Here is a 57,160-nt window from a genome sequence, read left to right as displayed (position 1 = left end):
CTACAGTTGACAAAGAGCCGGTTAAAGTAAAGATTTCTCTTACTTTTTATTATTTCCCACGTTAATGCGGTTCAATGCCCGACGAAGAGCAACTTGGGCACGACGCACCTCATCGATATCATGGTTACTTTGTGCTTTTTCCAAGCTACGTTCAGCACGAATTTTAGCACGTTCGGCACGGCTAACGTCAATATCGCGTTCACGTTCAGCAGAATCAGCGACAATAGTGACATGATTATCTTTGACTTCGATAACACCACCGTTGATGGCAATCCAGTCCACGTGATTTTCATCATCCGTACGACGGATTTTCATTTCATGGACTGTCAAAGGGGCAATGAGGTTGATATGGTCTGGCAAAATCCCCATCTCACCGTCAGGTGTTTTTATTGAAATATAATTAGCATGGTGATCATAGCGAATTCCATCGGGTGTTACCACCTGAACAGTCATATATGTCATGGCATCACCTCATTAGTAGTTCATTTTTTTCGCTTTTTCAACAACATCCTCGATTGGACCCACGTTACGGAAAGCATCTTCTGGAAGATCATCGTATTTACCTTCCAAAATTTCCTTGAATCCACGAACTGTTTCAGCTACGGGAACGTATGAACCAGGCATACCTGTAAATTGTTCCGCAACGTTAAAGTTTTGTGACAAGAAGAATTGAATACGACGTGCACGTCCAACCAATGTTTTTTCTTCATCAGACAATTCGTCCATACCAAGAATGGCAATGATGTCTTGCAATTCACGGTAACGTTGAAGAACACGTTGCACTTCTGTCGCAACATCGTAGTGCTCTTGACCAACAATTTCTGGTGCAAGCGCACGTGAACTTGAAGCAAGTGGGTCAACGGCTGGGTAAATCCCCATTTGAGTCAACTTACGTTCAAGGTTGGTTGTTGAATCCAAGTGAGCGAATGCTGTTGCTGGCGCTGGGTCAGTGTAGTCATCGGCTGGCACGTAGATGGCTTGAATAGAGGTTACAGAACCTTTTTTCGTAGATGTGATACGTTCTTGCAATTGACCCATTTCAGTAGCCAAGGTTGGTTGGTAACCAACGGCTGATGGCATACGTCCAAGAAGGGCAGATACTTCTGAACCGGCTTGGGTGAAACGGAAGATATTGTCAATGAAAAGAAGTACGTCTTGGCCTTCAACATCACGGAAGTATTCAGCGATAGTCAAACCAGTAAGGGCTACACGCATACGTGCTCCAGGTGGTTCATTCATTTGACCAAAGACCATGGCTGTTTTTTCAATAACGCCAGATTCTTTCATTTCCCAGTAAAGGTCATTCCCTTCACGTGTACGTTCCCCAACACCGGTAAATACTGAAATACCACCGTGTTCTTGGGCAATGTTATGAATCAATTCTTGGATAAGAACGGTTTTACCAACACCGGCACCACCGAAAAGACCGACTTTACCACCTTTAAGGTATGGCGCTAAAAGGTCGATAACTTTGATTCCTGTTTCAAGAATTTCAGATGATGTTGATAATTCATCAAAAGCTGGTGCTTTTTTGTGGATAGGTTCACGAGGAGCGTCTTCAGCAAATGGTTCTTCAAGGTCAATAGTGTCCCCAAGAACGTTAAAGACGCGACCTAGTGTTTCTGTCCCAACAGGCACGCTAATAGCACGACCTGTATCAAAAACTTCTAATCCACGTGTAAGCCCATCGGTTGATTCCATAGCGATTGTACGAATAATACCGTCACCGAGTTCAAGAGCAACTTCGAGAACGATTTTTTTCGATTTATCGCCATCTTTATAAACAATCAATGCATTATTAATCTCAGGTAATTTGTCACCAGCATCGAACGCGACGTCAACGACTGGACCAACAACCTGAGCAATTTTGCCTGAGCTCATGTTTTTCTCCTTTTAGATTTTTTAGAAATACGTTTTTGCTAGAAAACAGATTTCTCTTTTATTCTAGTGCGTTAGCACCCGCTACAATTTCTGTAATTTCTTGTGTAATAGCTGCTTGACGCGCACGGTTGTACTGAATCGTCAAATCGTTAATAATACTTTTGGCGTTATCAGTAGCCGTTTGCATGGCTGTCATACCAGCGGCATGTTCAGCAGTTTTCGCATCTACAATTGCCCCGTAAATAAGGCTTTCCGTGTATTGCGGCAACAATTGTTCCAAAATCATTTCACGGTCTGGTTCCAATTCAAAACCAGATGTGCCTTCTTCTGCTGCTTCATTGGCATCCAATTCTGCGATAGGAAGCATTTGTTGAACACGAACCTGACTGGTTAAGCTATTCACATGATGGTTATAACAAACGTACAACTCATCAAATAACTCGTTTTTATACATTTCAACAGACTGCGAAATGATGTTACCAACTTGTTCAAATGACGGTTGGTCTTCAAGGCCTCGCAATTCAAAGACAACATTCATGCCACGGGCTTTAAAGAAATCAGCACCGATACCACCAATAGCGATGATGGCATAGTTATCATTGTCCGCATGGTACTCTGCAATCAAATCCATCATGGCTTTCAAGATTTTTGAATTGTATCCGCCAACCAAACCTTTGTCTGAGGTAATCACGATATAGCCTGTTTTTTTCACTGGACGTGACACCAACATTGGATTGCTAGAACCACTTGTCAATTCAGATTTTAAAAGATCCGTAGTGATTTGGCGAATTTTTGAAGCATAGATTTGGAAATCTTTTGCAGCCTGCTCAGATTTGGTCAATTTGGCTGCTGATACCATTTGCATGGCACCAGTAATATGACTTGTTTTCTGAGTTGAAACGATTTTCCCTTTAATTTCACTAAGAGAGCCTGCCATATGCTTACCCCCTCTTATTTGAATTCAGATTGTTCTTTAAAAGCTTGAATAGCAGCGTCTAAAACTGATTCTTCTGGTAAATCTTTCGTTATACGGATGGTTTCAAAAATAGATTCGTAATGAGCGTCAAAGTAATCATACAAAGCTTGCTCGAAATCTAAGATATCGTTAACTGGCACATCATCTAAGAAACCATGAGTTAGTGCATACAAGATAACAACTTGTTTTTCAACTGGAAGTGGTTTGTGAACAGGTTGTTTAAGCACTTCAACGGTACGACGTCCACGGTTCAATTTCGCTTGTGTAGCAGCATCCAAATCAGAACCAAATTGCGTGAAGGCTTCCAATTCACGGTAAGAAGCCAAGTCAAGACGAAGAGTACCAGCTACTTTCTTCATGGCTTTGATTTGCGCAGAACCACCAACACGTGATACTGAAGAACCCGCATCAATCGCAGGACGAACACCTGAGTTGAAAAGATTTTCTTGCAAGAAAATTTGTCCGTCAGTAATCGAAATCACGTTTGTCGCGATGTAAGCTGAGATGTCCCCTGCTTGTGTTTCGATGAATGGAAGGGCTGTGATAGAACCACCACCAAGTTCATCTGAAACTTTCGCTGAACGTTCTAGCAAACGGCTGTGTAGATAGAAAACGTCACCTGGGTAGGCTTCACGTCCTGGTGGACGACGAAGAAGAAGGGACAGTTCACGGTAAGCAACCGCTTGTTTTGACAAATCATCGTAAACAATCAAAACGTGTTTGCCGTTATACATGAATTCTTCTGCCATTGCAACACCAGCATAAGGTGCGATGTAAAGCAATGGTGATGGTTGTGAAGCTGAGGCTGTCACAACGATTGTATAATCTAGGGCACCGTATTTACGAAGGGTTTCAACTTGTGTACGAACGGTTGATTCTTTTTGACCGATAGCGACATAGATACAAATCATATCTTGTCCTTTTTGGTTCAAAATCGCATCAATCGCAACAGATGTTTTACCTGTTTGGCGGTCACCGATAATCAATTCACGTTGACCACGTCCAATTGGAACCAAGGCGTCAATAGCTTTCAAGCCTGTTTGAAGAGGTTCAGAAACTGATTTACGTTGCATAACACCTGGAGCAGGTGCTTCAACAGGACGAGTGGCTGTGGTTTTAATGTCACCAAGACCATCCACAGGTTGACCAAGTGGGTTAACAACACGTCCAATAAGGGCTTCACCTACTGGCACTTCCATGATTTTACCTGTGCGTTTTACCACATCGCCTTCACGGATTGTAGAGAAATCTCCTAAAATGATGATACCAACATCATTGGTTTCAAGGTTTTGAGCCATACCAAAGGCACCATTTGAAAATTCAAGAAGTTCCCCACTCATCGTGTTATCAAGACCACGAGCACGTGCGATACCATCACCGATATAAGTGACCACACCAGTTTCTGTGACGTCAAAATTTGGCTGGAAGTTTTCAATTTGCTTTTTAATTAAAGCGCTAATTTCTTGTGCATTAATTGCCAAAAGTCACACCACTTTCTATTTCAAATTCATTTTTAATTCTTGTAATTGATGCTGAATGCTTGTATCAATTACTGTGTTGTTCACATTGATGATAAAGCCACCAAGAATAGCCTCATCAATATTTTCAATCAATTTTCCTACTGTTATTCCAAATTTTTTGGAGATTAACGCTAGGATACGTTCTTTTTGGTTAGGTGTCAAAGCAACAGCTGTTGTCACCACAGCATCATGTTGATTGCTTGCGATAGCCATTTGCGCTTTGACTTCCTTCAAAATCACTTCTAAGAACGCTTCTCTTTCGTTTTGTAAAATTACCTCAAGAAAATTGTTCATATAAACTGAACTAGACTCTTGAAACAACCTAACAAGTTTTACTTTTTCATCACGCGAAACAGCTATACTTGATAAAACTTTAGCTAAACGTGTTTGCTGAAAAACAGATAATACGGCGTCTGTTTCTTCTTGAAGCGCTGCTAATTGATCTTTTTCAATAGCTACTTCAACGAAACTTTTGGCATACTGTTCAACAAGCGCTACTGTTTTTTTATCCATTAGGCATCTCCTAGCTTATCAAGATAACTATCAATGAGATCGCTTTGAGCTTCCTTATCAAGCGTTGTCGCCATGATTTTTTCTGCCAACATTACGGTTAAATCAGCAACATCACCTTTAACACTTGATAGGGCTTCTACCTTACTGAGTGCGATGTCTTGATTAGCTTTTTCTTTCAAACGTTTAGCTTCTTCATGCGCTTGAGCAACGATTTTAGCTTCTTGATTTTTACCAGTTTCTTTGGCATCATCAATGATTTGCGTTGCTTCCAAACGTGCACCAGCTAATTCTGTTTGACGCTTAGCGGCCAAATCTTCAGCCTCTTCACGAGCTGCTTTGGCATCATCAATATCATTGGCGATTTTCTCTTCACGAGCCTTAAAAATGCCTGTAATTTGGTCCCAAGCAAATAATTTAACGAGAACAAGCAAGAGAAGAAAAGAGCCAGTTACAATAATAATGTTACCAAGACTTGTGCTATTAATAAGCGTTGACATAAATACTTTCTCCTTTCTTATTATTCTTTGTGATTCACTTTGTCACCAACGTAAACAGATGACAAAATGACAAATACATAGGCTTGAATACAAGATATCATGATCGAAAATCCTGTCCAAACAACATTCAAGGCGAATGCTATTGGCCATGCAAAGATACTAGTATCTGAAAATTGCACCAACAATCCTAAAATGATTTCACCGGCAAAGATATTACCATAAAGACGAAGCGTCAACGAAATGATGTTCGTAAACTGCTCTAGAATATTCATTGGTAACATTGCTGGCGTTGGTGAGAGGTATTCTTTCAAATACTCCTTAAAACCATTTTTACGCACACCTTCAACGTGGATAACAACAGCCATCATCAAAGACAATCCAAAGTTGTAGGCTGCGTTAGAGGTTGGAGATGACCAAAAGTTGTAGCCACCAATTTCAATTTTTGCGACTAGCCCTATGTTGTTGGCAATCACTAAGAAAAAGAATAAACTAAAGAAGAGGAGACTGTAGTTGCTAGTATAGCGACCAAGATTGGGTTTAATAATTCCTTGTACGAACTCATACACCCACTCTAACACATTTTGTTTTCCTTTTGGTTTCAATTGCATATTGCGGCTTGAAATAAAGATAATCAAAAATGTAATGAGCACTGTCAACAGTGACATTGAGAGAATGGTTAAGTCAAAATCAATCCCAAAGAGTTGCGCTGTTGGATTCACAGAAGTTTCCAATTCTACCCCCCCTTAAAGATATACCAACTGTTATCTAGTCGTTACGAAGAATGTACAAGCAAGAAGTACGAAGAATGTACCTTCGATGAAGGCAATCCCTAAGAACATAAGTGTTTGTAATTTGCTAAACATTTCTGGTTGACGTGCAGCTGATTTGGCTACATTGGCTACTAGGATACCTTCACCGATACTGACACCTAGAACACCAAAACCAAGTGCTAAAATAGCTAAATTCAACATGATATGAATCTCCTTTATAAATTTTTTTACTCCGTTATTTTAGTCCTATTTTGCTGAATTGTCAACGAAATCGCAGATTAGGGAAGCGTTTTCTCATATTATTCTTAACCTTTGTTTACTTTCAAATCCATGTAAAATGGGAGTCTGTTTTGTGTATGGAGTTTGTAAAAAAGAAGCCTTTTTAGAGGCTCCTTTTGGTTAATTTTATTGGAAAAGAGAACGATATAAGTCCTCGTAAGCTTGGCTGGCAGTGTCCCATGAAAAATCACAAGCCATGGCATTTTGCTGCAGCATTTCCCAAGCTTCTTTGTCATGATGATAAAGGTCCAAGGCCCTTTCAACGGTTTTGGTCAGCCAGTAGCCTGAAAATTCTTGGAAACTAAAGCCTGTTCCTGTCTGGTCGTAAGGGTTGTAAGGCAGAACGGTATCACGCAAACCACCGACTTCGTGAACGATAGGCAGGGTGCCGTAACGCATAGCCATCATTTGTGACAAGCCACATGGCTCAAAGGCACTTGGCATCAAAAAGAGGTCACAAGCCGCATAAATCTGCTGGGCAAGGGCGAGGTCAAAGGTAATATTGGCAGACATTTTGTCTGGGAAAGCATGGGCAAACCAAGAAAAGCTTGCTTCAAATCCGTCATAACCTGTTCCCAAAAGCACCATTTGGATATCTTTTTCAAGTAGGTGGCACAGCTCATGGACTACTAAACCAAAGCCTTTTTGGTCTGTTAAGCGGGAAACCATCCCAATCAAAGGCACGTCTTCACGCACAGGCAAGCCAAGGCGCTCTTGAAGCGCTTTTTTATCCTGCATTTTTCCAGTCAAATCCGACGCAGAAAAAGCATAAGGAATCAATTGGTCTGTTTCAGGATTGTAGAGGTCAGTGTCAATACCGTTGGTGATACCTGTTAGTTTACCACTTTCCATGCGTAGAATTTGGTCCAAGCCCTTGCCAAATTCTGGAGTTTTGATTTCTTGGGCATAAGATGGCGAAACGGTTGTGACGCGGTCAGCATATAAAATCCCACTCTTCATCCAGTTAAGGCACTCATTCCAGCGTAAAGTCCCGTCAGCATAACGTTCAAAGCCAACCCCAAACAAATCCCAAAGCATTCCTGGGTCGTATTGCCCTTGAAACTCTAAGTTATGAATGGTCAAGACCGTACGAATGCCTTGATAAGCTTGAATCCAGTGGTATTTTTCCTTCAACAAGAAAGGAATCATAGCTGTGTGATAATCATGTACATGGACAAGGTCAGGGATAAAAGCCACTTTTTCCATCAATTCAATCGCAGCTAATTGGAAGAAAGCAAAGCGCTCCCCGTCATCCCCATCGCCATAGATATGACCACGGAAAAAATAGTATTGATTATCTAAAAAGTAAAACGTGACTTGATCTTTTACCAAACGCTTAACGCCCACGTATTGATGACGCCAACCCACATTGGTGTAGTAATACAGGACGTCTTCGACTTGATCGCCAAATTTAACATCAATCATGTCATAATATGGCAGAACCACAGCAACCTCATGACCTTTTTTGACAAGGGATTTAGGCAATGCCCCAATGACATCGCCTAATCCGCCTGCCTTGGCAAAGGGTGCCCCTTCTGCCGCAACAAACAATAGTTTCATTCTATAATATCCTCAGTGATTTCTAAACCTTTTTTAATAACAAGTGGGTTTTCCTTAGTGCCTCGAATGACAACGCCTGGGTGCACGATAACATTCTTATCGACAATGGCATTTTCAACCACAGCACCTTCACCGACCGTTACTTTTGGAAAGAGAATGCTACCTGTGACTTGCGAATCTTTAGAAAGGTAGCAATTACGCGACACAATAGAATGCTCAACACGTCCCTTCACAATGCTACCAGACGCAAATTGGGCGTTGGTTACCTGTGATTCGTTTGAGAAATAGCTCGCCTCTTCATTTTTCACGCGCGTATAAATCTTGTGGTTGGTATAAAGCAATGAATAGAATTTTTGAGCATTGAGCATATCCATGTTGGCATCGTAGTAAGATTTAACAGAGAAGATATTTGAGAGATAGCCCGTGTATTCAAAGGCTAGAGCGTTGCTAGTGAGCGACAACTCACGCAAGAAGTAACGTAGACGACGTGGCTCTTCTCGCTTCATTTCTTCTTCCAAGCGGTTAATCAACCACGGTGTCTTAGCCACATAAATATCAGCAGACATTTTTTGCAATTCCAAATTGTCATCAATAGTCGTGCGTCTAATCACATGGTCGGTTTCATCAATATCAAGGATTTCATTGGCATCAGAGATGGCTTCCTTAGGCATTTTTTTGTAAACAACGGTAATATTGCCGTCGCTGACTTCGTGCAGGTGAATGACTTGTGCCAAATCAATGTTACATAAGATGTCACAATTCATGTAAACCGTTTGCTCACTGCCTGAGCGTTTTAAGTAAGTCAAAATCTGTTCGTAGTAATCACGATTGGCCAACTCGCTGCTGTGTTGTTCTTCGTAAAAGCCAAGAAAATAATGGCTCAATAGCGTATTTAGCCCCCACTCACGACCGCTACGCACATGGTCGAAAACCGAGTGAATATTGTGTCCTCTAAAGATAGCATAAATGTTATGAATACCTGCATTGGCTAGGTTTGATAATGGAAAATCAATCAGACGGTACTTGCCATCAAATGGCAGATTTGCCAAAGGACGTTTTTCAGTCGAGGTTGACATATCATGGTAGACCACCGCATTTCCCAAAACTGCAGTATATTTATCACGCTTCATTTTGACCTCCTACTACTTCACCGTAGCCCACAACTTGCACTTCATCATTTGTCCCATCAATTTCGACATCATCACCGATAACGGCATTTTCCCCAATAATGGCACGCGTGATTTTGGCACCTTCTCCAATAATTGCTCCGCTCATGATAAAGGAATCCTTAATCTGAGCTCCCTTTTTCACCTGAACATTGGTTGATAGGATAGAATGCTCCACTTTCCCCGAAATAAAGCACCCATCGACAACGAGCGAATCTTTAACATCAGCTTCTTCTGTAATGAAATTAGGAGGAGCGATGAGGTTTTTAGAATAAATCTTCCATGAGCGGTCACGGCTGTGAAGCTCATTGTCTTCCCCGATGTATTCCATATTGGCTTCCCAAAGCGATTCAATCGTTCCAACGTCCTTCCAGTAGCCGTTGAAATTGTAAGTGTAAACGCGGTCCCCAGCTTCAAGGTAAGCTGGAATCACGTTCTTACCAAAGTCAGACATATCAACGTTATTTTTTTCAGCATTGATGAGGACTTCACGCAGGCGTTTCCAATCAAAAATGTAAATCCCCATTGAAGCCTTGGTTGATTTTGGATGTTCTGGTTTTTCCTCAAATTCAACAATTCTATCGTTGGTGTCTGTATTCATAATCCCAAAACGGCTGGCTTCTTTCAACGGCACATCAATAACAGCTACCGTCAAACTAGCCATATTATCTTTATGGGTTTGCAACATATCCGCATAATCCATCTTGTAAATATGGTCCCCTGACAAAATCAAAACGTACTCAGGGTCAATGCTATCAATATAATCCATATTTTGATAAATGGCATGGCTGGTTCCTTCAAACCAACGATTCCCTTCCGTAGCAGAATAAGGTTGTAAAATGGTCGCACCAGAATTGATGCCATCTAGCCCCCAGTTTGAACCATTTCCCACGTGGCTATTTAAGGCTAATGGTTGGTATTGTGTGATAATACCAACATTTGAAATGCCTGAGTTAGCACAGTTTGAAAGTGCAAAGTCAATAATACGATAACGCCCACCAAACTGAACCGCTGGTTTGGCGATGTTCTGTGTTAATTTTCCAAGACGTGTCCCCTGTCCTCCTGCGAGGATGAGTGCTAACATTTCATTTCTCATTTTATGTTCCTTTCTTAGGAATAGTTTTTATGATACGCCGTTTTAATTTCCAAATGCTTGCTCCCAAGGCTGGCAAGGTGAAACTCAAGGTATTTTCATAATGTTTCCAAAGCCCGTCTTGAGTGCGTGTTTGTGGATTGTTTTCTTGCCAAACCCCGCCAAATTCAGCGAGTTCGGTATTCCAGACTTCCTCATAAACGCCCGCTACTGGCACCCCAATCGTGAAGTTTTTCCGCTCGACTGGCACCATATTGAAAATACAGACCAGCATATCCCCTTCTTCATTTTTGCGAATAAAGGACAAGACCGTCTCATCTTTATTGTCCGCATCAATGATTTCAATGCCATCATAGCTGTCATCAATCTTCCAAAGCACATTGTTATCCTTGTAAAATTGATTTAAACGACTGGTGAAACCAAGCATTTTACGGTTGAGGTCGTCTTCTAAATTTCCCCACTCCAATTGGTCATTGTATTTCCACTCCAAAAACTGACCAAATTCGCTTCCCATAAACAAGAGTTTCTTACCTGGGTGGCAAATCTGATAGGTATAGAGGTTTCTCAATCCTGCAAATTGATTGTAGCGATCTCCCCACATTTTGTGCATCATGCTTTTTTTACCATGCACGACTTCATCATGCGACAAAGCTAGGAGGAAATTCTCCGAGAAAACATACATGAAACTAAAAGTCACTAGATTAAAATCGTATTTCCGATAAACAGGATCTTCTTCATAGAATTTTAAGATGTCGTTCATCCATCCCATGTTCCACTTGTAGTCAAACCCTAGCGAATCCCATTCCACAGGGCCAGTGACTTTTGTCCCGCTGGTACTTTCTTCGGCAATCATCATCACGTCAGGATAAGCTTCTTTAATGACGGTATTCAATTTTTGCAGAAAATGATAGCCCTCGTAATTGCGGTTGCCGCCATCTTTATTTGGTGTCCAAGGACCAATATCGTAGTCACGGTGAATCATATTGCTGACGGCATCAACTCGGATCCCATCCAAGTGGTAATAATCAATCCAAAACTTGGCACTCGAAATCAAAAAGGACTGAACTTGATTTTTGCCAAGATCGAAATTTAAAGCTCCCCAGCCACGATTATGTGCTTGATCGTAATCCTGATATTCAAAGGTCGGCGTGCCATCATAATACGCCAAAGCATCATCATTTATGGTAAAGTGACCAGGGACCCAATCGACAATAACACCGATATTATTGATGTGACAAGCCTCTACGAAATTTTGAAAATCCACAGGTGTTCCGTAACTGCTCTCAAATGCAAAATAGCCCATCAGCTGATAGCCCCAGCTGGCATCAAGAGGGTGAGCCATCAAAGGCATCAATTCAACATGCGTATAGTTCATCTCCACCAAATAAGGCACCAATTCTTCCGTTAATTCCTTGAATTGGTAAGGGCGACCATCGGCGTGTTTCTTCCAAGACCCAGCATGCACTTCATAAATATTGACTGGGCGTTTTTGAAAACCAAACCGTTTTCGTCGCGCCAACCAAAGTGAGTCTTTCCATTTCTTCTCTGGAAAATCCGTGATGACTGCAGCGGTACCTGGTCTTTGTTCAAAGTAAAACGCAAATGGGTCAATCTTTTCAACCTCATGTCCTGTTGAGCGTTTCACCAAGTACTTATACAATTGATTTGGCTTAGGCTGGTCTGTAAATACCTCCCAAACCCCCGCTACATTTCGCTTCATTGCCAGTGGATTATCTCTCCATTGTGTAAAATCGCCGATAAGATGAACAGCCTGAGCATTTGGAGCCCATACTCTAAAAACATAGCCATCTTTGCCGTCTCGGTTTTCCTTATGAAAACCAAAATAGTGCTGAGCATGGTAATTTTCACCCGTTCCAAAAGTTCTCAGTGCTTCACTTACGTCCATCAAACATCCTCCCTCTTTTTATTAAACATAAAGCTAAACAAAAAACAGCCTTGTTCTAAGGCTATTTCCAATTTTAAAGATCCCATACAGGCAAATTTCTAGCCCTGTCGCTAATATTTTGTAATCGCTTTATGTTTAATAAAATTATAACATGATTTTAAAATACTGTCATGAAAATTTCAAGATTTTTCTTATATTTTTTAAAAATGATAAAACTGTTACACATTCTTTACAAAAAAGAGGACTAAAAAACCCTAAATAAAAACAAAAAAGCCTAAAAGGTCCTTCGACCATTTTAGACTGTTAAATCATATTCTATCAAAAAATATTTTAATGATTATCTAATCCATCAACTTCTTTTGAGAATTTTTGAGCCATTTCTTCTAATTCGCGATCCTCTTGGTTCCACACCAAAGCATCGTCTGAAATTTCATCGGTATTGGCAAAGAATGTGATGTGATTTTTCAAGTTACGGAGTTTGATTGGGGCATCGCCACCGTATTCGCCATCCAAGTTAATCATCATTCTGCTATCAGACAAAGGCTCAATTTTAAGAAAATCCGTCTTGATGTATTCAATGCGTTTATCTCCAATGTGCTTACCACCATCAAGCACCAAGCGAATCAAGTGCAGGATTTCAATGAGGTTAGCCGTTTTCACTAAAATCAAGGTAAACTTGCCATCGTCTAATTTGGCATCTGGGGCAATTTGCTCAAAACCACCGACAGAGTTAGTAATGGCCGCAAAAATCATGGAAACATCGCCCTCAAAGACGCCATTTTCATAAGTGATCCGAACAGGTACCGTCCGAATGCTAGGCAACAACTCCACCCCTTTGGCCAAGTAAGCCAAGTAGCCAAACATGGTCTTGAGCTGGCTAGGCACGCTGTAAGTTAATTCTGTAAAAGAACCCGCCGCTGCGATGTTGATGAAATAAACATCTTCACGCGCTTGCCCAATGTCCATGGCAATGGTTTGATTTTTCCCGATAATCTTAGCCGCTTCGATAGGATTGCCACGAGGAATTTTTAGGGCACGTGCAAAATCATTGGTTGTTCCTGTTGGGATGATAGCCATTTTTGGACGGTGTTCCAGCGGTGCAATCCCATTAACCACTTCGTTAATGGTGCCATCACCACCAGCTGCAATGACCAAGTCAAAATGGTCTTGAGCCACTCGTTTCGCTTCATCTCGGGCTGAATTAGGTTCTGGGGTCGTCTGAAATGCAGAGGCCTCATAGCCATACCCTTCCAATATATTCAATACTTCTCCGACATTTTTTTTCATGATTTCTTGTCCAGAAGTGGGATTATAGATTAAACGTGCACGTTTTTTTGTCTTTTCCATAAAATACCTCGACATCCATTATAAACCTGCTAACCATTCCTCATCACGAATGGTAATGCCCAAACTTTGTGCCTTGTCCAATTTTGAGCCTGCCTCAGCCCCAGCAATCACAAGGTCTGTCTTTTTAGACACACTACCAGTTACTTTTGCTCCCAATGCTTGCAATTTTTCCTTGGCTTCATTGCGAGTGAAATGCTCCAATTTTCCAGTCAATACGATGGTCAAGCCTGACAATTGGGCATCAGCGGACGCTTTTTGACCTAGATAAGCAAAATTAACCGCAACTGTTCGCAATTCTGCCAGCAAGGTCTGGGCTTCTTCTTTTGCAAAATAGCTGTGCAGAGAATTAGCGATGACATTTCCAATGCCATCAATGTTAGCAATCGCATCCACGGGTGCTTGCTCTAACGCATCAATCGTTTCAAAAACTTCTAATAATTGGCGGCTAACCTTAGCTCCCACATGACGAATTCCCAAGCCAAACAACAATTTATCCGCAGAATTAGCCTTGGAAACCTGAATAGCCTGATAGAGTTTTTCTGCTGATTTTTCTTTGACACCATCCAAAGTCAGCAAATCCGCCACGCTCAACTGGTAAATATCCGCCACATCATGAACCAAATTGGCCTCGAAAAGTTTTTTGACCATTGACGGTCCTAAACCAGTAATGTTCATGGCATCACGGCTAGCAAAATGGGTCAAACGCTCTTGAATTTGGCTTGGACAAAGTGGGTTGATGCAACGCAGAGCCACTTCATCCTCATAATGAATCAACTCGCTACCGCAAGATGGGCACTGTGTCGGAATTGGCATCGGTACTTGCTGGTCGCGTTTACTTTCAACCACATGAAGAACAGCAGGAATAATGTCCCCAGCCTTGTAAACAATAACCGTATCACCGATACGAATGTCTTTTTCGGCAATGTAGTCCACATTGTGCAAGGTTGCTCGGCTAACGGTCGTCCCTGCCAATTGAACGGGTGTTAAGTTAGCGGTTGGCGTCACTACCCCTGTTCGTCCAACGGTCCAGTCAACGGATAGGATTTCAGCTGCCTTTTCCTCTGCCGGAAATTTATAAGCAATGGCCCAGCGTGGTGCTTTCACTGTGAAACCAAGTTCTTCTTGCATGGCTAGGCTGTTTACCTTGATAACAATCCCGTCAATATCATAAGGCAAACGGTCACGCTCTTCAGCGATGTCTTGGATAAAGGTCCAAATCTCATCCATCGATGACGTGGTGATACGCTTAGTATTCACCGAAAAGTCATAACGCGCCAGCTCATCCAAGACCGCATTTTGTGTGGTCATCTGAGTTGCTCCTACTTCTTGGTACAAGAAAGTAGCCAGTTGGCGCTTAGCAACAACTGCCGTATTTAACTGACGCAGAGTACCCGCCGCTGCATTTCTAGGATTGGCAAATTCAGTCTGTCCATTTTCACGACGTTCTTCGTTGATTTTGTCAAAGGATTGTTTGGGAAGGTAAGCCTCACCACGCACAGTAATCGTGAGCGGTTCTTTCAAACGGTGGGGAATATCCTTGATGCGTTTGACATTTTCAGTGATATTTTCGCCAACCGAACCATCGCCACGAGTCGCCCCCACTTGCAAGACACCGTCGACATAAACCAGCGAAATAGACAAGCCATCAATTTTCAACTCAGCCATGTAAGAGGCATTTGGAAATTCTGATTTGACACGGCGGTCAAAGTCGTCCAATTCTTCACGTGAAAAGGCATCTTGTAAGCTATATAGAGGAACTTGGTGTTGGTACTTTTCAAAGCCCTCTAAAATAAGCCCACCGACTTCTTGTGTTGGGCTATTGGGTAAAATCCACTCTGGATGTGCTTTTTCAAGGTCAACTAATTCACGGTAAAGGACGTCATATTCACTATCTGACACCGTTGGTTTATCGTCTGTATAATACTCTTTTCGGTATTGGTTGAGTAGGTCAACCAGGTTTTGAATACGCTTTTTCATACTATTATTTTAACATATATTGTCAAAAAGTCTTACTAAAAGTTTACGAATTCTTAACAAAAAGGAAACGAAAAAAGCCTTCTTCAAAAGAAAGCTTTGCCTTATGCTTAAGCACTGAGATTGATGCGCTTGCTTAATCGGTCCATGATCAGAGAACCGATAAGCAAGGATGCCAATTCTCCCATAGCTGTGGTGAACCAAGTCAACCAGAAAGGTGCACCAAAGAAATGCAATTCTAATGCGACTGTGAACATAGACGCTGAAAAGAAAAACGAAAAATAAAAGAAAGCCTTATTAAACAAGCCATTAAATAGATATTGGTCCTTGTAGCGGTCAAAGAGCATAACACCCAAGCTTACAAAAACAAGCGTTGATAAACTTCCGACGACAACATCAATCAAACCAAAACTGTAAAAATTGGCAATCATACAACCCAGTGTCAAACCAATAATATACTTACGATTGTAAAAAGCCATAAAATTCAACATTTCTGATACACGAAATTGGTAGGCACCGTAGGAAATGGCATTTAAAGGCGGTGTTATCGTTAAAACAACATACAAAGCAGCCACAAAAGCCACTTGAGCAAGGTCACGAACAGTCAATGATTTCATAACTTTCTCCTTTAACGTCAGAGTTTTACACTCCACGTCTTTAATATGCTTGACGAAAGGGAAATAAGCGTCAAGGGTCGTTTGCACAACATTTTAAAGTATAGCACAAATACCAAAAATTTGATATAGTAGTTCTATGAAAAAATTAATCTCTAACGAAGTTTTTAAATACTTGTTTTTCGGTGTCTTGACAACCCTTGTTTACATGGTAACTCGGGTAGCCTTTTTCTCACTCACCCAATCAGCGACCTTTTCAGCCGTTGTCGCTAACATTGTTGCCATTATTTTTGCCTTTGTGACCAATGATTATTTTGTTTTTAACCAAGTTCGCACGGGCTGGTTCAGACGTTTGGTCAAATTTTTCATGGCTCGCTTGGCAACCCTTGTGTTGGACTTGGCTTTGGCTTACCTTCTCGTTACCAAATACCCACAAATTATCGGACAATTCGTCAACGATAACATCGCCATGGTCAACATGGTGGAAACCATCTTCTCGCAAGTGCTTATCATCGTCCTAAACTACGTGCTCAGTAAGTTACTTGTTTTCCGAGATAATCAATAAAAGCTACCATTCTCTTAAAATGATAGCTTTTTTACTTGTCTTTTTTATCTGATGGGGTGTTCTTTTTTCGGCGGTTTAAAATGGATAAGATATCCCCACGTCTGCTTTCCATCTTGCCTTGACTCAGCTCTTGATAAGTGGCATTGAAAACAGCCCCCAAAATCAAAATGCGTGCCAAAAAGATGAACCACATCATCAAACCAAAAATCATAATCGACCCGAAAACTTTAAGGTCAACCATGCGTTCAAAAGTCCTCAAAACATACTGACTAAATAAATTATTCAGGAAAACAAGAACAATAGAGGTCAGAGCGGTTCCTGGCAAAATGAAGCGGAAACACCGAATTTTAACATTGGGCAAAATGAAATACAAAATCATAATGCCAAACACAATGGTCAGCACCGTGACGGGTTGTGCTAGGCTCAAAAGCATTTTTACCAGTGTGTCATCTAAAGGATGATGACGGCTGATGAGTTGCAAAATAGCTTTTGAAAAAGATGAAAAAATCAGCACAAAGGTCAAGAGGAACAAAATGAGCAGACCAGCTAAAATGCCAATCAAACGCCCCACCACAAAATCCCTGTGTTGTGATGCACCATAAGCCTTATTGATGGCTTTTTGCAGTGATGTTAGTGATTTGGACATGGTCCAAAAGGCCGTCAAAGTCGCCACTCCCAAAATACCGCCAGATGGGTTTGAAAAAATATCCGTGGTAATGGCAGAAACCGTTGGATAGATATTGGTTGGCAAATTTTTCTCCATAAACGACAATAAGACTGAGATGTCTAAATTGAGATAGGGAAAGATATTTGCAGCAATCACAATCAAGGGAAAAGCTGTCAACATGAGGTAGTAAGCAACTGCGACAGCCGATAAATCCATCTCTGCACTTTGATAATGTTTGACATAAACTTGTAATGGCTGCCACTGCAATTTAGACAACAAAGCATCTAATCGTTGTTGCTTACGCTCCATGCTTAATACGTTCTTTCTTCTCCTTGGCTAGTTAGGATAACTGGACCATCTTTGGTAATCACAAATTGGTGTTCGTATTGGCATGACAAGCCGCCATCTAGGGTTTTGTGAGCCCAGCCAGTTTTTATATCCGTATCAATTTCCCAAGTGCCTGTGTTAATCATTGGTTCAATGGTCAAGACCATGCCTTCACGCAAGCGAAGCCCACGACCAGCCTTACCATAATGAGGCACCATTGGTTCTTCGTGCATAGTTGGACCAACACCGTGACCAACTAAATCACGAACCACACCGTAACCACGGCTTTCAGCGTATTCTTGAATGGCTGCACCGATATCACCGATACGATTGCCGACAACCGCTTTTTCAATACCGATATAAAGGCATTCTCTGGTAACGTCCATCAAGTTTTTAACTTCTTCTGAAACATTTCCAACTGCATAAGCCCAGCAAGAATCCGCCAAACCACCTGAGTAAGATTGGGTATATTTTTTCACTTGAGCAACATTGTCAAAGTCCAATTTTGACACGTCCACAACAGATTTATCAAGCGGTTCACTCAAAACCATATCAACTTTAAGCAAATCGCCTTCTTTTAAAATGTAGTGACGTGGAAAAGCGTGAGCCACTTCATCATTTAAACCACAACAAGTGGCATAGGGGTAGTCCATTACAGAACCATCCACCCCAATTTGAAGGGGCAATACGTTGGCTTCTTTACAGCGACGACGCACATATTCTTCCACTTCCCACATATCCAAGCCTGGTTTGATTAAGTCACGTAAACCAATGTGAACTGAAGCTAAAAAATTACCTGCACGGTCCATAGCTTCAATTTCACGAGTTGATTTTAATGTAATCATATCGTTTGTACTCCCTTTTCATCGTTCAAAATTAATCAGTATTCATTATACACCGAACTGGTGTAAAGGTCAAAAATAGCCCGTAAGCTCTCAGTTAATTTTCGTTGTCACCAAAGCTTTTGCGACGATTTGATTGTCCAGCAAAATTTCAAAATCAATGACAGAACTACGGCGTTTTTCCGTTATCAATCGTGGGCGAATTTCCAAGCAATCGTCAATTTGCACGGCACGCACAAAATAAAGCATGAGCTGCTCCATGACAATGTTTTTTTGGTATTTCTTGGTCAATGCCCGCACGCTAATGTCTTTGAGAAATTCGGTCAAAATGCCTTGTGAAAAATTACCCGAGCTATCAATCATGGTTGGTTCCACAGTGAAACGATAAACATCATCTTTTTGATGCAAACTAGCCAACAGCTGCTCGCTGTAAGTGTGAAGGTGAGAATGTTGGAGGTTGGGGAGGTTTTCGACCACCTGACGTCTGGTGATGACACCCAACAAGGTCAAATCTTCCGCCACAACAGGCAACATATTCAAATCTTCAAAAATCATTTTTTGGCTAATATTGGCAAGACTGGCTTGCGGTTTTGCCACAATCAAATTGCGGGACATGATGCTTTTGATGGGCGTTGCATTTTCCTTGCCCAAGACATCTAGCATACTGACCACCCCAATGACCACGTTTTTGTCATTGATTACAGGAAAACGGACATTACGCGTCTGCTTAATCATGTCATTAAATTCGCCAATGGTATCGCCTTCTCGCAAGAAACCGTAATCGTCTTTCTTTTGGTAAAATTGCTCAACGGTCGTCAAATCGCGTTTGATTTGCAAATTAGACAAGGCGTGATTGATAATGGTTGCCACGGTAAAGGTGTCATAATGGGACACCATGACAGGAATGGCCAATTCATCTGCCAAGCAAAGCACATTTTCTGAAACAGGCAAGCCACCTGTCACCAAAATGGCATTTTGCTTTTCTAGCGCCAGCAATTGAATATTTTCTCGGTCCCCAACAATCAAAAGCCCGCCTTTGACGAGGTAGTGCAAAACATTGTCACGGGTCATGGCACCAATCGTAAATTTGCTAAATTCACGGTGCAGGCCTGATTTTCCTGCCAAAACTTCCGAATCCGTGATGCGAGCAATTTCAGCATAGGTGAGGCGTTCAATACGAACGGTTGATTTTTTCTCAATGCGCACAGTACCGCTGCGTGGCTTGGTTTCCACGATGCCACGATTTTCAGCTTCTTTTATGGCACGGTAGGCAGTTCCATCGCTCACGTTAAGGTGATTGGAGATGCTGCGTACGCTAACGCGTTTCCCAACAGGAAGATTTTCCAAGTATTCCAATATTTGTTGATGCTTACTCATAACGGTAATCCCTCCTGTTCAATTGATAATCCACATAATCCCGCATTTTATGGGTGTAACGGTCGCTCCCTTTAAATCGCCTTTTTAAACAAAAACCTGATTTTTCCGCCACTTTTTGGCTGGCAATATTTTCCTTATGTGCCACAATGCGCAAACCTTGCAGCCCCAATTCTTGAAAGCTCAAAAAGCAAAGCGTTTTTAAACACTCAGTCATCAGACCCTGTCCCCAAAAATCGCGGTGCAAAAAATAGCCAATTTCAGTCGTCGCACGGCGGCTGTCCAATTTTTCAAAGCGAATGCAACCAATCATCTTGCCGCTCACCTTGTCCTCAATTGCCCAAACCCCAAGCGGCTCTTTCATAAAATAGTGAACCATGACGTAATCACTTTCGGCTTGAGCCTGACAACTTGGAAAAATAAAACGCAAATTGTCAGCATCCTGACAAATATCAAAAAAATCCAAGCGGTCTGAAAAAGCAAAAGGGCGTAAGCGGGTACGGTCGGTTTCAAACGAAGCATACCGCCCTAATTGTGTCCAAATATCCATGTCCCTATTATAACACACCTTCTTTTTAACTAATCAAAAAGAGGCTAACTCGTAGCCCCTTTTTACTCTTCAATCAATGCAATATCAGCACCCAAAGAAGTGAGTTTTTCAATGATACTTGAATAACCACGCAAAATAAATTCGACATTGGTAATTTCTGTACGGCCTTCTGCCATCAAACCTGCAATCACAAGAGCTGCTCCCGCACGCAAGTCAGATGCTTTCACCACTGTTCCTGTTAATTTGTTTGGACCTTGGTAAACAATGCGACCACCAACCGTTGAAATATCTGCACTCATTCGAGCCAACTCCGCCACATGATTGATGCGTTTTTCATAAATCGTATCTAAAATCATGCCACGCCCTTCTGTTTTCAAGAGCAAAGGTGTGATGGGTTGTTGCAAATCCGTCGCAAAGCCTGGATAAGGAGAGGTTTTCACCGTTACCGCTTTCAAGGTGGATTGCTTTTCAACAAAAATCTCATCTTCTTCAATCGTCATGCGAACGCCCATTTCTTCAAGCTTGGCAATATAACTCTCCAAATGCTCATAAAGCACGTTGGTGATGCGGATACCTTCCCCAATTGCTGCCGCTAGAGCAATATAAGTCCCTGCTTCGATACGGTCAGGAATGACTTGGTGGCGTGTCCCGTGCAGGTAGTCAACCCCTTCAATCGTGATGATATCTGTACCAGCCCCGCGGATATGAGCTCCCATGTTATTCAACAAGGTCGCCACATCAATGATTTCTGGCTCACGCGCCGCATTTTCAATCGTTGTACGTCCCTTTGCCTTAGTCGCCGCCAACATGGTATTGATGGTTGCCCCAACGCTCACCGTATCCATGTAAATGTGTGCCCCGTGAATCGGCTCACCTTCTGTTGATAGACGCATGGCTTCACCTTCATAGGAAATAGAGGCTCCCATAGCTTCAAAAGCTTTCAAATGAAGGTCAATGGGACGTGGACCTAGGTCACAACCACCAGGCAAGCCCACTGTTGCCTCACCAAAACGACTCAACAAACTCCCATAAAAGTAGTAAGACGCTCTAAGGCTATTGATTTTGCCATAAGGCATTGGTTGATTTTTAACGCCACGAGGGTCAATTTCAAGCGTATCGCCTTCTCGCTTTACCTTTGCCCCCATGATTTCCATAATCTCAATTAGGCTATCAACATCGGAAATGTCAGGAACACCGTCCAATGTGACAACGTCATCTGAAAGGATAGTAGCAGGAATCAAAGCGACTACACTATTCTTTGCACCCGAAATAGCAACTTCACCCTTTAAAGGTTTGCCACCATTAATTACAATTTTACGCATATATTCAAAACTTTCTGCTAGAATTCAACTTTATCATTTTATCACATATTATGCTGATTGACAAATCAATTGCCGCCATAAAAAGAGAAAAATATAACCTATGTTATAAAAAATCGCTGTATACATGATACAACGATTGTTTTATTTAGTCGATGGCTGCTTTTAGGGCATCCACTTTATCTAATTTTTCCCACGGTAAATCAATATCTGTGCGTCCCATGTGGCCATAAGCGGCAGTTTGACGGTAAATCGGACGTTTCAAATTAAGCATTTGGATGATACCTGCTGGGCGTAGGTCAAAGACCTGACGAACGGCTGCTTCGATTTTGTTTTCAGCAACGGTACCTGTTCCGAAAGTGTCCACACGAACAGAAACTGGCTGAGCCACACCGATAGCGTAAGCCAATTGCACCTCTGCTTTGCTAGCCAAACCAGCAGCAACGATATTTTTGGCAATATAGCGCGCGGCATAAGAAGCTGAGCGGTCAACCTTAGTGGCATCTTTACCTGAGAAGGCACCGCCACCGTGACGCGCATAACCACCGTAAGTATCCACGATGATCTTACGACCAGTTAGACCTGAATCTCCTTGCGGTCCACCGATAACAAAACGCCCTGTCGGATTAATCAAGAATGTCGTATCATCGTCTAGGTATTTTTCAGGAATAACAGCCTTAATCACCTTGTTTACAACATCTTGGTAAATTTGCTCGTTGCTAACCTCAGGAGCGTGTTGGGTTGAAATCACGACCGTATCCACACGAACAGGCTTGTCGTTTTCATCGTATTCAACCGTTACTTGAGATTTAGCGTCTGGACGCAAGTAAGTCAACTCACCTGATTTACGCAAATCCGCCAATTTTTTCACCAATTTATGAGAAAGCGAAATTGGCAATGGCATCAATTCAGGTGTTTCATCAATGGCAAATCCAAACATCAAACCTTGGTCACCTGCTCCAATCAAATCCAATGGGTCTTGATTGGCATGACCACGGACTTCAAGGGCCTCATTAACCCCTTGAGTAATGTCTGGCGATTGCTCAACCAAAGACGGATGCACCCCAACTGATTCTGCAGCAAAGCCATATTCCGCATTCGTATAACCAATTTCGGCAATCGTATCACGAACAATACGATTGATATCAACATAAGCTGATGTAGAAATTTCTCCAAAAACATGGACTGAACCTGTATAAACAGCTGTTTCTGCGGCAACGTGTGCGTCAGGATCTTGCTCCAGCACAGCATCTAAAATAGCATCTGAAATTTGGTCTGCAATCTTATCTGGATGCCCTTCAGAAACAGATTCAGACGTGAAAAGTTTACGTTCTGACATAAAAAATGTCCCCCCTTAAAAATTTTAAAAATTGCTTGATATGACACCATAAAAAGCAGTTGTTAAAAAATACCATGGCATTACTCATTTTTAGAAATACCATAGGATTTACCGTTATTTGCTAGCAAACAACGAGAGTTACAAAGTACCAATCTCCCTTTGAAAATAGGCAAGATTGTCTTATCGGGACTCATTAACCTGTTTATTGTACCATTTTTTAGCCCAAAAACCTATAGCCAGCTGAAAAAAGTACATTCTCTTAGTTGGGACTAGCCAGCCAAGGCTCAAATGTATTATACTAAAAGCATGAAAACTTACGAAAAATTGTATCATTACCTCAGCACCCATCCTGATTATGTGAGTGGGGAAGCTTTGGCACAGAATTTGGGGATTTCTCGGAGTGCCATTTGGAAAGCTGTGAAAACTTTGGAAAAAAAGGGAGTTCAGATTGATTCGGTCAAAAAAAAGGGCTACCGCCTTATTGCGAGCGACCTGCTTTTGCCTGAAGAAATTGCCAAAAATCTGCATACCCCTGTGACCTTAAATGAAGATAGCGATTCAACCCAGTTAGATGCCAAAAATCATTTAGAAACAGCCAAAACACCTCACCTTTATCTGGCTCCTTATCAAAAAATGGCAAAAGGGCGATTTGGCAGACCATTTTACACCTCTCCGCAAGGGGGGATTTATATGTCGATGCACCTTAAACCTAACGTTCCTTTTGAAGACATGAAACCCTACACGCTTATGGTTGCTTCAAGCGTGGTCAAAGCCATTTCTCGATTGACGGGCATTGACACAGACATTAAATGGGTCAACGACATCTATCTTGATGACAAAAAAATAGCTGGTATTTTGACAGAAGCTATTTCTTCTGTCGAAACAGGGCTTATCACAGATGTCATCATCGGAGTCGGCATCAATTTTTACCTGCAAGATTTTCCTGAGGATTTGGCAAACAAAGCAACTTCTCTCTTTCATCAGCCACCAAGCATCACGCGCAATCAGCTCATCACAGAAATTTGGAAGCTTTTTTTCACCATTCCCGAAAAAGATTTGATTAAAGTGTATAAAGAAAAATCACTTGTTTTGAACAAACAAGTGACTTTTATGGAAAATGACCAATTATTCTCAGGAGTCGCTACAGATGTGACCAATCAAGGGCATCTGCTGGTAACACTTGATAATGGACAGGAAAAACTCCTGCGTAGCGGTGAAATCAGCCTCTCCTCTTGGCAATAAATCAGAGGTTATTAACCACCTTATCGATAAGATAAACATGCCGAAGGTCACGATAGAGCAAAAAGCCCCAAAAGAAGGCAAATAAGTAATCCCCTTCAAACACACAATCATTTAAATAAAAAGTTTCCAAAGCACACATCAGTGCAATAAATATAAAACGACCTTTTGTCATAGGATTTACTCAGTTCCCTTCATCATATAGTAAAAGAGTTTCTTAATTGAAAACTCTTTTTTAATCGTCAACGGTTTGGATTTTTTCAGTGAGAAAATCAAACCCTTCTGGAATAAAACTGGTGTCTTGTTTTTCTTCTGGCACCTGACCTTGTTTTTGTTTCTTGAGCTTTTGAGCAAATTCTTGTCGAATGCTATCAAAATCTTTGCGTGGCACCGCTAGAATATTCGGTGAAAAGCCAGCAGCCTTGCTCAAGATATTGCCAAACATATCGTTTAAATTTGATCGTTTCATGACCTGCTCGGCATTAAAAGCAGCCTCAAAAGCCAAGATGGCATTTTCTTGATTGGCTAAAACAGGTTCTGACCCATTCAGCAAGGCTCGGTCTTGCGAGGAGATGCTGTCTAAAATCTCGTTCCAAGCCCCTTTGAGTGCATCTAGATAGGCCCTTGACGTGCGGCTATCTGCCACCGTTTCTTCCATGATTTTCAAAATCTTGCCACGGTCCACTTTAAAGGTAAAGCCTTTGGCCGTGTTTTTCCGAGTTTCTTTCGGCACTGGTGACGTCGATACCTTGGCTAATTGCTGTTTTAGGTCCTTGATTTCAGCCTTCAAAGCCTCAAACTCTTCAGAGATATTTTCTGGCAAGTCTTGGCTTACAGCGGTTTTATGCCATTCTGACAATTGAATGGTGAGCATTTCAGCATAGATTTTAGGCTGCAAGCTCGTTTTAATCTCAGGCAGGCGCTTGGTCACAAGGTCAATCATGTGAAACAAATCATCTTGTGAAACTTCCAAATTAGCTTGGAAAGTCGAGCTGTTATGCGTGTTTTCCCCACCAGATTGCACCACTAAAAGGTCCCGAAAATAATTGAGCAACTCTGTCGCAAAGCGGTTCATGCTCTTTCCATTATTAAAAATGGTTTCCAAATTAGCTAGGGCTTGGGTGGTCTGATTGGCTAAAACGTTAGCCACAAAGTCATCTAGGGCAACCATTGAAATGCTGCCTGTGATTTCTTCGGCAATGGCTAGCGACACCTGATTATCAGTGGTTAAACTGAGAGCTTGGTCCAAGATAGACAAGGCATCCCGCATCCCACCTTCTGCACAACGTGCAATCAAGGTCAAAGCGTCTGGGTCATACCCAATGCCTTCTTTCTCCAAAATCTCTACCAAATGTTCGCGAATATCCGCCAACTTAATAGCCTTAAATTCAAACCGTTGGACACGCGACAAAATAGTTGCTGGAATCTTATGCAACTCCGTTGTTGCCAAGATAAAAACAACATTTTCAGTAGGTTCTTCCAAGGTCTTTAGCAAGGCATTAAAAGCGCCTGTTGACAACATATGCACTTCGTCGATGATATAAACCTTGTAGGTTGCTCGGCTAGGAGCGTAGGTCGATTTGTCACGGATTTCACGAATTTCATCAACACCGTTATTGGAAGCCGCATCAATTTCAATCACGTCCTCAAGACTGCCATTGGTAATATCTCGGCAAATGTCACAATGGTTACAAGGTTCACCGTCAACTTGATTTGGACAGTTCATCGCTTTGGCAAAAATTTTAGCCGCACTTGTTTTACCTGTTCCACGAGGTCCTGAAAAGAGGTAGGCATGGCTAATTTTTCCCGAAGCGACCGCTTGTTTTAAGGTCGTCGAAATAACCGTTTGCCCCACCATCTCATCGAAAGTCTGGCTACGGTATTTTCGATAAAGCGCTTGATACATTATTTTTCAACTCCAAACATATCCAAATTCCAATACGATTTTTCGACAAGCAGCGCCACAAATTGTTCCAAATACTCTTGGTCAATAGCGTCATAATCATTGGTTAAACGTGAGTCTAAATCCAAAACACCAACCAATTGACCATCTTTGACCATTGGCACAACGATTTCACTCATTGCAGCTGAATCGCAAGCAATGTAATTGGCGTGTTTGGTAACATCAGCCACAATCATCGTTTCTTGTTTGGCTGCAGATTCGCCACAAACCCCTTTTCCAAGGGCAATGTGAACGCAAGAAACCCCACCTTGGAAAGGCCCAAGGAGCAATTCTTGACCGTCAAACAAGTAAAAACCTGTAAAAACAGAGTTTGGCAAGGTCATATTCAGCAAGGCACTGGCGTTTGATAAATTTGGCAAAAGGTTTTTCTCGTTAGCAAAAAGCGCTTGTGCTTGCGCCAACATCATCTGATAGTTTTCAATTTTCTGTGTCTTATTCATAAGCTTTATTATACCAAAAAATGGACGGACCGTCATATTTCTAAAATGCATAAAAAGAAAAGAGGGTTGATTTCCCTCTTGCGTTTATTGCCAGTAAGTCGGACGTTTAGCCTCATAATCGGCAATGAGTTGCTCATATTGAAGCGTAATGCCGATGTCATCAAGTCCAAGAACCAATTTGCGTTTCCATTCTCCGTCAATGTCAAAAGGAAAAGTCCCTGCAGAGCATTGAATCACTTGGTTGGGCAAATCAATTGTTATCTCTTCTCCTGCTGGCAATGCCGCCAGTGTTTCTCGAACCTCTAGAGGCTGAACAATAGGTAGCATCCCGTTTTTCAATTCGTTATTATAGTGAATATCTGAAAAAGAGCCTGCGATAACGCAACGAAAACCATAATCTTCCAAGGCCCAAGCCGCGTGCTCACGCGATGACCCAGAGCCAAAATTATCCCCTGTAATCAAAATGGTCGCCCCACGGTATTCAGGCTTGTTGAACACAAAATCAGGATTTTCATCGTAGTTGTCATTGAGATAACGCCACTCAAAAAGCAAATTTTTCCCAAAGCCTTTTTTATCGACCGCTTTCAAAAATTGCTTGGGAATCAGCTGGTCGGTATCAATATTATCGTTCATCAAAGGAACGGATTTTCCTGTGTAAACGGTAAATGTTTCCATGTTTTTTCTCCTTTACTGAACTTCTGCGAGCTGGCGAACATCAACAAATTGGCCTGCAATAGCTGCCGCTGCCGCCATGGCTGGACTGCACAGGTGCGTTCTAGCCCCAAAACCTTGTCGCCCTTCAAAATTACGATTGCTGGTTGATGCACAATGCACCCCTTCTGGAACGTGGTCTGGATTCATGCCGAGACACATCGAACACCCTGGTTCTCGCCACTCAAAGCCAGCTTCTTTAAAAATAACATCAAGCCCCAAGCGCTCTGCCTCTTGTTTGACAGGACGTGACCCAGGAACAACGATAGCGGTCAAATTGGGTGCGATGTGTTTGCCTTTGACAATTTTAGCGGCTAATTCAAGGTCTGACAGGCGGGCATTGGTACAAGACCCAATAAACACATAACCTAAATCAATATCTTCTGCCTTATCGCCAGGCTGCATTCCCATGTAACGATAAGCGCGCTCGTCATTGATGTCTTTAATGGCTGGGAAAGGTTGCCCAAAGGCAACGCCCATTTCTGGATTGGTGCCCCAAGTCACCATCGGTGCTAGTTCTGACACATCAATGGTAATCACCTTGTCATAAGTCGCGTCAGGGTCTGAAACCAAGTTTTTCCAATCTGCGACAGCTTCTTCAAATGCTTCCCCTTTTGGTGCGGCTTCTCGTCCTTTGACATAATCAAAGGTTTTTTGGTCAGGATTCATCAAGCCCATCTTAGCCCCAAACTCAATCGACATATTGGCAATGGTCATGCGTTCGTCCATCGATAAGGCATCAATGGCTTCCCCGCAATATTCAACCGCATAACCCACACCAGCATCAACACCGTATTGAGCAATCAAAGCTAGAATAAAGTCTTTTGAATACACCCCTCTTTGCGGTTTTCCGACAAATTCCACCTTCATTTTTTTAGGTTTTACTTGCCAAATACATTGCGTGGCAAATACGTGCTCTACTTCTGAAGTCCCAATACCAAAGGCAATCGCTCCAAAAGCACCGTGTGTCGCCGTGTGACTATCCCCACAAACGATGAATTTTCCTGGCTGACTGCGACCTATTTCAGACCCAACCATGTGAACAATTCCCTGACGTTCGCTGCCGTGCGTCGCCGCATCAATACCAAATTCCGCAACGTTTTTAGCCAAGGTATCAATTTGATTTTTAGAAATCAAATCACGAATGTTAAAAATATCCACCGTTGGCACATTGTGGTCTGTTGTTCCAAAGGTTAAATCTGGACGGCGCACCTTGCGACCTGCATCCCTCAGCCCTTGAAAAGCCTGCGGACTAGTCACCTCATGAATATAATGCTGGTCAACATACATGAGTTGCGGCTCGCCCTCTTTTCCTGTCACCACATGACGCTCCCAAAGTTTATCAAAAATTGATTTTCCGCTCATTTCAACCTCCACTTTCCTTTATTACATTCCCTTTAAATATCCCTTATCGCCATAGCCAGACAAGCCAGTACAAAAAGGCTATATCTCCTAACAAACCCAAGTACCAAACCAGTCTGAAATACCTGTTTCGTGTCTTGTGGCGAAAGACTTTTCCACCTAGAAAGGCGCCTATTCCTCCCAAGAAAAGACTTTCCAAAAGCAAGGTTTTCTCTGAAATCCGCCAAGAACCACGCCTTGCCCTCCTCTTATCCAAACCATAGCTGGCAAAAACGAGGCTATTCCACAACACAAACAGGAGAAAAACAACGGCTTTAGTGCTCATAGATTGGCAATAATCGCGGCGGTCATATCAGCCGTTGAAGCCGTTCCACCCAAATCTCGTGTCAAAATCCCTTGATTGAAAGTCTTATCTACCGCATTTTCAATCAATTCTGCTCCAGCCACTTCGCCAAAACTCTCACGCAACATCATGGCAACAGACAAAATCATGCTAACAGGATTGGCAATGCCCTGCCCTGCAATATCTGGCGCTGAGCCATGAATGGGTTCGTAAAGGCTTGGCCCTTTGTCCGAATGGCTGGCTGATGGCATCACGCCCAAAGTTCCAGGCAAAACGCTGGATTCGTCAGACAAAATATCCCCAAAAAGATTTTCCGTCACCACCACATCAAAACGCGACGGATTGGTAATCATAATCATGGCTGCGCTATCCACCAATTGGTGTTCCAAGGTAACGTCTGGAAATTCTGTGGCTACTTCTTCAGCAATCTGGCGCCACAATTTAGACGTTGCCAAAACATTTTGCTTGTCAATGCTGGTCACTTTCTTGCCACGAAGTTGTGCCAATTCAAAAGCCTTGCGGATAATGCGACGAATTTCATGAGCAGAATAATCGTTAATATCACGGGCAGAATCGTCATTCAGCTGGTGTTCACCAAAATAAATGCCCCCCGTCAATTCACGCACCACTACAAAATCAACACCGTCAATGCGCTCTGGTTTTAAAGGCGACAAGTGTTTCAAAGCATCAAAAATCCGAACAGGACGGATATTGGCAAACAGTTGCAATTCCTTACGAATGGCCAATAAACCTTGTTCTGGACGAACTGGAGCCTTGTCATACTTAGGACCACCGATAGCAGCCAGTAAAATAGCATCCGCTGACTTGGCAGCTGCCAAGGTTTCTTCAGGAAGTGGATGTCCCACAGCGTCAATTCCTGTACCGCCAAATGGCTTGGCATCAATCTCATAAGCAAAATCAATTCTTGCAGCAACGGCTTTAAGAACTTCCAGACCTGCTGCCATAATTTCTGGACCGATACCATCACCAGCAAGTGTCACAATTTTTTTTGTCATAGCTAAACTCCCTCAGTCAAGATTACCCTTTTTGTTATGGCTGATTTGTTATGGCTGATTAGTTTGTTGGCAAATCACGAAATGAAATGACTTGACCAATTTCACCCATATTTTCTTTTTGAACAAGCGTGTTGGCATTAATGTAAGCCAGCGCCCCAGCTTTCAACACATCAAAATCAATTCCTGACGCATTGAAAATAGTGCCTGTATCTGTATTTTCAATGGAAACTGACACACGCGCCTGAGAATCAATGCCATCAGTCACAGCGTCCATGGTGTAGCTAAGCAGACGCACATTTTGGTGGAAGAATTTATCCACAGCATTGTAAATAGCTTCAACAGAACCTTTACCGTCAGCAACAACCTCAACTTCATCAGCGTCAGCATTGGCCATCACAACCGCCGCTGTCACCGTATCGTCCGTATTTGACGTTAATTTCAAATCGCCAAAATGGAAGCCTTCAGGATTTTCAATTTCCGTACCTGCCACCAAGGCTCTGATATCGTCATCGGTAATCTCATTTTTCTTGTCTGCCAATTGTTTAAATTTCGCAAAAAGTGGAACGATTTCAGATTCTTCAAAGGTTAATTCCAGCTCCTTTAATTTTTCAATGAAGGCATGACGACCTGATAATTTTCCAAGTGGAAGCGAATTGTGCTTGACGCCGACCAATTCAGGAGTGATGATTTCATAGGTTAATGGGTTTTTAAGCACACCGTCTTGATGAATACCTGATTCATGAGAGAAGGCATTGCCACCCACCACAGCTTTATTTTTAGGAATCGGAATACCTGAAAAACGCGAAATCAATTCTGACGTATTAACCGTTTCATTTAACACAATATCAGACGTGGCTTGATAATAATCTTCGCGAATGTTGAGAGCTACAGCCACTTCTTCCAGAGCTACATTACCAGCTCGTTCTCCAATGCCATTGACCGTACCTTCCACACGCCCAGCACCGTTTTTAATAGCTGCAAGGGTATTTGCCGTTGCCATGCCAAGGTCATCGTGACAATGCGGGCTAAAGATAATCTCACGGTCTGAGGCCGTATTTTCAATCAAATATTTGAAAATATAGCCGTATTCTTCGGGTGTGGTGAAACCAACTGTGTCAGGAATATTGATATAAGTTGCTCCAGCATCAACCGCTGTTTGAACCACTTGCAGCAAGTAATCCAGTTCTGTTCGTGTCGCATCTTCTGGCGAAAACTCCACCACCTCAAATTTGCTACGAGCATAGGTCACGTGTTCCTTGATAATTTCAAGAATTTCCTCTTTAGATTTTTTCAGTTTGTATTCGCGGTGAATAGGACTGGTCGCAATGAAAACGTGGCATTGTGGGTATTTCGCATCTTTTAAGGCTTCATAGCAAGCATCAATATCTGATTTTACCGAACGTGCCAAACCAGACACAGCTGTTTTTGTCATGACTTGGGCAATTTGACGAACCGCTTCAAATGAATCAGGACTTGCAGCTGGAAAACCTGCTTCGATAGACGCAATCCCCCAGCGTTCCAATTGCTTGGCAATCGCCACTTTTTCCTTAATGGAAAAATTAACACCTGGGGTTTGTTCCCCATCACGAAGAGTTGTATCAAGAAATTCAATAGAACGCATAAAAACCTCTTTCTAAAAACGTGCACAATCACGAATAAACTAACTAAAAAAACATCTCACTATCCAGCGAGATGTTTTTTCCCGCTTGGTAAGCCAAACAGGACTAATGCTTTCCTGCTGCATTAGCCCCCCTGTCGCAATAGCAAAACTGTCATTTCTGCGAATACCATCGTTTGACTTCCTTTCAATGTTTTTCTTTTTTAACATCATACCCCTTTCTAAAATAAAAGTCAACAGAATAATCAAAATAAAATAAATTTTCTGACTTTTTACTGCAAAAAAAGACAAACACAACAGGTGCTTGTCTTAACTATTAATATATTACTCCAAAATGGTTGAAATTTTCGTGTTAATCAAATCGATAGCCACAATGTTAGATGCCCCTTCTGGGATAATCAAGTCCGCATAACGTTTTGTTGGCTCGATAAATTGGTGATACATGGGTTTCACCACAGAAGTGTATTGGTCGATGACGCTATCAAGGCTGCGACCTCTTTCTTCCATATCACGTTTAATACGACGAATAATGCGAATATCGTCATCAGTATCCACAAAAATTTTAATATCCATCAACTCACGCAAGCGTTTATCTTCAAGCACCAAGATACCTTCCACAATAAAGACATCTTGGGGTTCTTGGCGGTAAGTTTTTTCACTACGTGTATGCAAGGTGTAATCGTAAATCGGAATATCCACAGGACGACCAGCAATGAGTTCATTGATGTGTTCAATCATCAAATCTGTGTCAAATGCTAGTGGGTGGTCATAATTGGTTGTCACACGTTCTTCAAAAGTCAAATGGCTTTGATCTTTGTAATACGAATCGTGCTGAATCATTGAAATCTTTTGGTCTGTGAAATTAGCCAAAATCGCTTTTGAAACACTGGTTTTTCCGCCACCAGATCCACCAGTTACACCGATAATAATAGGTTTTTTACGCATTTACTACTCCAAAACAAATATATTCTTATCTATTCTACACTATTTTTGTTATTTTTCAACTATTGAAAACTCTTACTTGGCCTTGAAATCCAAAAAGATACCCTTTTCTATGGTATAATGGGATAAAGATTACACATTAGAAAAGGCATGCTATGATTTCACAATTTCCAAATGTCTGGCAAGACCAACTTGCCAAGGCACAAATAACTGAACTAACCGCTATTCAACAACAGGTTTTTGAGCCCATTTCACAAGGGGACAATGTGCTTGGAATTAGCCCAACTGGTACAGGAAAAACTCTGGCTTATCTCTGGCCAGCCTTGTTAAAACTCAAACCAAAAAAAGCGCAACAACTCTTGATTTTAGCCCCAAATACTGAATTAGCTGGGCAATTGTTTGACGTGACCAAAACATGGGCTGAGCCGCTAAATCTAACCGCACAACTCTTTATTTCAGGTTCTAGCCAAAAACGCCAAATTGAACGCCTGAAAAAAGGGCCTGAAATCCTCATCGGAACGCCGGGCCGTATTTTTGAATTGGTTAAACTCAAAAAAATCAAAATGATGTCTGTGGATACGATTGTTTTGGATGAATTTGACGAGTTGCTTAGCGATTCTCAGTACCATTTTGTAAACAGCATCGTGCACCGAGTACCACGTGACCACCAGATGATTTACATGAGTGCGACTAATCAAGTCGATGTGGATGCCTTAGTGGAAAACACCATTTCCATTGATTTGTCAGAGCAGAAACTCGACCAGATTGCTCACTACTACATCACTGTTGGTAAACGCGACCGCCTAGATTTATTGCGTAAATTCTCCAATACTCCTGATTTTCGTGGTTTGGTCTTTTTCAACAACTTATCTGACCTAGGAGCTGCTGAGGAACGTTTGCAATTCAACCACGCTTCGGCGGTATCACTGGCTTCTGATGTCAATGTCAAATTCCGCAAGGTCATCCTTGAAAAATTCAAAAACCATGAGATTTCACTGCTGTTGGCAACAGATTTAGTAGCACGAGGCATTGATATTGACAACTTAGAATGTGTCCTGAATTTTGACTTGGCTCGTGATAAGGAAACCTATACCCACCGTGCTGGACGAACAGGGCGTATGGGCAAGGCAGGTGTGGTTATCACGTTCATTACTCATCCTGAGGAACTCAAAAAACTGAAAAAATACGCATCTGTATCAGAAGTTTACCTCAAAAATCAAGAACTTCATCTCAAATAAACACAATACCGCCCCAAACCTTGGAGGCGGTATTTTTAAAACGTTTCTTATCATTTCAACTGATTAATCACTTTTTCCAAGCGAGAAATGGCTTCAACAGGTAGAGCAAATTTAGGATAATTTTGATTGAAAGAGAGCAAGAAATTCAATCGAATTTGCATCCGTGAACGAATGATTTGCTTGTACTGATTATCAAATGGATGAATAGGAAAATTCTCTAATTCTAAATATTCAAAATTTTCAATCTGGCCAAAAGGTTTAAAAACCGCTCTGCTATCCACAATCTCTTCAATGGAGGCAATAGATGTTTCCTTAGAAATATCTTCAGACAGGTAAGAACCTGTATTGATAATATAACAATCCACGCCACCTGAAAATAGCGAACGGAATTTTTGGTAATCTTCTACCAGCGGATAGACCCTGAAAGGATTGGCGAAAGGCTCTATCACCAGTGTTTGCTTGCCACTTTCGATATTCTCAGCACTTGAGCGCTTCGTCATCAAGGTGCAGCCCATCGTTGCTGCCATAATGGGGTCATTGATTTTCATGAGAGGCGGTAGCGAGCCGTCTTTCATAATCCAAAAAATAGCGTTAATAGGCTCTTTGACAACATCCACACGATTTGGTGTCGCAAAGCGTGACTTGACTGTTCGCCCATTGCCATTGCGGATATCTTCGGTCATCAATTTTTTCCGACCATTATGGTCCAAGGTCACCCCACAATTTTGCACCGTTACAAAGAAATCTTGCTCGGGATGTCCCGTTGGGTAATCATTGGTTTTATCAAAATAAGACGGTTCTAAGGCGATAGATGAGCCATCTTTTTCAGAAATGATAAAAGCATCGTCGTGCAAAACTTTGATGTCGTATTTTCCATTATGCTTAGCGTGGGTCAAAGTCGATTTACCAGAACCAGACAAGCCAAAAAAGGATGCGACGTAATGCTGCTCGATATCTTTTCGTTGGAACATTTTCAAGCCACCATGGCAAGAAACGTATCCATTTCGTGCAGCCGTTCCCCAAGCCAAGGTCAAAGTGGCTTTTTTCAATTCTCCAAAGTAGTTCAATCCCAAAATCGCCACACAATTGTGATTGGTATCAAAATAAGCCAAACCATCTGGATAGTCAGGATGCGACCATTTAGGGTCAAAAAAGACAAAAATATCATCTTCGTCATACCGTTTGGAAACCTTCAAACGGTTTTTAAATTCCTCATCCAAAATTTGAAAATTCAGCAACCAAGAGTAGAGATTATTGATTTCTTCTTCCGGCACCATCAAGTGGGCACGCACCATGAAATCCTCCTCTAGGCCCACGATAGCATCTGCCTTGTAAAAGGTGCGGCTATGTGCTTGATACACCGCACTTCTCACAATGGATAAAAGCCGTTCATCTTCTTCGGCATCCCTCCCATAAATGCGGCGCGCCTTAGCTGTTCGACCAACAATTGCCCCAGAATTTGTCAATAAAACCCGAGCATATGAGGGTAACCCCAACTCCTTGGTATGAATGACAGGCATATCTAAAATCACTGTTCCAGCAGCATTGGACGCCAACTGGTAAGCCTCCTCTAGAGTCTTGATAGGGTGCACTTGGTTTTCATAAAAAGCCGTTTCGACAATAGTTTTTAACGCAGAAAAATAAGGACTTGCTTTACGCATCTCCGATGTTGAAAATTGATTACGTGTGACCATTTTACACCTCCTATTGTATGGTAACCCTATTCTACCACAAATGTATTCGTTTTCACAATAAAAAGTGCAATATTCTGTAAAAACGAAAAAAAGGATCACCTTTTCCATAAAATGATGATTCTTTTCACAAACAAAAAAGGGCGGAACGCAAGCGTTCCAACCCTCATTCTTTTATTTTGCAATATCGAAAACAGTTGATTTAACTTTTGTCATGGCTTCGATAGAGTATTTCACACCTTGTGTTCCAGCACCAGATTTCTTAGCTCCAAGGAATGGGAAGTTATCGGTACCACGTTGTGTCTTGTTGTTAATGTGAACAGTACCAACTTCTAATTGTTCTGCAATCTTGAAGGCAAGTGGGAAGTTGTTTGTGAAGACTGCTGCTTGAAGACCGTATTCTGATTGGTTTGACAAATCAATAGCTTCTTCAAGTGATTTCACACGGATAACTGGAAGAACTGGACCAAATGGTTCTTCCCAAGCCAAGCGCATTTCAGGAGTGATGTTATCAAACAAGACTGGGCTGATAAGGTTACCATCACGTTTGAAGGCAATCACTTCTTTAGCACCTTTTTCTTGAGCGTCTTTAACAAGACCTTCTACAAAGTCAGCTGCTTTTGTATCAATCAATGGTGTGATGTCTGCATCTTCTTCAGGCATACCAACTGTTAATTTTTCAACCAAAGCAGATACTTTTGCGACCAATTCATCAGCAACGCTATCCATAACGAGGACACGTTTAACCGCTGTACAACGTTGACCTGAATAACCGTAAGCACCAGCAACGATGTTTTTAGCAGCCAAATCAAGGTCAGCATCTTCAAGAACGATAGCTGAGTCTTTTCCGCCAAGTTCAAGCATGATTGGGCGCATACCAGCTAATTTACCGATGTGTTCACCAACAGGAGTTGAACCAGTGAAGTTGATGTAGTTAACAGCTTCGTGTTCTACAATGTAGTCACCGATAACAGAACCACGTCCTGTAATTGTGTTGAAGACACCAGCTGGAAGACCTGCTTCAGCAAAGGCTTCAGCCAAAAGCAAACCTGAAATAGAACCTTGCGTTGGTGGTTTAAGGGCAACAACGTTTCCTGAAATAAGGGCTGGTGCAATCTTAGAGCCAGCAAGGTTGATTGGGTAGTTAAATGGTGAGATAGCAAGCACTAGACCAACTGGTTCGCGACGAACAACAGCGATTTTTTGTTTGCTTGCAGCTTCAAAGCTACCACCTTCAAGCACTTCACCTTCAAGGCGAACACCTTCTTCAGCAGCATAGTGAATGATTTCGGCTGTACGAATAACTTCGCTAACAGCTGATTTGTAGCCTTTAGCAATTTCTTTTGATAATACCGCACCAATTTTTTCAGCATCACGCTCTAAAATATCAGCAGCTTTGTGAAGGTAAGCCGCACGTTCAACGTATGAAAGCGTACGCCATGCTTTTTGAGCAGCTTTAGCAGAAGCATAAACATAATCTACTTCTTCTTGGCTCATAGCTGGCACAGAACCTAGTTCTTCACCTGTTGCTGGAGCATAAATAGTGATTTCTTCTTGAGAAAGTTTCCATTCTCCATTAACGTAATTTTTGTATTGTTTGGTCACGTTCTTTCTCCTTTTAATATGATAGTTTTATTTTATCACTTTTTTGGTTTTTTTCAATTATTCAACACTACTAAATTCAGAAAATTAGCATAAATCACATCTTCAAAAATAGTGCTACCATTTAAAGCACAAAGAAAGAGAGGACGACTAGCGCCCTCTCTGACAACTGACTTTTTAATAACTCAAAACAGTCCTTAAAAGTCTAATAATGCCGCTAATTAGTCAACGTATTCCTTGCTAAGTTCAAGAACTTCTTCCATAGTTGAGCATTCTGTAAGAGCACGGTTTGCATACTCTTGCATTTTAGCAGTGTCAAGTGTCTTCATAAGGCTACGCGTACGAAGAACTGAAGTTGCTGACATAGAGAATTCGTCAAGACCCATTCCGACAAGAAGTGGAACAGCTTGTTGATCTCCGGCCATTTCACCACACATACCTGCCCATTTACCTTCAGCGTGAGCTGCTTTGATAACGTTGTTAATCAAGCGAAGGATTGATGGGTTATATGGTTGGTAAAGGTATGAAACTTGTTCGTTCATACGGTCAGCAGCCATTGTGTATTGAATAAGGTCATTTGTACCAATTGAGAAGAAGTCAACTTCTTTAGCAAATTGGTCAGCTAGCATAGCTGCAGCTGGGATTTCAATCATGATACCTACTTCAATATCATCTGCAACGGCAATACCTTCAGCTTTAAGTTTAGCTTTTTCTTCTTCGAAGATAGCTTTCGCTGCGCGGAACTCTTTAAGAAGAGCAACCATTGGGAACATGATACGAAGATGTCCGTGAACAGACGCACGAAGAAGCGCACGCAATTGTGTACGGAACATATCTTGACCTGTTTCTGAAATTGAGATACGAAGAGCACGGAATCCTAGGAATGGATTCATTTCTTTTGGAAGGTCAAAGTATGGAAGTTCTTTGTCCCCACCGATATCCATGGTACGAACCACAACTGGTTTACCGTTCATGCCTTCAAGAACAGCTTTGTAAGCTTCGTATTGTTCATCTTCAGTTGGGAAATCTTGTGAATCCATGTACAAGAACTCAGTACGGTAAAGACCGACTGCTTCTGCACCGTTAGCGTTAACGCCTTCAACATCTTTAGGAGTACCAATGTTTGCTGCTAATTCAAAGTGTTTGCCATCAGCAGTAACTGTTTTGGCATCTTTAAGAATAGCCCATTCAGCTTTTTGCTTAGCATATGCTTCACCAGCAGCTTTAAATTCAGCAATTTCCTCTTCTGTTGGATTGATAATAACATCACCAGTAATACCATTAACGGCTACAGTATCACCATCTTTAACACGGCTTGTGATATCGTTTGTTCCAAGAACAGCAGCGATTTCCAAAGTACGTGCCATGATAGCTGAGTGACTTGTACGTCCACCAATGTTAGTGACAAACGCTTTTACAAATTTTTTGTTTAATTGAGCGGTGTCAGATGGTGTCAAATCGTTAGCGATAACAATTGATTCTTCGTCAATTGTAGCAGGGTTTGGAAGTTTAACACCGATAAGGTGAGCCAATACACGTTTTGCAACGTCGCGGATATCAGCCGCACGTTCTTGCATGTATGGGTTGTCTTCCATACCTTCAAAGATAGTAATAAACATATCAGTTACTTCTTTAAGACCTGCTTCAGCGTTAATTTGTTTGGCACGGATTGTTTCTTTAATTTGACCAATCATTTCTGGGTCAGAAAGAACCATCAAGTGTGCGTCAAACACAGCTGCTGCTTCTTCACCAAGTGTTTCTACTGCTTTCTCGCGAATAACAGAAAGCTCGTCTTTAGATGCTTGCAATGCAGCATCTAAACGAGCTTCCTCTGCACTTGTATCTTCAACTGTAACGGTTTCAAATGACAAATCCGGTTGAACGAGTAAATACGCTTTAGCAACAGCAACACCATCTGATGCTGCAATCCCTTTAAGCTTCTCTGTCATTTTTAAGCCAATCCTTCTTTAGTCATTGTTTCTTCGATAGCAGCAAGTGCGTCGTCAGCGTCAGCACCTTCAGCTGAGATAGTAACGTCAGCACCTTGACCAACACCCAAGCTCATAACACCCATGATAGATTTAAGGTTTACAGCTTTACCTTTGTAGTCTAAAGTGATATCTGAAGCGAATTTGCTAGCTGTTTGAACAAGCAAAGTAGCTGGACGTGCGTGAATACCTGTTTCTGCAACAATGTGAAAATCTTTTGAAGCCATAATTGGTTCTCCTTTTATTATGTTTTTTGAATTATCAACAATTGATAACCCTTACAGGAACTGATTATAGCACAATATAATTTTATTTTCAAGCACTTACCATTCATTGGATCGGTGTAAATTTAAGGTGGTAAAAATCACTTTTCTTTCATTAAATGCAGCAAAAAAGAAACACTTTTATGATAAAAGTCTGGAATTTTCATTCCAGACTTCGTTCTCATTTCTTGTTTTTTTGATTTTGTTTGGCGTCTTCTTGTTTGCGACGGATATCATTTAAAAATGGCGCTGTCGTCAAACGGAATTGACGGTAGTTTCTCAAGAGGCGGCGTTGGTTGAAACGGAAAGGTTCGATACCTCTTGCTTTCAAGCGTTCATTGATGTGCAGGCGTAAATCTTCTAAGCGCTTGCTAAAGACTTCGGTTTGCTGAGCCAAGTCGCCAAATTCTTTTTTAACGGACTCGTGCAAGCGTTCTTGTTCTGCATGCGCATATTTTTCAAAAGAGCTGGCTGCTTGTTGGAATTTCACTGTATCTGTCACTGTCCAAATGAAATCCGCTGTCATGATAATTACAATAGCTAAGGCAACCCAATCGCTCGTATGGGCAATCAGCCACATCACGCTTGGCTGGATGAATTTAACTAAAATCACAATCCCAAAGCCCCAAAACAGTGAGATGGCTGGGGCGATACGTCCTTGGATATTTCCAAATTCATTGCTGTAATCCCACAACTTCATGTGAAAGAGAGTTTCTAGTAACCATGCTGCCACGTATTCGAACACGGTCGCTACCAGCATCCCACTCAAAAACAGCCATAGCAAATGACTCTGAAAAGGTTTTGTCGCCACCAGAACGGTTGTCACCGCAAAGCCATATACAGGGCAGTAAGGTCCAGCCAAGAAACCACGATAAGCAAATTTTCTATCTTTGATGGAACAATAAATGGTTTCCCAGAGCCAGCCTACAAACGAATAAATAAAAAATAAAAAAATAATGTCTGTCAATGAATATTCCATAAAAACCTACCTTTTCTATCAAGATTATAAGCTTTTTTGGGGTAAAAATCAAAATCATGTCGGCGGCAGCAAAAAGCCTAGGACCAAAACATATCCTAGGTTATCTTTTTACAAATAGTCGATGACTTTGGCGGCAAAGTCGCTGGTTGAATAGGCAGGCTTACCGTGTGCTAAATCAGCAGTGACATAGCCTTGAGCCAAGGTCTTTTCAATAGCCGTCGTGATGCGACGAGCCACTTCTGTCCAGCCGATGTAATCAAATAACATACAACCTGACAAGAGCAGCGAGCAGGGATTAGCCTTGTCTTGCCCTGCAATATCAGGCGCTGTGCCATGTGTCGCCTCAAAAATGGCATGACCTGTGCTGTAATTGATGTTAGCACCTGGTGAAATGCCAATACCTCCCACCTGTGCTGCCAAGGCATCGCTGGCATAATCCCCATTCAGATTGGTCAGCGCCACCACATCAAAAGCTTCAGGATTAAGCAGAATTTGCTGCAAAAAATTGTCCGCAATGATGTCATTGATAACTAATTTTCCGCTGGCAAGTTCATCGGCGTACTCTCTTTGAGCGAGTTCATAGCCCCATTTTCGGAAACCACCTTCTGTGAATTTTTGAATGTTTCCCTTATGAACAAGGGTAACTTTAGCGAGGTTATTGGTCAGAGCGTATTCAATGGTTGAGCGAATCAGACGCTCACTCCCTTCTTTTGAAATGGGTTTGATACCAATGCTACTGCTTTCAGGAAAACGGATTTTGTTAACCCCCATGTTTTTTTGCAAAAAAGCAATCACTTGCTTGACTTCTGAGCTACCAGCTTGCCACTCAATTCCCGCATAAATGTCCTCTGTATTTTCCCGAAAAATGGTGATATTGATTTTTTCAGGTTCTTTGAGCGGGCTTTCAATGCCTTGAAAATACCGCACAGGACGCACGCAAGCATACAAATCCAATTCTTGACGCAAGGTGACATTGAGCGAGCGAATACCACCACCAACAGGCGTTTCTAGAGGCCCTTTGATGGCAACTAAATATTCTTTGATTGCCTCAAGTGTGTCATCAGGCAGCCATTGACCCGTGGTTTTGTGCGCCTTTTGACCTGCCAAGACTTCCAGCCACTGAATTGTTTTTTGACCGTGATAGGCTTTTGCTACTGCCGCATCAAAAACCGCACGCGCATTTTTCCAAATATCTTGCCCAATCCCGTCCCCTTCAATGAACGGAATGACAGGATGATTAGGCACAGACAAACGGCCATTTTCCAAAGTGATTTTTTCTGACATAGCTATCCTTTCTAACGCGCTTCCATGGGAATGTAAGTCAAATCCACAAGGCCAACATAGTCTGAACGTGGGCGAATGAGTTTGTTATGGCGTTGTTGCTCTTGAATATGGGCAATCCAACCTGATACACGGCTCATGGCAAAAATCAAAGTGTAGATGGAACTGTCAATGCCAAGCACATGATAAACTGTCGCTGAGTAGAAATCGACATTTGGAATCAGCCCCTTGGCATTTTTCATGTAATCTTCCACCTCACGCGACAAATCAAACCAAACCTCATCTTCTGTGCCTTTGGTCAATTCTTCTGCCATATCTCGCAAGTATTTTTCACGCGGGTCTTGTTTTTTATAAACACGGTGCCCAAAGCCCATGATTTTTTCCTTGCAGGCGAGTTTTTCCTGTAAATAGGCCTCGCTATCTCCCATTTCACGAATGTCTGTTAGCATATCAAAAACACGTTCATTTGCCCCACCGTGCAGAGGGCCTTTTAGGGTACCGATAGCAGTGGTCACGCAAGAATAGATATCTGCCAAGGTCGAAGCACACACACGCGCGGCAAAGGTAGAAGCATTTAACTCATGATCAGCGTGTAGGACCAAGGCACGATTGAGCGCCTTAACTTGCAGAGGAGTTGGCTCTTCTCCTTTTAGCATATACAAAAAGTTGGCTGCGATAGACAAATCCTCACGCGGTGCTATGGGTGTCTGCCCTGAGCGCAAACGAGCAAATGCCGCAATAATAGTGGGCATTTTTGCCATTAATTGAATGGATTGCTCATAAACAGCTTCTTCTGAAGTATCCTCAGCATGAACGTTGTACACCCCAAGCAGACTGACCGTTGAACGTAAGACACTCATGGGGTGCAGATGGCGACGTGACTGAATCAACAAACACTGTTCAATCGCATCGCTAATGCCATAATTGGCACGCAACTCCGCAGTAAAATCAGCCAATTCTTTCTGATTGGGCAAATGCAGGTTCCAAAGAAGATAGATAACCTCTTCAAAACTCGCTTCATTGTCCATCAATTCTGAAATATTATAGCCTGCATAAGACAACTGATCGTCAACAATCGCGCTAATACGCGTTTGGCAGGCAATTAAGTCTTTCATGCCTTCACTTTCCATCATAAGCTACTCCCTCCAACTTTTTACGAACCACCATTGGCAAAATACCACCGTTTTTATAGTAGCGAATATCTGCCGCCGCATCAAAACGCACCATGGCTTTAAAGCGTTTGTCACCTGAGGCATCACGCGCCACAACATCAACCACATCATGAATACTTGGATTTTCTGGCAGTTCGATATCATAGCTTTCAAATCCTGTTAAACCAAGGCTATCAGCTGTTTCACCGTCTAAAAATTGCAGCGGTAAAATCCCCATCATGATTATATTTGAGCGGTGAATGCGTTCAAAACTTTCAGCCAGCACGGCTTTGACTCCAAGAAGATTTGCTCCCTTGGCTGCCCAGTCCCGACTAGAACCCATGCCGTAATCTTTTCCTGCAATGACCAAGGTCGCCACGTTATCAGCTTTGTAATGCATAGCCGCATCGTAAATAGGCATCACGTCACCCTCATAAGTCGTGTAACCGCCCACTTTGCCAGCCGCCAACTGATTTTGAATGCGAATATTGGCAAAGGTTCCTCGCATCATGACCTCATGATTACCACGGCGACTGCCGTAAGAATTAAAATCAGCATAAGTCACGCCGTGTTCTTCAAGGTAATTTGCTGCAGGGCTATTTCTTGAGATATTTCCCGCTGGCGAGATATGGTCAGTCGTGACACTGTCACCAAATTTAGCTAAAACACGCAAATGGCGTAGCGGTTTGATTGTGCTTTGATTATCCAAACCATCAAAATACGGCGGGTTTTGAATGTAGGTAGAATCTGCCTTCCATGGGTAAATAAAGCTGTTCTGAGTATCAATGTGATTCCATTGCTCATTGTCCGTGAAAACGTGCTGGTACTCATCCTCAAACAACTGGCGAGTCACATAACGATCAACGTATTGAGCAACCTCGTCATGGCTTGGCATAAGATCTTTTAGGTAAACAGGGTCTTGATTGTGGTCAAAACCAAGCGGCTCACTGGTCAAATCCACATTAGTATTGCCAGCAAGAGCGTAGGCCACTACTAGAGGTGGACTTGCCAAAAAGTTAGCTTTGACAAGCGGATTGACCCGCCCTTCAAAATTACGATTGCCTGACAAGACCGCTGATACTAACAAATCCGACTTTGTAATCGCTTCTGTTACCTCTGGCAACAAATTGCCTGAATTTCCAATACAAGTGGTGCAACCATAACCAACGAGATTAAAGCCAAGCTGGTCCAAATAAGCTTGCAGACCTGATTGGCGCAAGTAACCTGTGACCACCTTAGAGCCTGGAGCCAAAGACGTCTTGACTGTCGGAGCCACTTTCAAGCCACGTGCAACCGCATTTTTCGCTAATAAGCCCGCTGCCATCAATACATAAGGATTAGAGGTATTGGTACATGACGTGATGGCCGCAATCGCCACGTGCCCTGTTCTAATGTCAACAGTTTCTTGCTCAAACTGAACTGTAGCGGTCTTATCCAGTTCATCTGCTGTCAAACCAAACCCCTGAACACCTGCCTCACGCACCAAACTGTCTTGAAAAGCTTGTTTGGCTTGGGTCAAATCAATCAAATCCTGCGGACGTTTTGGTCCAGCGATGCTTGGCGTAATCGTTGACAAATCAATCTCAATAACAGTCGTATAATCCGCCTGATGCTCAGGATTGTAAAATAGGTGATTTTGCTTGGCATAAGCCTTTGTCAAGTCAATATGTTCGCTAGAACGATTGGTCAAACGCATATAATTCAAGGTTTCATCGTCAATCGGAAAGTAACCACAGGTCGCGCCGTACTCAGGTGCCATGTTGGCAACTGTTGCTCGTTCTGCCAAGGTCAAACTGGTTAAACCTTCCCCAAAATATTCAACAAATTTGCCAACCACATGGGCTTGTCGAAGCACTTGCGTAACCTTCAAGGCCAAATCCGTTGCTGTCGCTAACTTAGACAATTTGCCTGTCAAATGCACGCCAACCACTTCAGGAATGGGAAAGAAAGAGGCTTCGCCCAGCATAGCGGCCTCTGCCTCGATACCACCGACACCCCAGCCAAGAACACCAATACCATTAATCATCGTGGTGTGGCTGTCCGTTCCAAACATGGAATCAGGGTACAACAAGCCGTCTTGTTCAATCACCACATCGCTTAAAAATTCAATGTTGACTTGGTGGATAATCCCTGTCGCAGGCGGAATCACACGGTAATTGTCAAAGGCTTTTTCCGCCCATTTTAGAAAGGTGTAGCGCTCATTATTGCGTTGAAATTCAAGCGTCATATTATCTTCCAAAGCTGAATCACAACCAAAAACATCCACCTGAACACTGTGGTCAATCACCAAATCCACTGGAATTTCAGGGTTAATGAGTTGGGGATTGCCACCATGTGCAACCACCGCATCTCGCATAGAAGCCAAATCAACAACTACCGGAATTCCCGTAAAATCCTGTAAAATCACGCGACTAGGCTTAAATGGGATTTCACCACTGGGCTGCTTAGCTTGATAGGTCGCCAAGGCTTTTATGTGATTTTTCGTTACATCTTTTCCGTCGTATTTTCTGAGTAAACTTTCAAGTAAAATACGAATGGTGTAAGGGATTTTATGAATATCTCCTCCGTAGGAAGTCACCACGCGCTCAATGTCGTAATAGGAATATTGGTTTTCCTTGAAGGAAAAATCAGATAAAAACTTACTCATAAACATCCCCTTAAAATAGTATAAATTTTCATACATTATACAACTTTCAGAATATTGTGTCAAGTTTTATTTTATTATGTGTTAGTTTTTATAACATATAGTGTTAGCAAGGTGTTTTCAAAACAATCCCCGTCAAGCCGCTTGGTTACTATATTTTGTGCTATTTGACCATAAAAAACACAATATATAGTATTTTTTGAAGCACTTTAGCTTGCTTTTTTCCTCTTTTTTGGGTATGCTAGATAAGTAGAACAGTACACTTAAAACATTTAGAAAGGTCGATGTCAGATGGCTAATACCATTACCATTTATTCAAAAAACAACTGCATTCAATGTAAAATGACGAAAAAACTCCTTGATAATGAGGGAGCAAACTATCAAGAAATTAATATCGACGAACGTCCTGAAATGGTTGAATATGTCAAAAATCTAGGCTTTACCGCTGCTCCCGTTATTAAATCAGGAGATATCATTTTCTCTGGTTTTCAACCTGCTAAGTTAAAAGCCTTGCTTTAACTCTAACCCAAGCACAGAAAGGAAATAAAGTCTGCCTCTTCTTTTTGTTAGGTAGGCTTTTGTATCGTAATTATGAGTTTAAAAAATCTTGGCGATGTGTCTTATTTCCGCCTAAACAATGAAATTAACCGACCTATCAATGGTCAAATTCCTCTTCACAAAGATAGAGAAGCTCTCGAAGCCTTCTTTCGTGAAAATGTCATTCCAAACACCATGGCTTTTGATTCCATTACGGCTAAAATCCGCTATTTGATTGACAATGACTACATCGAAGCGGCTTTTATCGGCAAATACACACCGGAATTTATTGAGGCCTTAGCCAAGGACTTGCAAGCACAACACTTCCAATTCAAATCATTCATGGCTGCCTACAAGTTTTACCAACAATATGCCTTAAAAACCAACGATGGCACACAATACCTTGAAAGCATCGAAGACCGTGTCTTGTTTAACGCCCTTTATTTTGCAGATGGCGATGAAGCTTTAGCGCGCGATTTGGCCACAGAAATGATTCACCAACGTTACCAGCCTGCTACACCATCTTTCTTAAATGCTGGACGTAGCCGTCGCGGTGAATTTGTGTCTTGCTTTTTGATTTCGGTCACTGATGACATGAATTCCATTGGGCGTTCTATCAATTCAGCTTTGCAATTGTCACGTATCGGAGGTGGTGTGGGCATTAGCCTCTCAAACCTTCGTGAAGCTGGCGCGCCAATCAAGGGTTATGAAGGCGCAGCATCTGGAGTTGTTCCTGTCATGAAACTTTTTGAAGACAGTTTCTCTTATTCTAACCAATTGGGGCAACGTCAAGGTGCTGGTGCAGTGTATTTGGATGTCTTTCATCCAGACATCATGGCTTTTCTATCGACTAAAAAAGAAAATGCTGATGAAAAAGTGCGTGTTAAGACCCTTTCACTAGGTATCACCGTCCCTGATAAATTTTACGAATTAGCTCGTAACAACGATGATATGTACCTCTTTAGCCCTTACAGCGTTGAGCGTGAATACGGTGTGCCATATAGCTATGTGGACATTACAGCCGAATACGATAACATGGTGGCAAACCCTAATATCGTCAAAACCAAAATTAAGGCACGTGATTTGGAAACTGAAGTCTCAAAATTGCAACAAGAATCAGGCTACCCTTATGTGGTCAATATTGACACCGCTAACCGTACCAACCCAATTGACGGTAAAATCATCATGTCTAACTTGTGCTCTGAGGTCCTTCAAGTGCAAACACCAAGTGAGATTAACGATGCTCAGGAATACGTTAAAATGGGAACAGATATCTCATGTAACCTTGGGTCAACCAACGTGGTCAACATGATGACTTCACCTGATTTTGGACGCTCTATTAAGGCAATGACACGCGCCTTGACCTTCGTATCAGATACATCATCTATCGAAGCTGTTCCAACCATCAAAAACGGCAATGACCAAGCACACACCTTTGGACTTGGTGCCATGGGCTTACACACTTACCTCGCCCAACACCACATTCACTACGGTAGCCCCGAATCGATCGAATTTACCAACATCTACTTCATGTTGTTGAACTATTGGACCTTGGTCGAATCAAATAACATTGCTCGTGAACGCCAGCAAACCTTTGTCGGTTTTGACAAATCAGCTTACGCTGACGGTAGCTATTTTGATAAATACATCACAGGAAAATACGTGCCAACTTCTGACCGTGTGAAAGACTTGTTTGCAGACCACTTCATCCCTAGCGGTCAAGATTGGGCTAAACTGCGTGATGCGGTCATGGCAGATGGGCTTTACCACCAAAACCGTTTAGCCGTTGCACCAAATGGGTCTATTTCTTACATCAACGATGTGTCAGCGTCCCTTCACCCCATTACCCAACGTATCGAAGAACGCCAGGAAAAGAAAATTGGTAAAATCTACTACCCTGCTGCTGGACTTTCAACCGATACCATTCCTTATTACACATCTGCATACGATATGGATATGCGAAAAGTCATTGATGTCTATGCAGCCGCAACCGAACACGTTGACCAAGGCTTGTCATTGACCTTGTTCTTGCGCAGTGACATTCCTCAAGGACTCTATGAGTGGAAAACGCAAAGCAAGCAAACCACACGTGATTTGTCCATTTTACGCCACTATGCCTTTAACAAAGGACTCAAATCTATCTACTACATTCGTACCTTTACCGATGACGGAGACGAAGTTGGCGCTAACCAATGCGAATCATGTACGATTTAAGGCAAAAACTTAATACCCTACCTTTTGCCACACGAGGAGAATAACATGTCACAAACTTATTATAAAGCGATTAACTGGAATGAAATCGAGGACGTCATTGACAAATCCACTTGGGAAAAATTGACCGAACAATTTTGGCTAGATACCCGCATTCCTTTATCAAATGACCTTGATGACTGGCGTCAATTGTCTGAACAAGAAAAAGACTTGGTAGGCAAGGTCTTTGGAGGTCTTACCCTACTTGATACCATGCAATCTGAATCTGGAGTAGAAGCTATTCGAGCAGATGTGCGCACACCGCATGAAGAAGCTGTCCTCAACAACATTCAATTCATGGAATCTGTCCACGCCAAATCTTACTCATCGATTTTCTCAACACTCAACACCAAATCAGAAATCGAAGCCATTTTTGAGTGGACTAACAACAACGAATACTTGCAAAAGAAAGCCAAAATCATCAATGATATTTATGAAAACGGTGATGCCTTGCAAAAGAAAGTAGCCTCTACTTTTCTGGAAACATTCTTGTTTTATTCAGGATTTTTCACACCTCTTTACTACCTTGGCAATAACAAATTAGCCAATGTGGCTGAAATTATCAAACTGATTATTCGTGACGAATCTGTTCACGGTACTTATATCGGTTACAAATTCCAGCTTGGTTTCAATGAATTATCAGAAGACGAACAAGACGCTTTTCGTGAGTGGATGTATGACTTGCTCTACCAGCTCTACGAAAATGAAGAAAATTACACCAGATCCCTCTATGACGCTGTGGGATGGACAGATGAGGTCTTGACCTTCTTACGTTACAATGCCAACAAGGCCTTGATGAATCTCGGACAAGACCCACTTTTCCCTGATACTGCGGACGATGTCAATCCAATCGTCATGAACGGTATTTCAACGGGGACGTCTAACCACGATTTCTTTAGTCAAGTCGGAAATGGTTACTTGCTTGGTACCGTGGAAGCCATGCAGGATGACGACTACAACTACGGACTTTAATCCTTTTGAAAAGAGAGCAGGAAAACTGTTCTCTTTTTACTTGCTTCAAAGGCTTTGTAGCTGCTACCATCTGCAATAACGATTTCGTGATGCATTTTTACCGAAATAAGGTATAATGAACATTAGAGGGGTGGTGTTAGCTTGTTTATGAACAAACGACGCAAGAGGAAGCGCCAGATATTTTATCATCATATTGAGTTGGTTTATAATAATCCTACTCTGGTCATTAGTGAAGAGCTGCGTCAAGCCCTTTTAAACAGTGCCTCAGGACTTGAAAAGGGCGATTCCATAGCCTACTTGGCTTACCGATTGTATCCTTTTGTTTGTGATGAGGTCTTACACCGAAAAGCCAATCGCAACGATGAATTGCTTGTTTTAAAGAAATATTTGGAAAGAAAGCGTTGGAGATACTACTGGGGAGTTATTTTACAAGTAGCTTTTACCAATCATTAGGCGAGGGCTGTTAAGAATGCTTGACAAGAATGGCGCTTTCATGCTAGACTAAAGGCAATTGAATCACAAAGGAGTGCTTAAGGCTGAGATCGCAAATGCGAAATCCTGATCACCTGATCTCGTTAGGACGAGCGTAGGGATTGTGACATGTGTTAATAAAACTTTGTTTTGAATAACCTGTGCAATAAATCAGAAAAAAGCTCCTTTGTCGTGAAAGGAGCTTTTTTAATGTCATCCAAACGTTTTAGATTGTCTATCTTGGTCGAAACGGCTCTTGTTGCTGCTTTTGCCATGGCCTTGTCTTACATTCCTGATTTTGCTAGCTGGTTTAGTCCTTCTTTTGGTGCTATTCCCTTGGTGCTTTTTTCCCTACGACGTGGGCCAAAATACGGCATTTTAGCGGGAACCATTTGGGGCTTGCTGCATTTTATTTTGGGGAAGGTTTGGTATTTATCCGTTTCGCAAGTGGTTATTGAATACCTCTTTGCCTTTGCTTCAATGGGACTAGCAGGCTTTTTCGCGGCGCCTTTCCAAAAAGCTTTAAGACAGGAACACAAGGGACGTGCTTTGATTTATGCCAGCTTAGGAGGCTGTCTAGCTGTTTTTGTCCGCTACTTTTGGCATTTTCTTGCAGGCCTTCTTTTTTGGGGTAGCTATGCTCCCAAAGGCATGTCCCCTTATATGTACTCCCTCACCGTCAATGGCACTGCTGGCCTTTTGACGCTAGTCTTTCTTATCCTAACCTTTGCCATCATCATCCCCACCCAAGGGAAATTGTTCTTGGTTAGACATTAAACCAGCCTGAGTTCCTTGCTCAAGCTGGTTTTTCTAGTTTTTGTTAAAACTAATCGTCTAATTGTTAAATGAGGGCAATCAGTTGTTTGGCGTGGTCTTTAGATTTGGCTAGAATTTCTTGTGCCTTGTCAGCATCTTGACGTAGTGAATAAGACACATCGTGTGTGACAATGTGTCCAAGATAATTCAGCTGAGTGAGTTTTGCCGTCAAGCGAATGGGTGCTAACAAATCCTCGATGCTGGTGCCTGATTCTGCCTGATAAGCTGCCTCGCCAGCTCCAGTGGTCAAGGATGCAATCACATACTTGCCCTTTAAAGCATCCCCAGAAGCACCATGAGAAAAGCCGTGCACAAAGACCTTTTCAAGCCATTTTTGCAATAAAGACGGCACCGCATACCAATACAGTGGGTACTGAAAAACAATCACATCTACCTGACGCAATTTTTCCTGCTCGGCTGCTACATCGATTTGATAATCAGGATACAAGTCACTCAAAATATCCAATTCCACTTCTGGAAGTGCTTGTTTGACTTCAGCCAAAATGCTTTTGTTAACCAAAAAAGAGTTTCTTTTGAGAAAAATTCTTTTTCTAGTCGAAAATATCAGTAAGAATGGCAACACCTTCGTCTATTTTTTCTTTGGTCAGAGTCAATGGTGGCAAAAGGCGAATAACGTTGCTGCCTGCCGTTAAGACAATCAAACCCTGTTCACGTGCTTGGATTACCAAGTCAGTAAGATTTTCCGTTGTTTCAATCCCAATCATGCAACCCAAGCCACGAATGTCAGTCACTTTTGCATTTTCAGCTAAGGCTTTCTGCAAGGCAGTTTGTAAATACTGCCCTTTTTCAAGAACCTGTGGCAAAAAGTCTTCTGCCAACATGACATCAAGAACGCTTGAGGCTGCTGCCATGACTAGTTTATTGCCTCCAAAGGTAGAACCGTGACTGCCATAAGAAAAAGCCCCCCCAAATTTCGCCTTGCCCAGCATAGCACCAACAGGAACACCATTTCCCAAACCTTTGGCGAGGGTGACAATGTCAGGTTCAATGCCATAATGTTCAAAAGCGTAAAGCTTGCCCGTACGTCCCATGCCCGTCTGAACCTCATCAACAATGAACAAGATGCCATTTTCCTGACAAAATGCGCTCAAGGCAGTGATAAAGGCAGGGTCTGCTGGACGCACGCCAGATTCTCCCTGAACCAATTCCAGCATGACGGCAGCAGTGTCGCTGGTCACCAAATCTTTCACGCTGTCCAAATCATTGTAAATGGCATAGCTAAAATGCGGCACACCATCTCCAAAGCCTGTTTTGATTTTGTCTTGGCCTGTTGCAGACATGGCGCCATAGGTCCGACCGTGAAAAGACTGCACAAAACTGATAATGCCTTGCTTGCCAGTTGCCTTACGGGCTAGTTTGATAGCAGCCTCATTGGCTTCTGCTCCGCTATTGGCAAAAAAGGCCAAATAATCCCTATCGCCAATCAACTTACTGGCGACCTCTTCTTGCAGATAGTTTTCATATAAATTAGGCGTGTGCCAAATGTCTTGAGCCTGCTTGAGCAATGCCGCCTGTACAGTAGGGTGAAAACCAAGATTAGTCACACCGATTCCTGATGAAAAGTCCAAATAAGCCTTGCCCTCTTGGTCAAAGAGATAATTGTCCTTTGCCTTGACAAATTCAATCGCTGCGCGTTTGTAATTTTGAAATAGTTTCGTCATCCTTGTCCCCTCATCAATCTAACCTAGCAGACTATGGATGTGCCTGCCCGCAAATTATCGCCAATCAAAACCTCACCAACACCTGCCAGGACTGTCTTGACCGCTGATTCAATCTTTGGAATCATCCCACCTGTGATGACTCCTTTATCAATTTTTTCTTGAAAATCAGTGGATGACAAGTGATCAAGCACCGCACCATTTTCCAAAACTCCTTTGACATCTGTCATCAGCACCAATTTTTCAGCCCCAAGAGCAACGGCAATGGCTGTCGCTAGGTAATCCGCATTGATATTGAGCATCTTACCATCCTTAGAAAAACCAATAGAAGCTAGAACTGGCAACATCTGATCTGCCAACATTTGCTCCAAAATCTCTGTCTCGATGTGCGACACATTGCCCACATAACCATAAGTCGCCTTGTCCAAGAAATCTGCCTGTACCACTTTTGGCATATTTGACAAAAGTTGGACGCTATCTAGCGACGATTGGTTCAATTTTTTCACCAAATTGGCACCGACGATTTTCAACAGGGCATAGCTAACCAGTTTCATGTCTGATTGTCTGGTCACGCGCAAGCCATTTTTCTTGGTAATGGGCACGTGTTCTTCTTCCATGAGTTGGTTGATGGCAAAACCGCCACCGTGGACGATAACCACTTGCTTGTTTTCAGCCTTCCACTGCTTGATTTGCTGAATGAATTCTTGTGATAGGTGCTGACTGGAAACACCTCCGATTTTAATGACAATGACATGTTCCATAAACTTCCCCTTATGTCCGATACAAAGCGTTAATTTTCACATAATCATAGGATAAATCACAACCCCAAGCCTTTCCAGTTGCCTCACCCGAATGCAAATCCACCGTGATACAAATAACCTCTTCATGCATGATGTCTTGCATTTCCTCGGCATCAAAGGCCACAGGACCTGAGCCCAGCATGACTGGCACATCTCCTAAAGCAATATCAATGTTGTCAACAGGGACATCGACCCCCGCATAACCAAGCGCTGCTAAAATACGTCCCCAATTAGGATCCTCGCCGAAAATAGCCGTTTTCACAAGACTTGAGCCCACCACACTTTTAGCCATCATTCGTGCGTCAAAGGTGTTAGGAGCGTGTTTTACCACAACTTCAATGAGTTTGCTTGCGCCTTCACCGTCCTTGGCAATTTTCTTAGCAAGTTCTTGCATCACGTAGTGGAGCATGGCCGAGAACTTCTCAAATTCGGCTGTGTCAGGCAAGATTTCGTCATTGAGCGTACAGCCATTAGCCAAGACCAAGACCATATCATTGGTTGAGGTATCACCGTCCACTGTGATTTGATTGAACGTTGTTTCCACATTTTGACTAAGCGCTAACTGCAAGGTTTCACTGGAAATATTGGCATCACACGTGATAAAGGCTAGCATGGTTGCCATATTGGGATGAATCATACCCGAGCCCTTAGCCACACCTGCCATGGTGACTTCGTCACGCCCAAATTGTTCCGTCACGGCAACAGTTTTGACGACAGTATCCGTTGTTAGAATGGCTTTTGAAAAATCATCCGCATTACCATTGACCACCAATTTAGACAATCCTGTTTTGAGCGTGTCCATTGGCAACAAATCACCGATGACACCTGTTGAAGCTACCCCCACCAAATCAGGCTCAACCCCCAATTTATTAGCTGTCCATTGCTGCATGGTGTAGGCATCTTCCATGCCTTGCACCCCCGTACAAGAATTGGCCACACCCGAATTGACCACGATGGCTTTCATTTTTTGAGCTTTTTTCACCGATTGACGCGTCACAATCAAAGGGGCTGCAATCACTTTATTGGTCGTGTAAACACCTGCCACACTGGCTGGGACTTCTGACACAATCCACCCAAAATCCATTTTTCTTTTCTTAAACCCTGCGTGCAAGCCATCTGCCGAAAAACCAAGCGGGCTTGCAATATTGCCTTCAATCACTTTCATCCTAATCACCTAAAGCTTTAACCACAAGCACAAAGCTTCCTTTTTAAAGCTCCTAACCCTTTCTTTCTATCATAAATAACTTGGCGACACCAATAAGCCTTCGGTTTCATCCCAACCCATCATGGCATTGAGATTTTGCACTGCCTGACCAGCCGCCCCTTTCATCAGATTGTCAATCACAGACACCACCGTTAAGACATTTGTCACCTCATTGTAGAGAAAACCAATATCCGTAAAATTAGACCCAATCACATTATGCAATTCTGGTAAATCCTCTTGCACACGCACGAAAGGTTTGTCCTCGTAAGCCGCTTGATAGATGGCATCTAATGCCGCTTTGCTCAACGGTTTTTTCAACTTCACATAAGACGTCGCCATAATTCCACGATTAACAGGCAAGAGCGAGGTTGAAAATTGTATATACGGCACCTTAGGGTTGACCTCTTGCAGCATTTGCACAATTTCAGGAATATGCTGGTGGTGATTTAGCTTGTAAGTTACATAATTATCATGCACATTGACGAAATGGCTGGCTTCAGACAAGGCCTTCCCAGCACCTGTCAAACCACTTTTAGCATCAACAATAATCGCATCTTCCTCAATCACATCTGCCTTTAACAAGGGAAGCAAGGCCAGTTCTGTTGCCGTTGCATAGCAACCAGGATTTGAAACAAAACGTTTCCCCTTAAGGTCTGTCCACTCTGTCAAAGCGTAGGTAAATTGACTCAAAACAGCATCGCTTACTGGGGTTTTGTGATACCATTTTTCATAAACATCTGCAGGCAGACGATGGTCGCCAGACAAATCAATCACTGGAAAATCAGCTGCTACAAAAGGAGCTGCCAATTGACTAGCGATGCCGCTTGGAGTCGCAAAGAAAACCAAGTCAGAAACTGCCATGATAGCTTTCGCGTCAAAGGCTTCAATCACCAAATCACAAATCCCAGAAAGGTAAGGATAGATATCTGACAAGCGTCGGCTAATATCCTTGGTGGCATGAATCGAAGCAATTGTCACTTTTTTATGATTATTCAATATTTTAACCAATTCAAAACCACTGTATCCAGTGATACCAACAATCGACACTTTCATAATATACACTCCTTGAATAAATATGTGTCTATTTTATAGCATATTTATTCATAAGTCAAGTGTTTTTTTGAATAAAAATAATAAGCAGTTGATTATAAAATCAACTGCTTATTAACGAGGGAAATAATCTGATTCCCTTTGTATCGTTACAAATGGGAATTCGTCTTTTCAAACAGATGTAATTTGCCGATGCGCTCAACAGCTTCGACCAAACGTTCGGGATCAACCAATAAACCGATTCTGACATAGCTGTCACCTTGTTTCCCAAAGGCTTTTCCTGGTGCGACAGCCACGTGGGCTTCATTTAAAAGCAAGTCAGCAAACTGCTCACTGTCATAACCTTCTGGCACAGGCATCCAAGCATAGAATGACCCTTTGGAATCAAAAGCGTGCCAACCAATCTTCTCAGCGGCTTGAACAAAGGCACGACGTCGTTCATCGTAAGTCTTATTTAAGTCTGCAACGGCATCTTTCGACCGTTCATCCAAAAGTGCCACCGCACCTGCATCTTGAATCGCTGGAAAGACGCTCACAAACAAGTGGTCTTGCAACAAGTTAAGCGCCTCAATCAACTGAGCATTGCCAGCCGCAAAAGCAAGCCTCCAGCCTGCCATATTAAAGGTTTTGGAGAAAGTGTATAGTTCAATGCCGACGTCCTTAGCTCCAGGTGTGGAAAGAAAGTTTGGGTTTTCATAACCTTCTGCTCCCAAGGCACCGTAAGCAAAATCGCTGATAACACCGACATCGTAGGCTTTAGCCCAAGCCACCAATTCTTCGTAAAAGGCTGCAGTTGCCACCGCACCCGTCGGATTATTGGGGTAATTGACATAAATAAACTTAGCCCGTTTTGCTACGTCCTCAGGAATAGCTGTTAAATCAGGCAAAAAGTGATTGGCTTTGGTCAATGGAAATGTCGCATAATCAATCTGCGCCAAGGCCACACTAGACAGGTAATCAGGGTAGCCAGGGTCAGGCAGTAGCAACAAATCCCCAGGATTCATCAAAGCCAAAGGAAATTCCACCAAACCGATTTTAGCACCACCAAGCACGCAAATCTCCTTTTCGCTATTAAGATCAACCTGATAATGTTACCGATAAAATTGACTCACTGCCTCTTTAAAATGAGCATTCCCACGAAAAGATGAATATTTATGCGACACTGGATTTTTAGCCGAAGCAATCAAGGCATCTACAATGAAATCATAGGTCGGCTGGTCAGGATTGCCTTGTCCGAGATTGATAACATCATACCTTTCAGCCTGCTTGGCATTTACCTTGGCCACCAAATTGACGAAAAATTGTTTGGGTAAATCTTGTAAAATCTGTGATTGTGAAAACATCTGCACGCCTCCTTAATGATACAACTGGGGTTTTCGATCCGCAAAAACAGGTATTTGCCCGCGTACTTTTTCCACTTCTGACCAATCCAAACAAGTGGAAAAAACACCTTCTTGGTTATCTGGCACTTGTAAAATCACTTCTCCTAAAGGATTGATAACCAAGGAGTGTCCTGAAAAGCTATCCAAATCTCCTTTGCCAACCCGATTCACAGCGACAACAAAGGCCTGATTTTCAACCGCACGCGCCCGCAATAAGATTTCCCACTGCGCCACGCGTTCTGTCGGCCACTCAGCCACCACAAACAGAACTTTGGCACCACCAGACATGAGCGTCCGAATCCATTCTGGAAACCGAATGTCATAACAGATGACACTAGCCGCCTGAATGCCATCCAAAACAAAAGTACTTGGCTGGTGCCCTGCTTGCAAAAATTGATCCTCTCCCATCAGACCAAACAAATGAATTTTATCATAGTCCACAATGACCT

At 42.3% G+C, this 57,160-nt stretch carries 52 protein-coding genes, 1 pseudogene and 2 riboswitches; of the genes and pseudogenes, 8 read left to right on the top strand and 45 right to left on the bottom strand.

Going from position 1 to position 57,160, the window contains the following annotated elements:
• Positions 1-39: 39 nt before the first annotated feature.
• The 15 genes from B3473_RS03940 to B3473_RS03870 form a co-directional block, all read right to left on the bottom strand.
• The gene (locus B3473_RS03940; protein WP_154454358.1) at positions 40-462 is read right to left on the bottom strand and encodes a F0F1 ATP synthase subunit epsilon; all 423 of its coding nucleotides are present in this window, start codon (positions 460-462) and stop codon (positions 40-42) included.
• A gap of 12 nt (positions 463-474) precedes the next feature.
• Positions 475-1,881: a F0F1 ATP synthase subunit beta gene (gene atpD / locus B3473_RS03935; RefSeq protein WP_154454359.1), complete on the bottom strand. Its 1,407-nt coding sequence runs from the start codon at positions 1,879-1,881 to the stop codon at positions 475-477.
• Positions 1,882-1,939: 58 nt separating this feature from the next.
• A complete protein-coding gene (locus B3473_RS03930) occupies positions 1,940-2,818 on the bottom strand; it encodes a F0F1 ATP synthase subunit gamma (RefSeq protein WP_154454360.1) in 879 nt (292 codons plus the stop codon).
• A 14-nt stretch (positions 2,819-2,832) separates the two neighbouring features.
• Positions 2,833-4,338 (bottom strand): F0F1 ATP synthase subunit alpha, encoded by a 1,506-nt coding sequence (atpA, locus tag B3473_RS03925; protein ID WP_154454361.1) that lies wholly within the window; start codon positions 4,336-4,338, stop codon positions 2,833-2,835.
• A 15-nt stretch (positions 4,339-4,353) separates the two neighbouring features.
• Positions 4,354-4,890: a F0F1 ATP synthase subunit delta gene (locus tag B3473_RS03920; protein WP_154454362.1), complete on the bottom strand. Its 537-nt coding sequence runs from the start codon at positions 4,888-4,890 to the stop codon at positions 4,354-4,356.
• A complete protein-coding gene (gene atpF, locus B3473_RS03915) occupies positions 4,890-5,387 on the bottom strand; it encodes a F0F1 ATP synthase subunit B (RefSeq protein WP_154454363.1) in 498 nt (165 codons plus the stop codon). Before atpF ends, B3473_RS03920 begins: the two co-directional genes overlap by 1 nt.
• A 20-nt stretch (positions 5,388-5,407) precedes the next feature.
• A complete protein-coding gene (atpB, locus tag B3473_RS03910) occupies positions 5,408-6,118 on the bottom strand; it encodes a F0F1 ATP synthase subunit A (protein WP_154454364.1) in 711 nt (236 codons plus the stop codon).
• A 30-nt stretch (positions 6,119-6,148) separates the two neighbouring features.
• A complete protein-coding gene (locus tag B3473_RS03905; protein WP_154454365.1) occupies positions 6,149-6,358 on the bottom strand; it encodes a F0F1 ATP synthase subunit C in 210 nt (69 codons plus the stop codon).
• Positions 6,359-6,562: 204 nt separating this feature from the next.
• Entirely contained in the window at positions 6,563-7,996 is a 1,434-nt protein-coding gene (glgA, locus tag B3473_RS03900) for a glycogen synthase GlgA (RefSeq protein ID WP_154454366.1), read from the bottom strand.
• Positions 7,993-9,126 (bottom strand): glucose-1-phosphate adenylyltransferase subunit GlgD, encoded by a 1,134-nt coding sequence (glgD, locus tag B3473_RS03895; protein WP_269725763.1) that lies wholly within the window; start codon positions 9,124-9,126, stop codon positions 7,993-7,995. The genes glgA and glgD overlap by 4 nt, the downstream gene beginning before the upstream one ends.
• Positions 9,116-10,258 (bottom strand): glucose-1-phosphate adenylyltransferase, encoded by a 1,143-nt coding sequence (locus tag B3473_RS03890; RefSeq protein WP_154454368.1) that lies wholly within the window; start codon positions 10,256-10,258, stop codon positions 9,116-9,118. The genes glgD and B3473_RS03890 overlap by 11 nt, the downstream gene beginning before the upstream one ends.
• 1 nt (position 10,259) lies before the next feature.
• Positions 10,260-12,161: a 1,4-alpha-glucan branching protein GlgB gene (gene glgB / locus B3473_RS03885; RefSeq protein WP_154454369.1), complete on the bottom strand. Its 1,902-nt coding sequence runs from the start codon at positions 12,159-12,161 to the stop codon at positions 10,260-10,262.
• Between the two features lie 330 nt (positions 12,162-12,491).
• Positions 12,492-13,508, bottom strand: coding sequence for a diacylglycerol kinase family lipid kinase (locus tag B3473_RS03880; protein WP_168260960.1), 1,017 nt, complete (start codon positions 13,506-13,508; stop codon positions 12,492-12,494).
• An 18-nt stretch (positions 13,509-13,526) separates the two neighbouring features.
• Positions 13,527-15,485 (bottom strand): NAD-dependent DNA ligase LigA, encoded by a 1,959-nt coding sequence (gene ligA, locus B3473_RS03875; protein ID WP_154454371.1) that lies wholly within the window; start codon positions 15,483-15,485, stop codon positions 13,527-13,529.
• Positions 15,486-15,592: 107 nt separating this feature from the next.
• Positions 15,593-16,099 (bottom strand): QueT transporter family protein, encoded by a 507-nt coding sequence (locus B3473_RS03870; RefSeq protein WP_269725761.1) that lies wholly within the window; start codon positions 16,097-16,099, stop codon positions 15,593-15,595.
• A riboswitch (PreQ1 riboswitch) is annotated at positions 16,097-16,207 on the bottom strand. (Overlaps the previous gene by 3 nt.)
• Before the next feature lie 28 nt (positions 16,208-16,235).
• Here B3473_RS03870 and B3473_RS03865 point away from each other — a divergent pair.
• Positions 16,236-16,661, top strand: coding sequence for a GtrA family protein (locus B3473_RS03865; RefSeq protein WP_154454373.1), 426 nt, complete (start codon positions 16,236-16,238; stop codon positions 16,659-16,661).
• A 31-nt stretch (positions 16,662-16,692) separates the two neighbouring features.
• Here the strand turns inward: B3473_RS03865 and B3473_RS03860 are convergent, their stop codons facing one another.
• The 6 genes from B3473_RS03860 to metK form a co-directional block, all read right to left on the bottom strand.
• Complete coding sequence (locus B3473_RS03860; RefSeq protein ID WP_235280748.1) at positions 16,693-17,637, bottom strand: YihY/virulence factor BrkB family protein; 945 nt, start codon at positions 17,635-17,637, stop codon at positions 16,693-16,695.
• Between the two features lie 2 nt (positions 17,638-17,639).
• A complete protein-coding gene (locus tag B3473_RS03855) occupies positions 17,640-18,500 on the bottom strand; it encodes a methionyl aminopeptidase (RefSeq protein ID WP_168260964.1) in 861 nt (286 codons plus the stop codon).
• A 90-nt stretch (positions 18,501-18,590) separates the two neighbouring features.
• Positions 18,591-19,874 carry a CBS-HotDog domain-containing transcription factor SpxR gene (gene spxR / locus B3473_RS03850; protein ID WP_293674948.1) on the bottom strand — a complete coding sequence of 428 codons (1,284 nt, stop codon included), beginning with the start codon at positions 19,872-19,874 and terminating at the stop codon, positions 18,591-18,593.
• On the bottom strand, positions 19,867-20,421 hold the full coding sequence (locus tag B3473_RS03845; RefSeq protein WP_154454377.1) for a GNAT family N-acetyltransferase: 555 nt from the start codon (positions 20,419-20,421) through the stop codon (positions 19,867-19,869). The genes spxR and B3473_RS03845 overlap by 8 nt, the downstream gene beginning before the upstream one ends.
• A gap of 62 nt (positions 20,422-20,483) precedes the next feature.
• Positions 20,484-21,743, bottom strand: coding sequence for a UDP-N-acetylglucosamine 1-carboxyvinyltransferase (locus B3473_RS03840; protein ID WP_154454378.1), 1,260 nt, complete (start codon positions 21,741-21,743; stop codon positions 20,484-20,486).
• 145 nt (positions 21,744-21,888) lie between these two features.
• Entirely contained in the window at positions 21,889-23,079 is a 1,191-nt protein-coding gene (gene metK, locus B3473_RS03835) for a methionine adenosyltransferase (RefSeq protein WP_154454379.1), read from the bottom strand.
• A 306-nt stretch (positions 23,080-23,385) separates the two neighbouring features.
• Here metK and birA point away from each other — a divergent pair, with 306 nt between their 5' ends.
• A complete protein-coding gene (gene birA / locus B3473_RS03830) occupies positions 23,386-24,321 on the top strand; it encodes a bifunctional biotin--[acetyl-CoA-carboxylase] ligase/biotin operon repressor BirA (protein ID WP_154454380.1) in 936 nt (311 codons plus the stop codon).
• Position 24,322: 1 nt separating this feature from the next.
• Here the strand turns inward: birA and B3473_RS03825 are convergent, their stop codons facing one another.
• The 9 genes from B3473_RS03825 to udk all read right to left on the bottom strand — a co-directional run bounded on the left by B3473_RS03825 (position 24,323) and on the right by udk (position 32,716).
• A complete protein-coding gene (locus B3473_RS03825; protein ID WP_154454381.1) occupies positions 24,323-24,493 on the bottom strand; it encodes a DUF3272 family protein in 171 nt (56 codons plus the stop codon).
• Positions 24,494-24,553: 60 nt separating this feature from the next.
• Positions 24,554-26,224 (bottom strand): DNA polymerase III subunit gamma/tau, encoded by a 1,671-nt coding sequence (dnaX, locus tag B3473_RS03820; protein ID WP_264879530.1) that lies wholly within the window; start codon positions 26,222-26,224, stop codon positions 24,554-24,556.
• A complete protein-coding gene (locus tag B3473_RS03815) occupies positions 26,224-26,721 on the bottom strand; it encodes a GAF domain-containing protein (protein ID WP_154454383.1) in 498 nt (165 codons plus the stop codon). Before B3473_RS03815 ends, dnaX begins: the two co-directional genes overlap by 1 nt.
• Before the next feature lie 84 nt (positions 26,722-26,805).
• Complete coding sequence (gene leuD, locus B3473_RS03810; protein ID WP_154454384.1) at positions 26,806-27,396, bottom strand: 3-isopropylmalate dehydratase small subunit; 591 nt, start codon at positions 27,394-27,396, stop codon at positions 26,806-26,808.
• Between the two features lie 12 nt (positions 27,397-27,408).
• Entirely contained in the window at positions 27,409-28,797 is a 1,389-nt protein-coding gene (gene leuC / locus B3473_RS03805; RefSeq protein WP_154454385.1) for a 3-isopropylmalate dehydratase large subunit, read from the bottom strand.
• A 43-nt stretch (positions 28,798-28,840) separates the two neighbouring features.
• Entirely contained in the window at positions 28,841-29,119 is a 279-nt protein-coding gene (locus tag B3473_RS03800; RefSeq protein ID WP_204984730.1) for a DUF1294 domain-containing protein, read from the bottom strand.
• Positions 29,116-30,153 (bottom strand): 3-isopropylmalate dehydrogenase, encoded by a 1,038-nt coding sequence (leuB, locus tag B3473_RS03795; RefSeq protein WP_154454387.1) that lies wholly within the window; start codon positions 30,151-30,153, stop codon positions 29,116-29,118. Before leuB ends, B3473_RS03800 begins: the two co-directional genes overlap by 4 nt.
• A 58-nt stretch (positions 30,154-30,211) precedes the next feature.
• Complete coding sequence (locus B3473_RS03790; RefSeq protein ID WP_154454388.1) at positions 30,212-31,774, bottom strand: 2-isopropylmalate synthase; 1,563 nt, start codon at positions 31,772-31,774, stop codon at positions 30,212-30,214.
• A 321-nt stretch (positions 31,775-32,095) separates the two neighbouring features.
• Positions 32,096-32,716 carry a uridine kinase gene (udk, locus tag B3473_RS03785; protein WP_154454390.1) on the bottom strand — a complete coding sequence of 207 codons (621 nt, stop codon included), beginning with the start codon at positions 32,714-32,716 and terminating at the stop codon, positions 32,096-32,098.
• Positions 32,717-32,868: 152 nt separating this feature from the next.
• Here udk and B3473_RS03780 point away from each other — a divergent pair, with 152 nt between their 5' ends.
• Complete coding sequence (locus tag B3473_RS03780) at positions 32,869-33,951, top strand: DEAD/DEAH box helicase (protein ID WP_235280754.1); 1,083 nt, start codon at positions 32,869-32,871, stop codon at positions 33,949-33,951.
• 50 nt (positions 33,952-34,001) lie between these two features.
• Here B3473_RS03780 and B3473_RS03775 read toward each other — a convergent pair whose 3' ends face one another.
• The 8 genes from B3473_RS03775 to acnA all read right to left on the bottom strand — a co-directional run bounded on the left by B3473_RS03775 (position 34,002) and on the right by acnA (position 45,553).
• On the bottom strand, positions 34,002-35,645 hold the full coding sequence (locus B3473_RS03775) for a phosphoenolpyruvate carboxykinase (ATP) (RefSeq protein WP_154454392.1): 1,644 nt from the start codon (positions 35,643-35,645) through the stop codon (positions 34,002-34,004).
• 171 nt (positions 35,646-35,816) lie between these two features.
• A complete protein-coding gene (locus B3473_RS03770; protein ID WP_293674933.1) occupies positions 35,817-37,247 on the bottom strand; it encodes an NADP-dependent glyceraldehyde-3-phosphate dehydrogenase in 1,431 nt (476 codons plus the stop codon).
• Positions 37,248-37,465: 218 nt separating this feature from the next.
• Positions 37,466-39,193 (bottom strand): phosphoenolpyruvate--protein phosphotransferase, encoded by a 1,728-nt coding sequence (gene ptsP / locus B3473_RS03765; RefSeq protein ID WP_168260979.1) that lies wholly within the window; start codon positions 39,191-39,193, stop codon positions 37,466-37,468.
• 2 nt (positions 39,194-39,195) lie between these two features.
• On the bottom strand, positions 39,196-39,459 hold the full coding sequence (locus B3473_RS03760; protein ID WP_003064009.1) for a phosphocarrier protein HPr: 264 nt from the start codon (positions 39,457-39,459) through the stop codon (positions 39,196-39,198).
• Positions 39,460-39,676: 217 nt separating this feature from the next.
• The gene (locus B3473_RS03755; RefSeq protein WP_154454394.1) at positions 39,677-40,474 is read right to left on the bottom strand and encodes a putative ABC transporter permease; all 798 of its coding nucleotides are present in this window, start codon (positions 40,472-40,474) and stop codon (positions 39,677-39,679) included.
• A gap of 108 nt (positions 40,475-40,582) precedes the next feature.
• On the bottom strand, positions 40,583-41,758 hold the full coding sequence (gene icd, locus B3473_RS03750; RefSeq protein ID WP_154454395.1) for an NADP-dependent isocitrate dehydrogenase: 1,176 nt from the start codon (positions 41,756-41,758) through the stop codon (positions 40,583-40,585).
• An 11-nt stretch (positions 41,759-41,769) separates the two neighbouring features.
• Positions 41,770-42,888 (bottom strand): citrate synthase, encoded by a 1,119-nt coding sequence (locus B3473_RS03745; RefSeq protein ID WP_154454396.1) that lies wholly within the window; start codon positions 42,886-42,888, stop codon positions 41,770-41,772.
• Entirely contained in the window at positions 42,875-45,553 is a 2,679-nt protein-coding gene (gene acnA / locus B3473_RS03740; RefSeq protein ID WP_269725754.1) for an aconitate hydratase AcnA, read from the bottom strand. Before acnA ends, B3473_RS03745 begins: the two co-directional genes overlap by 14 nt.
• 288 nt (positions 45,554-45,841) lie before the next feature.
• Here acnA and nrdH point away from each other — a divergent pair, with 288 nt between their 5' ends.
• From nrdH to thiT, 5 genes are all read left to right on the top strand, one after another.
• Positions 45,842-46,069, top strand: a complete 228-nt coding sequence (nrdH, locus tag B3473_RS03735) for a glutaredoxin-like protein NrdH (protein ID WP_154454398.1) — start codon at positions 45,842-45,844, stop codon at positions 46,067-46,069.
• 72 nt (positions 46,070-46,141) lie between these two features.
• Positions 46,142-48,301 (top strand): class 1b ribonucleoside-diphosphate reductase subunit alpha, encoded by a 2,160-nt coding sequence (gene nrdE, locus B3473_RS03730; protein ID WP_154454399.1) that lies wholly within the window; start codon positions 46,142-46,144, stop codon positions 48,299-48,301.
• Between the two features lie 45 nt (positions 48,302-48,346).
• Positions 48,347-49,309, top strand: coding sequence for a class 1b ribonucleoside-diphosphate reductase subunit beta (gene nrdF, locus B3473_RS03725; protein WP_154454400.1), 963 nt, complete (start codon positions 48,347-48,349; stop codon positions 49,307-49,309).
• 147 nt (positions 49,310-49,456) lie between these two features.
• A complete protein-coding gene (locus B3473_RS03720; RefSeq protein ID WP_154454401.1) occupies positions 49,457-49,762 on the top strand; it encodes a bacteriocin immunity protein in 306 nt (101 codons plus the stop codon).
• Positions 49,763-49,821: 59 nt separating this feature from the next.
• A riboswitch (TPP riboswitch) is annotated at positions 49,822-49,919 on the top strand.
• Positions 49,920-49,990: 71 nt separating this feature from the next.
• Entirely contained in the window at positions 49,991-50,557 is a 567-nt protein-coding gene (gene thiT / locus B3473_RS03715; protein ID WP_154454402.1) for an energy-coupled thiamine transporter ThiT, read from the top strand.
• Positions 50,558-50,621: 64 nt separating this feature from the next.
• On the opposite strand, the gene B3473_RS03710 is transcribed toward thiT, so the two are convergent.
• The 7 genes and pseudogenes from B3473_RS03710 to B3473_RS03680 form a co-directional block, all read right to left on the bottom strand.
• Positions 50,622-51,164 carry an NAD(P)H-dependent oxidoreductase gene (locus tag B3473_RS03710; RefSeq protein ID WP_154454419.1) on the bottom strand — a complete coding sequence of 181 codons (543 nt, stop codon included), beginning with the start codon at positions 51,162-51,164 and terminating at the stop codon, positions 50,622-50,624.
• Positions 51,148-52,278: an acetylornithine transaminase gene (locus tag B3473_RS03705; RefSeq protein WP_154454403.1), complete on the bottom strand. Its 1,131-nt coding sequence runs from the start codon at positions 52,276-52,278 to the stop codon at positions 51,148-51,150. The genes B3473_RS03710 and B3473_RS03705 overlap by 17 nt, the downstream gene beginning before the upstream one ends.
• A gap of 23 nt (positions 52,279-52,301) precedes the next feature.
• Entirely contained in the window at positions 52,302-53,036 is a 735-nt protein-coding gene (gene argB, locus B3473_RS03700) for an acetylglutamate kinase (protein WP_168260988.1), read from the bottom strand.
• Positions 53,037-53,046: 10 nt separating this feature from the next.
• Positions 53,047-54,240 (bottom strand): bifunctional ornithine acetyltransferase/N-acetylglutamate synthase, encoded by a 1,194-nt coding sequence (gene argJ / locus B3473_RS03695; protein ID WP_154454405.1) that lies wholly within the window; start codon positions 54,238-54,240, stop codon positions 53,047-53,049.
• 69 nt (positions 54,241-54,309) lie between these two features.
• Complete coding sequence (gene argC, locus B3473_RS03690) at positions 54,310-55,332, bottom strand: N-acetyl-gamma-glutamyl-phosphate reductase (protein ID WP_235280804.1); 1,023 nt, start codon at positions 55,330-55,332, stop codon at positions 54,310-54,312.
• A gap of 146 nt (positions 55,333-55,478) precedes the next feature.
• Positions 55,479-56,672: pseudogene (locus B3473_RS03685) on the bottom strand (pyridoxal phosphate-dependent aminotransferase).
• A gap of 12 nt (positions 56,673-56,684) precedes the next feature.
• The coding region (locus tag B3473_RS03680; protein ID WP_293674879.1) for a nitrilase-related carbon-nitrogen hydrolase at positions 56,685-57,160 on the bottom strand (476 nt) is incomplete at its 5' end.

This window comes from Streptococcus sp. UBA632, from assembly GCF_002300045.1.
In the GTDB taxonomy this organism is placed as follows: domain Bacteria; phylum Bacillota; class Bacilli; order Lactobacillales; family Streptococcaceae; genus Streptococcus; species Streptococcus alactolyticus.
Note: the sequence above shows the minus strand (reverse complement) of the source record. Positions and strands in the feature narration are given on the sequence as shown.

Coding starts and splice junctions, on each gene's coding strand:
- B3473_RS03940 (WP_154454358.1), bottom strand. CDS start 462: ATGACATATATGACTGTTCAGGTGGTAACACCCGATGGAATTCGCTAT.
- atpD (WP_154454359.1), bottom strand. CDS start 1,881: ATGAGCTCAGGCAAAATTGCTCAGGTTGTTGGTCCAGTCGTTGACGTC.
- B3473_RS03930 (WP_154454360.1), bottom strand. CDS start 2,818: ATGGCAGGCTCTCTTAGTGAAATTAAAGGGAAAATCGTTTCAACTCAG.
- B3473_RS03920 (WP_154454362.1), bottom strand. CDS start 4,890: ATGGATAAAAAAACAGTAGCGCTTGTTGAACAGTATGCCAAAAGTTTC.
- atpF (WP_154454363.1), bottom strand. CDS start 5,387: ATGTCAACGCTTATTAATAGCACAAGTCTTGGTAACATTATTATTGTA.
- B3473_RS03905 (WP_154454365.1), bottom strand. CDS start 6,358: ATGTTGAATTTAGCTATTTTAGCACTTGGTTTTGGTGTTCTAGGTGTC.
- glgA (WP_154454366.1), bottom strand. CDS start 7,996: ATGAAACTATTGTTTGTTGCGGCAGAAGGGGCACCCTTTGCCAAGGCA.
- glgD (WP_269725763.1), bottom strand. CDS start 9,126: ATGAAGCGTGATAAATATACTGCAGTTTTGGGAAATGCGGTGGTCTAC.
- B3473_RS03890 (WP_154454368.1), bottom strand. CDS start 10,258: ATGAGAAATGAAATGTTAGCACTCATCCTCGCAGGAGGACAGGGGACA.
- glgB (WP_154454369.1), bottom strand. CDS start 12,161: ATGGACGTAAGTGAAGCACTGAGAACTTTTGGAACGGGTGAAAATTAC.
- B3473_RS03880 (WP_168260960.1), bottom strand. CDS start 13,508: ATGGAAAAGACAAAAAAACGTGCACGTTTAATCTATAATCCCACTTCT.
- ligA (WP_154454371.1), bottom strand. CDS start 15,485: ATGAAAAAGCGTATTCAAAACCTGGTTGACCTACTCAACCAATACCGA.
- B3473_RS03870 (WP_269725761.1), bottom strand. CDS start 16,099: ATGAAATCATTGACTGTTCGTGACCTTGCTCAAGTGGCTTTTGTGGCT.
- B3473_RS03865 (WP_154454373.1), top strand. CDS start 16,236: ATGAAAAAATTAATCTCTAACGAAGTTTTTAAATACTTGTTTTTCGGT.
- B3473_RS03860 (WP_235280748.1), bottom strand. CDS start 17,637: ATGGAGCGTAAGCAACAACGATTAGATGCTTTGTTGTCTAAATTGCAG.
- B3473_RS03855 (WP_168260964.1), bottom strand. CDS start 18,500: ATGATTACATTAAAATCAACTCGTGAAATTGAAGCTATGGACCGTGCA.
- spxR (WP_293674948.1), bottom strand. CDS start 19,874: ATGAGTAAGCATCAACAAATATTGGAATACTTGGAAAATCTTCCTGTT.
- B3473_RS03845 (WP_154454377.1), bottom strand. CDS start 20,421: ATGGATATTTGGACACAATTAGGGCGGTATGCTTCGTTTGAAACCGAC.
- B3473_RS03840 (WP_154454378.1), bottom strand. CDS start 21,743: ATGCGTAAAATTGTAATTAATGGTGGCAAACCTTTAAAGGGTGAAGTT.
- metK (WP_154454379.1), bottom strand. CDS start 23,079: ATGTCAGAACGTAAACTTTTCACGTCTGAATCTGTTTCTGAAGGGCAT.
- birA (WP_154454380.1), top strand. CDS start 23,386: ATGAAAACTTACGAAAAATTGTATCATTACCTCAGCACCCATCCTGAT.
- B3473_RS03825 (WP_154454381.1), bottom strand. CDS start 24,493: ATGACAAAAGGTCGTTTTATATTTATTGCACTGATGTGTGCTTTGGAA.
- dnaX (WP_264879530.1), bottom strand. CDS start 26,224: ATGTATCAAGCGCTTTATCGAAAATACCGTAGCCAGACTTTCGATGAG.
- B3473_RS03815 (WP_154454383.1), bottom strand. CDS start 26,721: ATGAATAAGACACAGAAAATTGAAAACTATCAGATGATGTTGGCGCAA.
- leuD (WP_154454384.1), bottom strand. CDS start 27,396: ATGGAAACATTTACCGTTTACACAGGAAAATCCGTTCCTTTGATGAAC.
- leuC (WP_154454385.1), bottom strand. CDS start 28,797: ATGAGCGGAAAATCAATTTTTGATAAACTTTGGGAGCGTCATGTGGTG.
- B3473_RS03800 (WP_204984730.1), bottom strand. CDS start 29,119: ATGAGCACTAAAGCCGTTGTTTTTCTCCTGTTTGTGTTGTGGAATAGC.
- leuB (WP_154454387.1), bottom strand. CDS start 30,153: ATGACAAAAAAAATTGTGACACTTGCTGGTGATGGTATCGGTCCAGAA.
- B3473_RS03790 (WP_154454388.1), bottom strand. CDS start 31,774: ATGCGTTCTATTGAATTTCTTGATACAACTCTTCGTGATGGGGAACAA.
- udk (WP_154454390.1), bottom strand. CDS start 32,716: ATGCGTAAAAAACCTATTATTATCGGTGTAACTGGTGGATCTGGTGGC.
- B3473_RS03780 (WP_235280754.1), top strand. CDS start 32,869: ATGATTTCACAATTTCCAAATGTCTGGCAAGACCAACTTGCCAAGGCA.
- B3473_RS03775 (WP_154454392.1), bottom strand. CDS start 35,645: ATGGTCACACGTAATCAATTTTCAACATCGGAGATGCGTAAAGCAAGT.
- ptsP (WP_168260979.1), bottom strand. CDS start 39,193: ATGACAGAGAAGCTTAAAGGGATTGCAGCATCAGATGGTGTTGCTGTT.
- B3473_RS03760 (WP_003064009.1), bottom strand. CDS start 39,459: ATGGCTTCAAAAGATTTTCACATTGTTGCAGAAACAGGTATTCACGCA.
- B3473_RS03755 (WP_154454394.1), bottom strand. CDS start 40,474: ATGGAATATTCATTGACAGACATTATTTTTTTATTTTTTATTTATTCG.
- icd (WP_154454395.1), bottom strand. CDS start 41,758: ATGTCAGAAAAAATCACTTTGGAAAATGGCCGTTTGTCTGTGCCTAAT.
- B3473_RS03745 (WP_154454396.1), bottom strand. CDS start 42,888: ATGATGGAAAGTGAAGGCATGAAAGACTTAATTGCCTGCCAAACGCGT.
- acnA (WP_269725754.1), bottom strand. CDS start 45,553: ATGAGTAAGTTTTTATCTGATTTTTCCTTCAAGGAAAACCAATATTCC.
- nrdH (WP_154454398.1), top strand. CDS start 45,842: ATGGCTAATACCATTACCATTTATTCAAAAAACAACTGCATTCAATGT.
- nrdE (WP_154454399.1), top strand. CDS start 46,142: ATGAGTTTAAAAAATCTTGGCGATGTGTCTTATTTCCGCCTAAACAAT.
- nrdF (WP_154454400.1), top strand. CDS start 48,347: ATGTCACAAACTTATTATAAAGCGATTAACTGGAATGAAATCGAGGAC.
- B3473_RS03720 (WP_154454401.1), top strand. CDS start 49,457: ATGAACAAACGACGCAAGAGGAAGCGCCAGATATTTTATCATCATATT.
- thiT (WP_154454402.1), top strand. CDS start 49,991: ATGTCATCCAAACGTTTTAGATTGTCTATCTTGGTCGAAACGGCTCTT.
- B3473_RS03705 (WP_154454403.1), bottom strand. CDS start 52,278: ATGACGAAACTATTTCAAAATTACAAACGCGCAGCGATTGAATTTGTC.
- argB (WP_168260988.1), bottom strand. CDS start 53,036: ATGGAACATGTCATTGTCATTAAAATCGGAGGTGTTTCCAGTCAGCAC.
- argJ (WP_154454405.1), bottom strand. CDS start 54,240: ATGAAAGTGATTGAAGGCAATATTGCAAGCCCGCTTGGTTTTTCGGCA.
- argC (WP_235280804.1), bottom strand. CDS start 55,332: ATGAAAGTGTCGATTGTTGGTATCACTGGATACAGTGGTTTTGAATTG.